Here is a 55,305-nt window from a genome sequence, read left to right as displayed (position 1 = left end):
ACTACGAGAAGCCTGTTCAGTGAACTGGGCCCATCCCCGAAGCGGACAGGCAACGCCGGCTCCGCGGGCAGTGAACAACTAGAACTACAGGACAGCACAGATATGCAGATGGAAAACTTTGCGCCGATCATGTTCGGCGGGCTGGTGCTGATCATGCTGATCGGCTTCCCGGTGGCGTTCTCGCTGGCCGCGCTGGGCATGGCGTCGGGCTTCTTCGCGATCCAGATGGGCTGGTTCCCGGCGGTGTTCATGGAGAACCTGCCGATCAACATCTTCGGCATCTTGTCGAACGACCTGCTGCTGGCGATCCCGTTCTTCACCTTCATGGGCGCCATCCTCGAGAAGTGCGGCCTGGCCGAAGACATGCTCGACTCCATGGGGCAGCTGTTCGGCACCGTCAAGGGCGGCCTGGGCTACTCCGTGATCATCGTGGGCTTCATCCTCGGCGCCATCACCGGCACGGTGGCGGGCCAGGTGATCGCCATGGCGCTCATCTCGCTGCCCGTGATGATCCGCTACGGCTACAACATGCGCTACGCGACCGGCGTGCTCGCGGCATCGGGCACCATCACGCAGCTGGTGCCGCCTTCGCTGGTGCTGATCGTCATGGCCGACCAGCTGGGCCGCTCGGTCGGCGACATGTACCGCGGCGCCTGGGGCCCGTCGATCCTGCAGGTGCTGATCTTCGCGGGCTACACCTTCATGCTCGGCGTCATCAAGCCGAACCACATTCCGGGCATTCCCAAGAGCGCCCGCACGCTGAGCGGCGCCAAGCTGTGGGCCAAGTGCCTGCGCGGCATCATTCCCTCGGCCATCCTGATCTTCGCGGTGCTGGGTTCGATGGGCGGCCTGCCGGGCATCGACACCGCCATCGCCACGCCGACGGAAGCCGGCGCCATGGGCGTGGTCGGCGCGCTGATCCTGGCGGCAATCCACAAGCGCCTGACGCTGGGGCTCATCTGGGAAGCCATGGTCGGCACCATGCGCCTCACCGCCATGGTGGTGTTCATCCTGATCGGTGCGCGCGTGTTCTCGCTGGTGTTCCAGGGCGTGGACGGCGCCAGGTGGGTCGAACACCTGCTGACGGGATTGCCGGGTGGACAGATCGGCTTCCTGATCGTGGTCAACCTGTTCATCTTCTTCCTGGCCTTCTTCCTCGACTTCTTCGAGATCGCCTTCATCATCCTGCCGATGCTGGGGCCCGTGGCCGCCAAGCTCGGGATCGACCTCGTGTGGTTCGGCGTGCTGCTGTGCGTGAACATGCAGACCAGCTTCATGCATCCGCCCTTCGGCTTTGCGCTGTTCTATCTGCGAGGGATCGCGGACACGCTGTTCAAGGAGAAACGGATTGCCAAGCCGGTGCTGTCGAACGACATCTACATGGGCGCGATTCCCTGGGTGCTGATGCAGCTGATCCTGGTCGCGATCGTGATCTTCGTGCCGCAGACGGTCACGATGTTCCTGCCCAAGGAAGAGAAGATCGACACCGACAAGGTGCAGATCGAGGTGCCGATCGACGACATGAATTCGAACTCCGGCGCAGAGAGCGGCGGTGGCGGTGAAAACCCCTTCGGCGATCCGCCCAAGGAAGAGGCCCCGGCCGGTGCGGCCACCGAACCCGAGAAGAAGTAGCCGCCTTGGGTCCCGCACCGTTTCGTTTCGAGCCCTCGGGGGGCGACGCCGTCGAGGGTCAGGCGTTTTCGCTGCCCTTCAAGCTGCTGGCCACCGTGATCGTGGGAGGCTGCGCCTTCTGGCTGGCGCAGCTCTGGTCGGCGGGCGCCCTGGGCAGCGCCCGGACCGGCGGCCTGGGCTGGTTCCTCGCCGGCATTGCGCTGATGGGCTGGACCTGGTTCCACATCATGACCAGCCGCACCCGCATCGACCGGCAAGGCTTGCACCAGCGCTGGATCTGGGACAAGCACATGGCGCTCGACGACCTCGCCTTCGGCAGGCTGATCCGCGTGCGCGGGCTCGACTGGCTGATTGCGCCGCGGATCTACGTGCGCACGCTGGTGGGCAAGTTCGCGGTGTTCTATGCGGCCACGCCGGAACTCATTGCCGAATTCGAGCGCCTCGTGGCCGAGCTCAAGCAGGCACGCAAGCTCTGACCTAGCTTGCGCCCTGCTCGCGCGACGCGCAAAGGCGCATCCGGGCGCCCATAAAAAAACCGCGCAGTGCGCGGTTTTTGTTTGCAGCCTCGAAGCTCAGAGCTTCACGGATTGCATGTAGTTGTCGAAGCGGCCTTCGGCAACACGGAACCATGCCACCTGGTCGCGCTGGAAGGCGAGGAAGTCGGTATAGATCTTCTTCCACTCCGGGCTCTTGGCGCTGTTTTCCTCGTAGACCTGCAACGAAGCCTTGTACGACGCGTCGAGGATTTCCTTGCTGAAAGGCAGCAGCTTGGTCTTGGCGCCGATCAGTTGCTTGAGCGCGGTGGGGTTGCGGGCATCGTACTTGGCCAGCATGTCCTGCGCGGCCATGGCGGAAGCTGCCGCGATGATGGCCTTGTTCTCGGGCGTCAGCGCATCGAAGGCCTTCTTGTTGATGAAGAAGTCGACCTCGGGGCCGCCTTCCCACCAGCCGGGGTAGTAGTAGTTGGGCGCGACCTTGTTGAAGCCGAGCTTCTGGTCGTCGTAAGGGCCCACCCATTCGGCGGCATCGATCGTGCCCTTTTCCAGCGCCTGGTAGATTTCACCGCCGGGGATGCTTTGCGGCACCACGCCGAGCTTGGTCATCACGTCGCCGACCAGGCCGCCGCCCAGGCGCATCTTCAGGCCCTTGAGGTCGGCCGGGGTCTTGATTTCCTTGCGGAACCAGCCGCCCATCTGGGTGCCCGTGTTGCCGCCGTTGAAGCTCAGCATGCCGTAGGTGCCGTAGAACTCGTCCATGAGCTTGCGGCCGTTGCCGTGCATCATCCACGCATTCATCTGGCGCGCGTTCATGCCGAAGGGAATGGCCGAACCGAGTGCGAAGGCCGGGTTCTTGCCATAGAAGTAGTAAGGCACCGTGTGGCAGGCTTCGACCGAACCCTGCTGCACGCCGTCCACCACGCCGAAGGCGGGCATCAGTTCGCCGGCTGCATGCACCGAGATCTCGAACTTGCCGCCCGACATGGCCTTGACTGCATTGGAGAAAACTTCAGCGCCGCCGTAGATCGTGTCTAGGGGCTTCGGAAAGCTGGAGGCCAGGCGCCAGCGCACGGCGGCTTGCGCGTGGACTGCGGGCGCAATGCCTGCTGCGAGGACGCCGGCGATGCCAGCGTTCTTGATAAGGGAACGACGATCCATTGAAATTCACTCCGAGTGCATTGGAAAAAACAACGACGCAACTCGTGGTCGCATCGCGGGGCTTTTAGGCCTGGGCGATTGTAAAAACCTGCTACATCGCACCGGGGGGGGTTTTCCCTGCGGAAAGGGCCGCGCCGAAGCGTTGCGTGACCGATTGCTCGATTCCCGCGGCATCGAGCCCGATGCTGGCCAGCAGCTTCGCGGGATCGCCGTGTTCGATGAACCGGTCGGGCAAGCCCAGCTGGAGCACCGGCTTGTGCACCTGGGCGGCCTGCAGCGCCTCGAGCACGGCGCTCCCGGCGCCGCCCATGGTGGCGCCTTCTTCGACCGTGACGATGGCATCGTGCGCGCCCGCCACCTGCAGCAGCAGCTCGACGTCGAGCGGCTTGGCCCAGCGCATGTTGACCACCGTGGCATCGAGCGATTCGGCCGCGGCCAGCGCCGGGTACAGCAAGGTGCCGAACGCGAGGATGGCGATGCGCTTGCCTTCGCGGCGCACTTCGCCCTTGCCGAAAGGCAGCGCGTCGAGCGCCAGGTGCGGCGTGACGCCGGCACCGGCGCCGCGCGGGTAGCGCACCGCCACCGGATGGTTCTGCGCATAGGCGCTGGACAGCAACTGGCGGCACTCGCGCTCGTCGGCCGGGCACGCGATGCTCATGTTGGGAATGCAGCGCAGGAACGGGATGTCGTAGGCGCCCGCGTGCGTGGCGCCGTCGGCACCGACCAGGCCTGCACGGTCCAGCGCGAACACCACCGGCAGGTTCTGGATCGCCACGTCGTGGATCAGCTGGTCATACGCGCGCTGCAGAAAGGTCGAGTAGATGGCGACCACCGGCTTCAGCCCCTCGCAAGCCAGGCCCGCCGCGAAGGTCACCGCATGCTGCTCGGCAATGCCGACGTCGTAGTAGCGGCCGGGAAAGCGCTGCTCGAACTCGACCAGGCCCGAACCTTCGCGCATGGCCGGCGTGATGCCCACCAGCCGGCCGTCATGCGCCGCCATGTCGCACAGCCACTGGCCGAAGACCTGCGTGAAGGTCTGCTTCGGCACGGCGGCGGGCTTGACGAGGCCGACCTGCGGATCGAACTTGCCGGGCCCGTGGTAGGCCACCGGGTCGGCCTCGGCCAGCTTGTAGCCCTGTCCCTTCCTGGTGACCACGTGCAGGAACTGCGGGCCGTCCAGGTGCTTGAGGTTCTCGAGCGTGGGGACCAGCGAGTCGATGTCGTGGCCGTCGATGGGCCCGACGTAGTTGAAGCCGAACTGTTCGAACAGCGTGGCCGGCACCACCATGCCCTTGGCATGCTGCTCGAAGCGCTTGGCCAGTTCGAACAGTGGCGGCGCCGCGCGCAGCACGCTCTTGCCGACGTTCTTGGCCGCGGCGTAGAAGTTGCCGCTCATCAGTTGCGCGAGATAGCGGTTGAGCGCACCGACCGGCGGGCTGATCGACATGTCGTTGTCGTTCAGGATCACCAGCAGCTTGCAGTCGCACACGCCGGCGTTGTTGAGCGCCTCGAAGGCCATGCCCGCCGTGAGCGCGCCGTCGCCGATGATGGCCACGGTGTGGCGGTCTTCGCCCTTCTGCTTGGCCGCCATGGCCATGCCGAGCGCGGCCGAGATGCTGGTCGACGAATGCGCGGTGCCGAAGGTGTCGTACTCGCTCTCGCTGCGCTGCGGAAAGCCCGAGATGCCGCCGATCTGCCGCAGCGTGGGCATGCGCTCGCGCCGGCCCGTGAGTATCTTGTGCGGGTAGGTCTGGTGGCCCACGTCCCACACCAGCCGGTCGTGCGGCGTGTTGAACACGTGATGCAGCGCGACCGTGAGTTCGACCGTGCCGAGGTTGGAGCTCAGGTGCCCTCCGGTGCGCGAGACGTTGTCGAGCACGCAGGCGCGCACTTCATCGGACAGCTGCTTGAGCTGTGCGCGGTCGTAGTGGCGGATGGGCGATGGATCGTGAAGCGTGGGGAGCAGCGCAGCCATGGGATCGTCGTGGGTCTTCTTGTCCATCAGTGAACTGTTCATCGGTCGCGGTCGACGACCATGTGGGCCAGCGCGCGCAGTGCCGCGGTATCGGCAAGGCCGCTGCGCTCCAGCGCCGCGAGCGCTTCGGCGAGCAGCTGCCGTGCCTGCGCACGCGCACCGTCCAGGCCCCAGAGCGACACGTAGGTGGGCTTGTCTGCAGCAGCGTCCTTGCCGGCCGTCTTGCCGAGCGTCTGCGAATCGGCCGTGACGTCGAGGATGTCGTCGACCACCTGGAAGGCCAGGCCGATCGCGGCGCCGTAGTCGCGCAGCGCATTCAGTGCCGCGGGCGTCACGGCCGCGGCACAGGCCGCACCCATCTCGACGCTGCCCTGCAGCAGCGCGCCGGTCTTCAGCCGGTGCATCTCGCGCAGCTGGTCTTCATCGAGCGCCATGCCCACGCTGGCGAGGTCGATGGCCTGTCCGCCCGCCATGCCCTGGCTGCCCGCGGCGCGCGCCAGCAGGCGGCACAGCAAGGCCTGGGTGGCTGCGGGAATCTCGTTGCCCTCGGGCGTCAGCAGCTCGAAGGCCAGGGCCTGCAGCGCATCGCCGGCCAGCAGCGCATCGGCCTCGCCGAACTTGACGTGCACCGTGGGCTTGCCACGCCGCAGCACGTCGTTGTCCATGCTCGGCAGATCGTCGTGCACCAGCGAATACGCATGGATGAGTTCCGTGGCGCAGGCCGCGCGCAGGGCCGCGGCTGCATTGCCGCCCACGGCTTCACTCGCGGCCAGCACCAGGAGCGGACGCAGCCGCTTGCCGCCATCGAGCACGGCGTAGCGCATGGCATCGCCGAGCAGCACCGGTGCATCGACGCCGACCCAGCGCGAAAGCGCCGCCTCGACATGCGCCAGATGCGGCTCGCTCCAGCCGGCCAGGCGTGCGGCGTCCCAATCACTCACAGCGGCGCTCATTCTGCCGTCCACGGCTTGAGACTCCCCGCATCGAGCACCTTGATCTGGTCCTCGACCGCCTGGAGCTTCTCGCGGCAGAAGGCGAGCAGTGCGGCACCGCGCTGGTAGCTGCCGAGCAACTGGTCGAGCGGCAGTTGGCCGGACTCGAGCTCTGCAACCAATTGTTCCAACTCCTGGAGCCCGGCTTCGTAGCTGGCCGGCAGCGGCCCCGTGTCGGGCGTGGCTGCCGGGCTGGACATGGCGGAAGAAGGAACCTTGGGCATGCGAGAGAACAATGTGAAATCGGGCATTTTAGGGCGGGGAACCGGATGGGCGCCCGCCTCCTCCAAGTGCGCCGTGCACGAGGGTCCGGCGATCCATGGCAAGCATGGCCGGCGCGCGGCAATGGCATATCGAAAGCACGGGCGCCGCGATGGGCCCTTGGGTACAATGGCGGCTTCCCTTGCCGGCCAACCCGGCACGACTCTCCGGGCCGTCGCCCCTTCGGACTCCAGACGGCGCGTTCCGTTTTCTCCTTTTTCTCCCTGTGGGGAGCTTGGTCAGGTCCTCATGTCTGATTTAAGTCTTCAACTGCAGCAGGCCGCGAGCCAACTTCCAGTTTCCGCGTACTTCGACGAGTCGCTCTACGCGCGCGAAATGCAGACGCTGTTCGCGCAAGGCCCGCGCTATGTGGGCCACCGCCTGGCCGTGCCCGAGATGGGCAACTACCACACGCTGCCGCAAGAGCACCAGGGCCGTGCGCTGGTGCACACGCCCAAGGGCGTCGAGCTCATTTCCAACGTGTGCCGCCACCGGCAGGCGCTCATCCTGCAAGGCCGCGGGCAGCTGGCCAACCAGACCGGCGGCAACATCGTGTGTCCGCTGCACCGCTGGACCTATGCCGCCGCCGACCCGCGCACCACGGGAACGCTCATCGGTGCGCCGCATTTCGACCAGGACCCCTGCCTGAACCTGCACAACTATCCGCTCACCGAGTGGAACGGGCTGCTGTTCGAGCGCGGCCCCAGCGGCGAGGGCCGCGATGTGGCGGCCGACATGGCCGAGCTCGGCCCGCGCGCCGACCTGGACTTCACGGGCTATGCGCTCGACCGGGTCGAGCTGCACGAGTGCAACTACAACTGGAAGACCTTCATCGAGGTCTATCTCGAGGACTACCACGTCGGCCCCTTCCATCCCGGCCTCGGCAGCTTCGTCACCTGCGACGACCTGCGCTGGGAGTTCGACCGCAACTTCTCGGTGCAGACGGTGGGCGTGGCCAACCGGCTCGGCCGCGCGGGCAGCCCCATCTACCAGAAGTGGCAGGAGCAACTGCTCAAGTACCGCGAAGGCAAGCCGCCCAAGTACGGCGCCATCTGGCTCACCTACTATCCGCACGTCATGATCGAGTGGTATCCGCACGTGCTCACGGTGTCGACGCTGCACCCGGTGAGCCCGACCCGCACCCTCAACATGGTCGAGTTCTTCTACCCCGAGGAAATCGTGGCCTTCGAGCGCGAGTTCGTCGAGGCGCAGCAGGCAGCCTACATGGAGACCTGCGTCGAAGACGACGAGATCGCCGAGCGCATGGACGCAGGCCGGCGCGCCCTCATGCTGCGCGGCGACGACGAGAGCGGCCCCTACCAGAGCCCGATGGAAGACGGCATGCAGCAGTTCCACGAGTGGTACCGCAGCGCGATGCAGAACGCCTGACCGCATAGTGCAAGCACTCTGGATGGTGCTCGGCGCCTTCTTGTTCGCCACCATGAGCGTGGTGGTCAAGGTGGCGTCGGCCTGGTTCAACAGCGGCGAAATGGTGCTCGGACGCGGCCTGATCGGCATCGTGTTCCTGTGGCTGCTGGCGCGCAACCGGCGCGTCTCGCTGGTCACCCGATATCCCGGCATGCACGCCTGGCGCAGCACCATCGGCGTGGTGTCGCTGGGCGCGTGGTTCTATGCCATCGCGCACATGCCGCTGGCCACGGCCGTCACCCTCAACTACATGAGCAGCGTCTGGATCGCGGCCTTCCTGGTCGGCGGCGCGCTGCTGGCGTGGGTGCCGGTGCCTGGCCGCGACGGCCGCGTGGAGCGTCCGCCGCTGCAGGGACCGCTGGTGCTGACGGTGCTCGCGGGCTTCGTGGGCGTGGTGCTGATGCTCAAGCCATCGGTCGACGGCCACGAAGGTTTCGCGGGCTTGCTGGGCCTGCTCTCGGGGCTCACGGCGGCGTTCGCCTACATGCAGGTGGTCGCGCTGTCGCGCATCGGCGAACCCGAGCTGCGCACCGTCTTCTACTTTGCAGTGGGCTCGGCCGTGGCCGGCGCCTTCGCCACCGCGGCCACGGGGTTTTCGGGCGGCGGCGCCTGGACCTGGCAACACGCGCTGTGGCTGCTGCCGATCGGGCTCCTGGCCGCCCTCGGCCAGCTCTGCATGACGCGCGCCTACGCCACGGCCAAGACCCAGGCGGGAACGCTGGTGGTGGCCAACCTGCAGTATTCCGGCATTGTCTTTGCGGCGTTCTACAGTGTGGTGCTGTTCGACGACCGCATCGACGCCGCCGGCTGGGCCGGCATGGCACTCATCATCGTGAGCGGCATCGCGGCCACCGTTCTGCGCCAGCGCGCGGTACCCAAGGCGCCGGCCGAGGAACACTGAACCGCATCGTATTCATCGACAACGGAGGAACCGCACCATGTACACCACCCTCGTCAGCGCCGAACAACTGCAGCAGCTGCAGGCTGCCAAATCGCGGCTCATGGTCTTCGATTGCAGCTTCGACCTCATGAAGCCTGAAGCGGGCGCACAGCAATATGCCGCCGCGCACATTCCCGGCGCGGTGTATGCCAACCTCGACACCGACCTCAGCGCGAAGCATGGCGTGCCCGGCGCACAGGGCGACGTGGTCGTCGCGCAGGAAGACGGCGTGCCGGCATCGGGCGGACGCCATCCGCTGCCGAGCCGCGAGAAGTTCGCGACCTGGTTGTCGGGCGTCGGCTTTTCCAACGACATGCAGGCCGTGGTGTACGACCGCAACGGCGCCAACTTCTGCGGCCGCCTGTGGTGGATGCTCAAGTGGATGGGCCACGACGCCGTGGCCGTGCTCGACGGCGGCCTGCAGGCATGGCAGGCCGCAGGCGGCGAAGTCACGGACCGCGAGGAGCCGGCGCATTTCCAGTCGAACTTCGTGCCGGGCGAGCCGCTGGCCAGGCTCGCCACCACCGACGCCGTGGTGCGCCGGCTCGGCCAGCCTGACCAGAACCTGATCGACGCGCGTGCTCCCGCGCGATATCGCGGAGAGGTGGAACCTCTGGACCCGATTGCGGGTCACATCCCCGGGGCTCTCAATCGGCCCTTCGCCGAGAACCTCGGCCCCGACGGCAAGTTCAAGCCGGCATCGCAATTGCGAGCCGAGTTCGAAGCGCTGCTCGCGGGACGCGATCCGGCGACGGTGGTCCACCAGTGCGGCAGTGGCGTGAGCGCCGTGCCCAACCTGCTTGCCATGCAGATCGCGGGCCTGGGGACCACCGCGCTCTATGCCGGCAGCTGGAGCGAATGGAGCAACACGCCGGGGCTGCCGACCCGGCAAGGCGCAGAACCATGACAAAGATCCGACTTCGACGGCGCATCAACGGCTTCGCATTCGCTGCAGCATTGCTGGCCGCGGCCCCCTTTCTTCCGGCCGAGGCCCAGCAGCAGCATGCGCACGTGCACGGCCAGATCAAGCTCGACGTCGCCGTCGACGGTCCCACGGTCGTGATCGACATGGCGTCGCCGCTCGACAACATCGTCGGCTTCGAGCGCGCCCCGAAGACCGATGCCGAGAAGAAGTCCGTCGAAGACGCCGTCGCCGAGCTGCGCGCGGCGGACAAGCTCTTCATCATCGACCCGGCGGCTAACTGCAAGCTCGGCCCGGTCGACCTGCGCTCCGCCGCGCTCGGGCTCGGCAAGCCCGATGCGAACGAGCCCGAAGGCCACGCCGACCTCGATGCCACCTTCTCCTTCAACTGCACCAACGCAGCGGCCGCCAGGTTCATCGACCTGAACCTTTTCTCCGTGTTCAAGGGCCTGCGCCTGGTCGATTCCCAGATCGCTTCGGCGCAAGGCCAGTTCAAGCGACAGCTCAAGCGCCCGGCCGGCGCGCAGGCCACGCAGCCGGTGCGCCTGGGCTGGGGCAAGTGACCCTGTGAGCACCGCCCCCCAGGGCGAGGCACCACCGCTGCGCGTGGTGCTCGCCGTTGAAGCGCTGCGCTTCGCATGGCCCGGCATGAAGACGCCGTGCATCGACATCGAGGCCTTCCGCATCACAGCCGGCGAATCGGTCTTCCTTCACGGCCCGAGCGGCTGCGGCAAGAGCACGCTGCTGTCGCTGCTGGCCGGCGTGCTGGTGGCCGGCGAAGGCCGGGTCACGCTGCTGGGCCATGACTGGTCGCGGCTCTCGGGCGCCGCGCGCGACCGCAGCCGCGTGGCGCACGTGGGCTACATCTTCCAGCAGTTCAACCTCCTGCCCTATCTGAGCGTGCTCGACAACGTGCTGCTGCCCTGCCGCTTTTCGCAGCGACGCGAGGCGCAGGCCGCACGCGCCGGCAGCTCGCGCGAAGAGGCCGAGCACCTGCTCGCGCAGATGGGACTCGACCGCAGCCTGTGGAAGCGCCAGGCCATGCAGTTGTCGGTCGGCCAGCAGCAGCGCGTCGCGGCGGCGCGCGCGCTCATCGGCCAGCCCGAGGTGGTGATTGCCGACGAGCCCACCTCCGCGCTCGACGAAGACAGGCGCGAAGCCTTTCTCGACGTGCTGCTGACGGCCTGCGCGGTGAACGGCAGCGCGCTCGTCTTCGTGAGCCACGACCAGCGCATCGCGCAGCGCTTTGCGCGCCATGTGCTGCTGCCCGAGATCAACCGCGCGGCGGCCCCAACCCCATGAGCGCCCTCTTCTCCATCGCATGGCGCAGCGCCTGGAACCGGCGCTTCACGCTCGCGCTCACGGTGTTCTCGATCGCGCTGTCCACATTCCTGCTGCTCGGCGTCGAACGCATCCGCACCGAATTGCGCGAGAACTTCGCATCGTCCGTCTCGGGCACCGACCTGATCGTGGGTGCGCGCACCGGCTCCACGCAACTGCTGCTGTATTCGGTCTTCCGCATTGGCGCAGCCACCAACAACATCTCGTGGAAGAGCGTGCAGGCGCTGGCCGCGCACCCCGGCGTCGACTGGGTGGTGCCGCTTTCGCTGGGCGACTCGCACCGCGGCTTCGCGGTGCTGGCCACCTCGCCCGAATACTTTTCCCGTTTTCGCTACGGGGATCGCCAGCAGCTGAAGCTGCGCGAAGGCCAGCCCTTCAGCGCGCTGTTCGATGCGGTGGTGGGCGCCGAAGTGGCCGACAAGCTCGGCTACCACGTCGGCCGCAGGATCACGCTCTCGCACGGCAGCGGCGAACTCAACACCGCCGAGCATGCCGACAAGCCCTTCACGGTGGTCGGCGTGCTCGCGCGCACCGGTACGCCGGTCGACCGCACGGTGCACATCGGGCTCGAAGCCATGGAGGCGATCCACCTCGAATGGGTGGGCGGCGCGCCGATGCCGGGCGTGAAGATCCCGGCCGAGCAGGTGCGAAAGTTCGACCTCACGCCCAAGAACGTGACGGCCGCGCTCGTGGGCCTGAAAAACCGCTCCGCCGTGTTCGGCGTGCAGCGCTGGATCTCCACCTACACCGGCGAGCCGCTGATGGCCATCCTGCCGGGCGTGGCGCTGGACGAACTCTGGAGCGTCATCGGCATCGGCGAAAACGCCTTGCTGCTGATGTCGGCGCTGGTCGCGCTGGTGAGCCTCGCGGGCCTCGTCTCGGTGGTGATGGCGGGCCTGAACGAAAGGCGGCGCGAACTGGCCGTGCTGCGCGCCGTCGGCGCGAGCCTGCGCCATGTGCTGGCGCTGCTCGCGCTCGAAGGCGCAATGGTCACCGTGCTGGGCGTGGCCTTCGGCGTGGCGATGGCCGTGCTCGGCATCGCCCTGCTCTCGCCATGGCTGCAGTCGCAGTTCGGGCTGACATTGAGCCTTTCGGAACCTACACTGAACGAATGGCTGCTGATGGGAAGCCTGCTGGCGGCGGGCTGGCTCGCAAGCCTTTTGCCCGGCATCCGCGCCTACCGGCTCTCGCTCGCCGATGGCCTCTCACCGAGGATTTGAAACCATGCGCATCGCAAAAAAGACACTCACGTTCCGGGCTTTCATGCGACTTTCGTTGCTGCTTGCCGGCGCAGGGCTTGCTGCCGCCACATGGGCCGCGGAACCCGCGCCGAAGGACACCACCGCATCGAACCCGCTCGGCGGCAAGGCTGCGCCGCCCGTGGCCGCCAAGGCCGCAGCGGGCCAGCCGCGGCAGATCACCTGGGAAGAGCTCGTGCCCAAGGACTGGGATCCGTCCAAGGAATTCAAGGGCATGGACCTGAGCGCGCTCAACGACGGCGACCCGCGCGCCAACGAGCTGCTCATGAAGATGCAGGAGGTGTCGAACAACGCGCCGACCAATCCGGCCATGAACGGGGCGGACATCAAGATTCCGGGCTTCATCGTGCCGCTCGAGGAAGCCAAGGGCGAGGTCACCGAGTTCCTTCTCGTGCCCTACTTCGGCGCCTGCATCCATACGCCGCCACCGCCGGCCAACCAGATCCTGCATGTGGTCACGTCCAAGGGCGCCAAGTTTCGCGCCATGGACACCGTGTGGGTCACGGGCAAGCTGCAGACCCTGCGCAACGATTCGATGATGGGTGTGAGCGGCTATCACGTGAACGCGACCAGCGTCACGAAGTACACGGGCGGCGCAAAGTAAGCCTGCGCGGGCCGCAGCCTCAGGCCTTGCGCGGCCGCCGCGGGGCGGGCGCCTCGCGCGCCGATTTCATGTGGCCGCTTTCCGCCGTGGTCATGCCCACGATCTTCGCAAGCTGCCGGCTCACGCTCACATAGGCGTGGCCGATGCGGCTGTCGAAGTACAGCGAGTCCCCGCGCGCGAGGCGCACGACCTTGCCGTTGTCGAAGTGCACTTCGATGGCGCCCGAAAGCACATAGGCGAACTCCTCTCCCGAATGCCGCACGTAGTCCTCGGGCCCGTTCACGCGACGCGCATGCACGATGCCGACGATCGGGCTCATCTGCTTGCCGGCGGCCGCGGTGCCGAGGAATTCGTAGGTGATCGACAAGCCGCGGTACACCACGCCCTTGCCCGCTCGGGTGACGACCGGGCCGTCGAGCTGCCCGGGCTTGGCGCCGCCACCGGCGAACATCGCGTTCATGTCCATCTCCAGCGCGCGGCCGAGCGCGGTGAAGTTCTCGTACCCCAGTGCGAGCTGCCCGCGTTCCGCGCGCGAGATGGTGGTGATCGATACGCCTGAACGCTCGGCCAGCTGGACCAGCGTCCAGCCGAAACGCTTGCGCGCCGCGCGCAGCCGGTTGCCGAACGTGGTGCGGTCCAGCATCGGCGGCTCGCCCTTCGGCCTGGTACCCGGCTTGGTGCCCGTGTGTGGATTCACGCTTGGCTCTCTTGTAGTGCACCGCGGATTCTGCCAGTGCGGGGGCCGGCGCACGGCGGGGTTGCCGCGCGCGCGGCGCCCGCGGTTTGCGGATGCGCAAATTGCGTCGACGCAAAATTCCTCCGGCCGACGCAGCAGCCGCCCTATGGTGGCAACGCCAAATTTGCGTATCCGCAAATTTTTGCCTACACTTTCACCTATGATTTCCAACACGACAGAGCCCGTCGCGGCCGACTACCTCGTCATCGGCGGCGGCATTGCCGGCGCCTCGGTGGCCTACTGGCTCGCGCCGCATGCCCGCGTGATCCTGCTTGAACGCGAGTCCCAGCCGGGTTATCACGCCACCGGCCGCTCGGCCGCCCTCTTCATGGAAAGCTACGGCACGGCGCAGGTGCGTGCCCTCACCATGGCGAGCCGTGCCTTCCTCGAGCACCCCCCCGAAGGCTTCTCGGAGCATCCGCTGCTCACGCCGCGCGGCGCGATGATGGTTGCCGACGAGGCGCACCTGCCGGAACTCGAGGCGCATTGGGAGGTGCTGCGCGCCATGGACACGGGCGCCGAGCGTCTCAGCGGCGAAGAGGCGATCAGGAGGGTGCCCGTGCTGCGGCCCGACCAGGTGGCCGGCGCCGTGTACGAGCCCGACGCCGCCGACATGGACGTGCATGCCATCCACCAAGGCTACCTGCGCGGCATGCGGCAGGCCGGCGGCAAGCTGGTGTGCGATGCCGGCGTGACGGCCATCGAACGCGTCGGCGGCCATTGGCGCGTGACCGCCGGCGGCGTGGTGTACGAAGCGGCCGTGGTGCTCGACGCCGCAGGCGCCTGGGTCGATGGCATTGCGAAGATGGCCGGGGTGGAACCCATCGGCATCGAGCCGCGGCGGCGCTCGGCCTTCATCTTCGCGCCGCCCGAAGGCAGCAGCGTTGCACATTGGCCGATGGTGTTCGGTGCCGACGAAGGCTGGTACATCAAGCCCGATGCCGGCATGCTGCTCGGCTCCCCGGCCAACGCCGATCCGGTCGAGCCGCAGGACGTGCAGCCCGAGGAGCTGGACATCGCCTTCGCGATCCATCGCATCGAGGAGGCGACCACGCTCGCCATCCGCCGTCCCACGCGCACCTGGGCGGGGCTGCGTTCCTTCGTGGCCGATGGCGACCTGGTGGGGGGCTTCGATCCCGGCGCGCCGGGCTTCTTCTGGGTCGCGGCACAGGGAGGCTACGGCATCCAGACGTCCGCCGCCATGGGCGAAGCCTGTGCCGCACTCGCGCGCGGACTGCCCCTGCCCGAACGCATTGCGGGCTTCGGGCTCACCGCAGAGATGCTCGGCCCGCAGCGTTTGCGCACAAGGGCCGGGGCTGTCGAAAGTTCAGCCAGGCAAGCGGGCTAGTCGGGCGCGTTCATCACCCGGTCGAACTCTTCGTCGGCCGGCACGTTGTCGGCGTCGAGTTCGCTGGCATCCGTCAGGTCGATGCCGGTTTCGTCCGACAGGTCGTCGGTGACCTCGGAATCCGATTCCTCGAAATCATCGACAGGCGAGTCGTCTTCCTCATCTTCTATCGATGGCGGGGCGGCACCCTTCTTGGCGTCGACGTTGTTCATGATCGGTTCCTCGGCGATGGCATGGACGAGACATTCGTCAGACCCCCGATGGTGCACCTCTTTCGGCTGCCGTGCCTCATCCGACTCAACAGTGTCGGTTTCGGAAAGTATCCGGCGGGTGCCGTTCAGTCCTTGTGCGCCCCGGCGCCTTCGCCTTCATGCGCATGGCCGTGCTCGGCATGGCCGTGTTCCGCATGGCCATGCCCGTGCTCGCCATGCGCGAGCCGGCTCACCAGCGTGACGAGCGCAATGCCGACGATCAGCCATGCGATCTGCGCAGCGGTCTGCCGCGCGGGCAGGCGCTTCTGCAACTGGGGAATCAGGTCGGCCAGTGCCACGTAGACGAAGCTGCTGGCCGCCAGCACCAGGAAGTACGGCAGGAGGCCGTGCAACTGGTCGACCAGCCACCACCCGACGATGCCGCCCAGCATGGTCATGGTGCCGGCCAGCGACACCTTGACCAGCGCCGCACGCTGGTTGGCCGAACTCTGGCGCAGCACGACCAGGTCGCCGATGTGGTGCGGAATCTCGTGCGCGAGCACCGCGACAGCCGCCACCAGCCCGAGGCGGAGGTCCGCAATGAACGCCGACGCGATCAGGATGCCGTCGCCGAAGCAGTGCACGCTGTCGCCGGTGAGCACGGCCCAGCCGCCGCCTGCGCGCGGCGCATGGTCGTGATGCGCGTGATCGTGGTGCGTGTGGCCGGCGTGGGCATGCCCATGGTCGCCCGCCGTGTGGCCGACCGGCCCCGGCACCGGGTCGCCGTGATGATGCTCGTGGCCGTGGTGCCAGAGCTCCGCCTTGTCGAGCAGGAAGAAGAACACCAGTCCGAACAGCAGCACGCCGAACAGCATCGCGGGCTCGATGCGGCTCTCGAAGGCTTCGGGCAGCAGGTGCATGAAGGCGGTGGCGAGCAGCGCCCCGGCGGCCAGGCTCAGCAGGTGCTGCGAGTTGACGCCGCCCGAACCACTGCGCACGCCCACGCGCAGGAGCAAGGCCGCGAGCCACACGCTTCCGATGCCGGCGACCAGGGTGGCCGCGATGATCACTATCAAATTCATAGCTGCAATATCGATGGGCATCGATGCCCGATACCGTTCATACAAAGAGAAAGGCCGTCACTCGGACGGCCTTCGGCGGTGGGTGGCTACTGGCTGCCGTCAGACGACGCCATTGGCTTTGAACCAGGCGGTGGCGCGTTGCCAACCGTCTTCGGCCGCGCTCTTGACATAGCTCGGGCGGTAGTCGGCATGGAACGCATGGCCTGCTTCGGGATACACGACGAAGCTCGAAGCCTTGGCAGCCGGGGTCCCATTTGCCAACGCTGCTTTCATCTTATCAACCGTGTCAAGGGGGATGCCCTGGTCCTTGCCGCCGTACAGGCCCAGCACCGGCGCCTGCAGGTTGGCCGCCACGTCGATCGGGTGCCGCGGCGTGAGTTCGCTGGGCTGGCCGACCAGCCGCCCGTACCAGGCCACTCCCGCCTTGACCTTGCCGGTGGCGGCGTAGAGCCAGACCAGACGCCCGCCCCAGCAGAAGCCGGTGATGCCTGCTTTTGCCATGTTGCCGCCATTGGCCGCTGCATACGAAAGTGCGCCATCGAGGTCGGCGAGCACCTGCGCATCGGGCACCTTGCTCACGATGTCGGCCTGCAGCTTGGGAATGTCCGTGTAGCCGCGCGGATCGCCCTGGCGCGCATAGAGCTCCGGGGCAATGGCCAGGTAGCCGAGCTGCGCGAAGCGGCGGCAGGTGTCGGCGATGTATTCATGCACGCCGAAGATTTCCTGGATCACCAGGATCACCGGCAAGCCGGTCTTGCCGGCCGGCGCGGCCGCGTAGGCAGGCACCTCGAAGCCGTTCACCGTGTACTTGATCGGCCCGGCCTTGAGGCCTTCGGCCGAGGTGCTGATCGCGGTCTGCGCCATGACCGGCACGACGGCCGCCGCGTAGCCCACGCCGATGGCGGCCTTGAGTGCGGTGCGGCGCGTGGCGCCCTGCTCTGTGCTCTCGCCGGGGCGAAGCGAATCGAAGTCGGAACGGCTGTCGTCGCGAAGGGACATGGGTGGGGCTCCAGTTGAATCGTCGAACAAAGGGGGCATGCGCAAAAACGCACGCCGCAATGTAGGCGAAATCAGCGTGGCCCGTTCGGCGCAGGGCCGATGCCCTGCCGGCCTCAACAGGCGCGGTAGGCGCGGCGCGCCAGGGCGCCGGCCAGCACCTGCGCCGGGTCGACCAGGCGCAGCCCGGCCACGGCCGCCGAGCCCTGCAGCCCGAGCGGCACCTCGGTGCAGCCCATGATGATGGCCACCGGGCCGTGGCGCTCGGCGAGCTGCAGCGCCACCTGTGAAAAACACGCTTCAGCGAGCCTCATGTTGCCGGCCTTCACGCCGTCGAAGATGCCCCGCGTGATGATGCGGCGTTCTTCCGCCAGCGGCACATGGCAGTCGAGTCCCGCCTCGGCCAGCGCCTGTTCGTAGAGGCGCACGCGGTAGGTGCCCTCGGTGGCCATGAGCGCCACGTTGCCTGCGTCCTCTGCCGCAAGATGATGCGCCACCTCGCGTGCCATGTGGAGCAGTTCGACCTGCGGGAAGCGTTCCTGCAGGCGGGCATGCCAGGCATGCGCGGTGTTGCATGCAATGGCCACGGACCGGCTGCCCAGCGCGGCAAGGCGCCCGAGCGCCTGCAGCATCGGCTCCAGCGGCTGGTGCGCGCCGTTCTCGGCCGAGCCCAGCGCATCGGTGCGGTCGGGCACCGGCACCTGCGCCAGCCAATGTTCCGGAAAAGACTGGTCCCGCACCGGCTCCCCGCGCGCGCGCATCTGATGGGCGCAGGCCTCGACGAAGAGCCGCACGAAGTCGGCCCCCGCCGCGGGGCCCATGCCTCCCAGAATGCCAACGACGTTTGTGGAAACCATTGCGTACGTCTGCGGGTCAGGTTGCAGGCTTGTCCGAGGGAGCCTTGATGTTGTCCTTGAGCTGCTGGCTCATGGGCAGGTTCAGCGGCACGTTCTTCGGCGGGATCGGCGACATGAACCACTTGGTGTAGAGCTTCTCGAACTCACCGCTCTTCATCATGGCGACAAAGGTGTCGTCCACCAGCTTCTTGAAGGCCGGGTCGTCCTTGGGCAGCATGCAGGCATAGGGCTCGACCTGCAGCGCCTCGCCCACCACCTCGTAGTCGGCCGGGTTCTTGGCGTTGGCGATCAGGCCGAACAGCAGGATGTCGTCCATGGCAAAGGCCACGGCGCGATCGCTTTCCACCAGCAGGAACGCGTCGGCGTGGTCCTTGCCGAGCACGATGTCCATGTCCAGGTTCTTCTCGGTGTTGTACTTGCGCATGACCAGCGCGTTGGTGGTGCCGGTGGTGCTGGCGACCGTCTTCTTGGCGAGGTCGGCGTAGTCCTTGATCTTCGAGGACTTCTTCACCAGGAGGCGCGTGCCCGTGTAGAAATGGTTGACCGCAAAAGCCACGTCCTTGCCGCGCGCGCTGTTGTTGGTGGTGGAGCCGCACTCCAGGTCGACGGTGCCGTTGGTGATCAGCGGGATGCGGTTCTGCGACGTGACCGGCATCAGCTGCACCTGCAGGTTGGGCTTGTTGAGCTTCTTCTTCACGGCCTCGACCACGGCGTTGGAGAGTTCGACCGAGAAGCCGATGGGCTTGTTGGGGCCGTCCAGGTAGCTGAAGGGCACCGACGACTCGCGGTAGGCGAGCGTGATCTTGCCGGACTCGGCGATCTTGGCCAGCGTGTCGGCAGCCTGGACGCCGGTGGCGGAAAGCAGCACCACGGCGGCGGCGGCCATCAAAGCGGAGAGTTTCATGCGAGCCTTCTTCAGAGGGGTTGAACAGGAAGGCCAGTGTAAGAAGGAGTGACACACGCCGACAATTCCAAATGAACCCTAGGCCATACCCAAAGGTTATGGGTTAGGACGCCCGCGGCCCGGGGCATGCGCTTTGGCTATGGGCCACGGCGGTTTTGGCATTTCCGGGCCGCGCGCCGGGCCCCTACAGTCGACGCGTCCCCTTCTCCACTTCCCGAAAGTTGCCTCCATGCATGTGTGCGTGCTCGGTGCCGGCATCGTGGGCCTGGCCACCGCCTGGCAACTCGAGCGCCAAGGCCATCAAGTCACGGTGATCGACCGCGCGGCGCCCGGTGCGGGCGCCAGCGGCGGCAACGGCGCACAGCTGAGCTACTCGTACGTGCAGCCGCTGGCCGATCCGTCGATCTGGCGCCAGCTGCCCAAGCTGCTGCTCTCGCCCTCCTCGCCGCTGAAGCTGCGGCCCCAGCTCGATCCGCTGCAGTGGCGCTGGGGGCTGGCTTTCCTCGCAGCCTGCAATGCCCGGGCCTCGCGCGACACCACCGCGCAGCTGCTCGCGCTGGCCGCCCTGAGCCGAGCCGGCTTCGAGGCGATGCGGGCCGACGTCGCGCCCGACTGCGATTTCTCGGCCACCGGCAAGCTGGTGCTCTATGCCAGCGCGGCATCGCTTGAAGGCGCCCGCGCGCAGCTGGAGCTCCAGCGCACCATGGGCAGCGAGCAGCGCATCGTGTCGCCCGACGAGTGCGTCGCCATCGAGCCTGCGCTCGCCGACTATCGCACCCAGATGGCCGGCGCGGTCTACACGCCCAGCGAATGCGCGGCCGACTGCCTCAAGGTGTGCGCCGAACTCATGCGGGTGCTCAGCGCGCGCGGCGTGCGCTTTCTGCTCGGCACCGACGTGCAAGGCTTCGCCCGCAGCGAAGGCAAGGTGGCCGCCGTGAAGACGCGCACCGGAGACATCGAGGCCGACGCCTTCGTGATGGCGCTGGGATCGGCGTCGCACAAGCTCGGACGCGCCCTGGGTGCCTACCTGCCGGTGTACCCGCTCAAGGGCTACAGCATCACGGTGGACGTCGACCCTTCTCCCGGCGCGGCCCCGCGGGTCAACGTGACCGACAGCGCGCGCAAGGTGGTGTTCGCGCGCATCGGCTCTCGGCTGCGCGTGGCGGGCATGGCCGAACTGGTGGGGCATGACGCAAGCATTCCGGCCACCCGCATCGAGACGCTGGCGGCCGCCACGCGCGCCGTCTTTCCGCATGCGAGCCGGTTCGAAGAACTGCACCCCTGGACCGGCATGCGGCCGGCCACGCCCAAGGGGCTGCCGATCATCGGACGCCTGCCGGGCGCGCCGTCGAACATGCTGTTCAACACCGGCCATGGCGCACTGGGCTTCACGCTGGCCTTCGGCTCTGCGCAGCGGATTGCCGAGTCGCTGGAACCCGCCAGCCCCTGAGCGTCAGCCCGCCTGCTCGATCGCCTCGCGCATGCAGCGCGTGATGCCACGCACCGCCACCGAATCGGGCTTGCCCGCGAACCGCAGCGCACGCACCGGCACCGGGATGTGCGGCTCCAACGCCAGCACGTCGACCTTGGCGCTGTCGGCGGAACGGGCCGTGCAGCCATCGACCAGCGCCACGCCCAGCCCATGGTGCGCCATCGACAGGGCCGCGTGATAGGTCTGCACCGTGACCACCGCCTGCTGGAAGCCCACGCCGGCCTGGCGGCAGGCCTGGCTCAGGCTGGTGCCCACCGGGTCGCGGCTGTCGAGCCCGATGACCGGCCTGTCGACCAGGTCCTGCAGCGCCACCGACCCGCTGCGCACCAGCGCGCGCGGCAGCATGCCCTTGGGCGCGATGCACACCATGCGCGTGTCGGCCAAGGTCTCCTGCGTGAGCGAGGGATGCACCGCGGGGCTGAAGACGAATCCCACGTCGGCCTCCTGCAGCAGCAGCGCCGACATGATCTGCGGCGAGTGCAGCGACTCGACGGTGATCGAATGGCCCGGATGCTTTTCGCGGAAGGCCTTGAGCGCGCGCGGCAGCACCTCGTAGCTCAGCGCCAGCACGCTCAGGATGCGCAGCTCGCCGGTGTCGCTGCCCGCGCGCAGGTTGGCGGCCAGGCGCTGCACCTCGTCGAGCTGCGCAAACAGCCGCTCGATGTGCGGATACAGCGTGAGCGCCTCGGTGGTCGGCGTGAGCCGGCCCTTGGCGCGCTGGAACAGCGGAAAGCCCAGCTGCAGTTCGGCATGCTGCAAGGTGCGGCTCACCGCGGGCTGCGTGATGTTGATGAGCCTTGCCGCCGCGCTCACGCTGCCCGTGAGCATGATCGCGTTGAAGACCTCGATGTGGCGCAGGCGCATGGCGAGTTCAGTTGCCTGCGACTTTGCTGCGCGAAAGGTCCATCACCATGCGGGTGGCCAGGTAGAGCCTCGGCTCGATGGAATCGACCAGCACGTACTCGGCATCGGCCGAATGCGCGCCGAAGCCCTGCAGGCCGAAGCGCTCGACCACCGGCGCCTTGGTCTTGAGCGCGGCAAAGGCGGCATCGGTGCCGCCGCCGGCCACCGCGTCGTCGGCACCCAGCGGCTTGCCGAGTTCGTCCTTGTAGATCTGCTGCGCATGCTTGGCGAGCGCGCGCGAGGCATCGGTGGCCTCCAGCGGCGGACGGCGGCGCTCGAACTTCATCTCGACCTTGGCCTCCGGGATCAGCTGCTTCTTCACGCGCTCCTGTACCTGCTGCTCGATGCGGTCGTAGTCGCTCACCTTGAGCACGCGCACGTCCGCGCCCGCGGAGGCGCTGGCCGGAATCACGTTGCGGTTGCTGCCCGACTTCGAAATGGTCCAGTTCATCTTGAGCCCCGTGGCCGGATCGGACAGGTCGCGCATCTGCAGGATCTGGTGCGAGAGCTCGTAGAGCGCGTTCACGCCCAGCTCCGGCGCGGAACCCGCATGCGAGGCCTTGCCGGTCACGTTCAGCGCGACCGAGGCAATGCCGGCGGTGGCAAGCGAGAGCTTGTCCTCCTTGACCGACGAACCTTCGAACGACAGCACCGCATCGTGCTCGCCGCCGAGGCGCGTGATGAGCGTGCGCGAACCGGGCGAACTGATCTCCTCGTCGCCGTTGATCAGCACCGTGAGCGTGCCGTAGTCCTTGAACTTCAGCGCCTGCAGCATCGCGACGGTGTGCGTGATGACCGCGACGCCCTGCTTGTCGTCGGCAATGCCCAGGCCGTAGGCCTTGTCGCCTTCGACGCGGAACGGCTGCTTGTTGAGCATGCCCACGGTGTAGACCGTGTCCATGTGCGCAATGAGCATGATCTTCTTCTTGCCCGTGCCCTTGAAGGTGGCGCGCACGACGCGGCCGATCTTCTCGGGCGTGTCTTCCATGCGGTACGCGTCGGCGCTCGGGTCGATGAGCTCGACCTCGCCGCCCATGGCCTTGAACTTGGCCGCAACAAGGTTGGAGATCTTCTCGAGGCCTTCGAGATCGCGGCTCCCCGATTCGATCGACACCAGCTCTTTCAGCGTCTCGAGCAGCGCGGGTTTTTCCTTGGCGGCGAGCGCGGCGATGCGCGCATCGGGTGCGGCAAAAGCGCTGCCGAGCCATGCGGCGCAGACAGCGGCGAGCAGGAACTTGCGAGGCTGGATCTTCATGGGCGTGGTTCTTCCTTCTTGGTTGAGGGGGATCAGTGCGCCTTGTCCCAGTTGGGACCGATGCCGATCTCGGCCAGGAGCGGCACCTTGAGGTCCGCCACGCTGGCCATGAGGCGCGGAATTTCGGTGCGCACCCATTCGACCTCGGCCTCGGGCACTTCGAACACCAGTTCATCGTGCACCTGCATGATCATCCTGGTGGCGCGCTGCTCGGCATCGAGCATGTCCTGCACCTTGATCATGCTGAGCTTGATCAGGTCGGCGGCCGTGCCTTGCATGGGCGCGTTGATGGCCGCGCGTTCGGCGCCGCCGCGGCGCGGGCCGTTGGGCGAGTTGATCTCGGGCAGGTAGAGGCGGCGGCCGAACACCGTCTCCACATAGCCCTTCTCCTTGGCGAGCGCCTTGGTCTCGTCCATGTACGCCTTCACGCCCGGATAGCGCGCGAAGTAGCGCTCGATGTAGGAGGCCGCGGCCTTGGTCTCGATGCCCAGGTTGCGCGCGAGCCCGAAGCTGCTCATGCCGTAGATGAGCCCGAAGTTGATCACCTTGGCGTAGCGGCGCTGCTCGCTCGACACCTGGTCGGGCGTGGAGCCGAACACCTCGGCGGCGGTGGCGCGGTGCACGTCGATGCCTTCGCGGAAAGCGCGCAGCAGCGACTCGTCGCCACTGATGTGCGCCATGATGCGCAGCTCGATCTGCGAGTAGTCGGCGCTTGCGATCACGCTGCCGGGCGGTGCAACGAAGGCTTCGCGCACGCGGCGGCCTTCGGGCGTGCGGATCGGAATGTTCTGCAGGTTGGGATCGTTGCTCGACAGCCGCCCCGTGACCGCCACCGCCTGCGCATAGTGCGTGTGGACGCGGCCGGTGCGCGGGTTGGCCAGCTGGCCGAGCTTGTCGGTGTACGTGCCCTTGAGCTTGGACAGGCCGCGGTGCTCGAGGATCTTGGCCGGCAGCGGAAAATCCTCGGCCAGCTTCTCGAGCACTTCTTCGTCCGTGCTCGGCGCGCCGCTCGGCGTCTTCTTGACCACCGGCAGGCCCAGCTTGGTGAAGAACACCTCGCCGATCTGCTTGGGCGAACCCAGGTTGAAGGGCTGGCCGGCCAGCTCATAGGCCTCCTGCTCGAGCGCCATGATGCGCGTGCCGAGCTCGTGGCTTTGCGCCGCGAGCGTGGGCGCGTCGATCATCACGCCGTTGCGCTCGACGCGGTAGAGCGCCTCGCTCGAATCCATCTCCAGCTGGTAGATGAAGCGCAGCTTCTCATCGCGCTCGATCTGCGGCCACAGTGCCAGGTGAACGTCGAGCGTCTGGTCGCTGTCCTCGCATGAATACTCGGCGGCCTTGGCGATCTCGACCTGGCTGAACGGTATCTGGTGCGCGCCCTTGCCGCAGAGGTCTTCGTAGGAGATGCCGCTGCGGCCCAGGTGTCGTTCGGCCAGGCTTGCGAGGCCGTGCGGCCGGTGCGCCTCGAGCACGTAGCTCTGCAGCATGGTGTCGTGCGCATATCCCTGCACTTCGATGCCGTGGTTGGCGAACACATGGCGGTCGTACTTGATGTGCTGGCCGAGCTTTTTCTTCTGGGGGTTTTCGAGCCAGGGCCTGAGCCGGGCGAGCACTTCGTCGATGGGCAGCTGCGCGGGCGCGTCGGGATAGTTGTGCGCGAGCGGAACGTAGGCCGCCGCGCCGGGCTCGACACTGAAGCTCAGGCCCACGATGCGCGCGACCATCTCGTCGAGCGAGGTGGTCTCGGTGTCGATGGCGGCCAGCTCGGCGGCCTCGAGCTTGGCGAGCCAGCCGTCGAACTGCTCCCAGGTCGTGAGGGTTTCGTATTCGAGGTTGCTGGCGGGGGATGCGGCTTCGATGGCGCCGAGATTGGTCGAGTCGTCGAACAGGCCCGCCTGGTCGCTGCTTGCCGCTCCGCCGCGGGCCTGCTGCTTCTTGATGTTTTCCTCGATCAGCTCGGGCGGCACTTCCATGGCCTCGAGCGACTTGACCAGGCTCTTGAAGCCGAACTTCTCGTAGAAGGGTTTGAGCTCGGCGGTGTTCGGCGCACCGACCGGCAGGCCTGCGAGGGACGGCAGGCCGGTGACGTGTCCGGCCAGATTGCAATCGGTGCGGATCGTGACGAGGTTTTTGCTCAGCGGCAGCTTGTCGAGTGCCTTGCGCAGGTTTTCGCCGGCCTGGCCTTTGACTTCGGCGGCCCGTTCGATCAGGGCGTCGAGCGAACCGTATTCGAGCAGCCATTTGGCGGCTGTCTTGGGGCCGACCTTGTCGACGCCGGGCACGTTGTCGACCGCATCGCCCACAAGCGTCTGGTAGTCGATCATCAAGTTGGGCGGCACGCCGAATTCCGCCGTCACCCCGGCCACGTCGCGCCGCTTGCCGTTCATCGTGTCGATGATCGTGATGTGCTCGTCCACCAGCTGGCTCAGGTCCTTGTCGCCGCTGGAGACGATCACCTCCACGCCTTGCTGCGCGGCCGTCCTCGCGAGCGTGCCGATCACGTCGTCGGCCTCGATGTCGGGCACGCAGAGCACCGGCCAGCCCATGAGCTTCACCACCTCGTGGATGGGTTCGATCTGGCTGCGCAGGTCGTCGGGCATGGGCGAGCGGTTGGCCTTGTATTCGGGGTACAGGTCGTCGCGAAAGGTCTTGCCGGGCGCGTCGAAGATGCAGGCCGCGTAGTCGGCGCGGACCTCGCGCCGCAGCGCCGTCATCATGTTGATCATTCCGCGGATGGCGCCGGTCGCAGGGCTCTTCGGATCGCCGGGAACGGCCCGCAGGTCGGGCATGGCATGGAAGGCGCGGTAGAGATAGCTCGAGCCATCGACGAGCAGCAGCGTTTTCTTGTCGGTCATCGGGCCATTTTGCCGTGCCCGGACCGGCCTTCCGAACCACGACGGCAAGCGCCGCCCGCCGACACGCCGCAGGCGGTGCGCAGCCTACAATCCTTTCATGCCTAGCCCCACACTCCTGGTCGCCCGCCGCATCCTGCTGGCGCTGGCCTTTGCCGCTCCCTTGGCCGCCGTGCAGGCGCAGCCCGCACCCGCAGGTGCCGCCGTGCCGCCCGCTCCGCTACAAAATGAGGAGCAGGCCGACGGCCGCCGCAACCAGAAGGTCGAGCACATCCACACGGAAGACAGCGGCGCCTCGGTCGACGAGGTGCGCTACGGCGGCCGCACGCAGAGCATCAACGTGAAGCCCAAGGCCAACGTGCCGGGCTACGAGGTGCGGCCGAACGATCCGGGCGCGCGCACGGGTTCGGGCGATGCCAACTCGAACGGCAACGGCGCCCGGGTCTGGAACGTGATGAAGTTCTGACCGTGCCGCGCCTTCAACCCGCAGCGACACGCTGAGCACCGCCATGGCAGTTTTTACCGAAGTCGATTTCGGCGAGGCCGACGCGCTCGTGCAGCGCCTGGGCCTGGGTCCCCTGCGCGAACTCCGCGGCATCGAGGGCGGCATCGAGAACACCAACTACTTCGCGACCACCGAAAGCGGCGAGTTCGTGCTGACGCTGTTCGAGCGCCTGGGCGCCGAGCAGCTTCCCTACTACCTGTGCCTCATGAAGCACCTCGCGGGCCGCGGCCTGCCGGTGCCTGAGCCGGTGGCCGATCCCGCCGTCCAGCCGCCTTCGGGCCATGCACTGACCATTGCGGCCAATGCCCCGTGCGAACTGCTGCTCAAGGTGGCGGGCAAGCCGGCGGCGCTGGTGCAGCGGCTGTCGGGGCACAGCGAACTCGCACCGGGCCCGGCCCACTGCACCGAACTGGGCGCCCTGCTCGCGCGCATGCACATCGCAGCGCGCGACTTCCCGCGCATCCAGCCCAACCTGCGTGGCCTGGCCTGGTGGAACGACACCGTGCCGGTGGTGCTGCCGTACGTGGACGCGCCGCAGGCCGGGCTGCTGCGCGCCGAACTGGCCTACCAGAACCACGTGGCCGAGTCGTCGGCCTATGCGGCGCTGCCGCGCGGGCCGGTGCATGCCGACATGTTCCGCGACAACGTGATGTTCGCCACCGGCGCGGATGCCGGCGCCGCGCCGCGGCTCACGGGCGTGTTCGACTTCTACTTTGCCGGCACCGACACCTGGCTGTTCGACCTGGCCGTGTGCCTGAACGACTGGGCCATCGACCTCGCGACCGGTGCGCACCACGCCGAACGCGCCGACGCGCTGCTGTCGGCCTACGAGACCGTGCGCCCGCTGAACGCGGCCGAGCGCGCCCTGCTGCCCGCCATGCTGCGCGCCGCGGCACTGCGCTTCTGGATTTCGCGCCTCTGGGACTTTCACCTGCCGCGCGAAGCCAGCATGCTGAAGCCGCACGACCCGGCGCACTTCGAGCGCGTGCTGCGCGAGCGCGCCGCCCATCCGCACGCCATGGCGCAGTCGCTCGAACCGCTGGCCGCCTGACTCCGAAAAAATGAAACTCCACCTCGTGCCGGCGCGAACCGGCGCCCTTTGGGTCCGCCTCGGGCTCAAGACTTTCTGGCGCCAGCCGCTCGCCTTCATCTCGCTGTTCTTCCTGCTGATGGCGCTGATCTCGACGGTGTCGCTGCTGCCGCTGCTGGGCAGCGTGCTGGCGCCGATCCTGCTGCCGTTCATGACGCTGGGCCTGATGGTGGCCACGTCGGTGGCGTACACCGACAACGCCGACGGCGTGGGCACCGACGGGCATGCGCAGCGCCCCACCGGCTCGGCGATGTTCGTTGCCGTGGCCGGCGCCATGCGGGCCGAATGGCGCTCGCTGGTCAAGCTCGGCGTGATCTCGGCCCTGTACTTCGTGGTGGCGGTGCTGCTGACCACGTTCGTCGACGGCGGCCAGCTTGCCAAGGCCTACCTGCTCGACGAGGTGGTGACGCCCGAGGTGATGGCGAGCAGCGACTTCCAGGTGGCGCGCATGCTCCTCATGTGCCTGAACCTGCCGCTCTCTCTGGCCATGTGGCATGCGCCGGCGCTGGTGCACTGGCACCGCGTGGAACCGGTGAAGAGCGTGTTCTTCAGCGTGGTCGCGCTGTTCCGCAACTTCGGCGCCTACGCGCTGTTCGGCCTGGCGTGGCTCGGCGTGTTCCTGCTCGCCGGCATCGGCATCGGCCTGGTCGCCACGGTGTTGATCGGCGTCGGTGCGGTGGGGGGCGGCGCCGCGGCCGCGGCCATCGGCAACGTGCTGATCGTCGGCATGGCGCTGGTGCTCGCGGCCATGTCGATGAGCTCGACCTGGTTCACCTTCCGCGACAGCTTCGACCCGAATTGAAGGGGCCGCGACCGACGGTCAGTCGGCCAGCGCCCGGTCATTCCGCAGGCTCGCGAAAAGCGACCATGCCATGCCGGCCAGCAACAGCAGGCCGACGCCCAGCGCACCCCACAACCACCACTTGCGGAACGGATCCGGCTGCACGGGCACCGGCAGTTGCGCGGCGGCGGCCACCACGGCTTCGACGGCGGCCACCGGGACGGGCGGCAGCGTGACGGACGCCGGGTCGGCCACCACGGGCTTGCTGGGCGAGTAGCCCGGCAGCAGCGTGGCCAGCGGCAATGCCGCGCCGGGCGAACTGCCTTGCACCACGTTCTTTTCGGGGGCCGTGTTCCAGCTGAGCGTGAACGGCGCAGCGCCCTGCGCCAGGAACACCAGCGTGCGCGGCGTAGCGCCCACCGTGATCACCGGTGGCACCGGTCCCAGCACGTTCACCGGCCCCGCCGTGCGCAGCCGCAGGTGCGAGTAGCTCCGGCCGTCGAGCGCGAGCGACGGCGAGCGCGCCTCGCCGCCGGCCTGCGCGAGGCGGTACACCACCGTGTCGAGCAGCGGCACTTCGCCCGGGCTGGCCGAGGCCGGCGCCGGCCGGCGCTGCGGGTGGCGCAATGCATAGAGCGGATTGCGCGGGACGAATGCGGGCTCGGTGGCCGATGTGGCCGGCGTGGCCGCGAGCAGGCCTGAAACACCGACCTGCGCCAGCGTGTTGACGTCGGCCAGGTCGATGCGCAGGCTCTCCACCGGCAGGCCGCGCGGCAACGCGTAGTCGCAATGGTCGGTGCCGCAGCGCTCCGGCTTCAGCGGCCCGGTCCATTGGAGCGGCGCCACCGGTTCGGTCTCCTGCAGGCTGTCGATCGCGACGCCGGTGAGCGGCGCGCCGTTCTGCGGATCGCTCCATCGCAGGCGCAGGAAGCGCGCCTGCACGCCGCCGAGATCGACGGCCAGGCGCTCGATGGTCTGGCCGCCATGCGCCAACCGAAGCAATTGCTCATCGCCGCCCACGGGCTGCCAATGCCGCAGGTCGTCGCTGGCCTCGAGCCTGAAGGCGAACAGGCCGCGCGCGTCGGGCGCCACGTCGAAACGCGCCTGCAGCAGGCTGCCCTTGAGCTGGCTCGCATCGATCAGCCACTGCGCCGCGTCGGCCGGCTTGCGCGCCGGCTTGCGTGCCACGGCCAGCGAGCCGTCGGGCCGCACCCTGAAGCCCAGCGATGCGTCCTCGGCCGGGTCGGCCGTGCCCGAAGCACCGGCGGGCAGCGCGAAGATCGGCACCTCCTTCGAGGTGACGTGTGGCGCGGCGGCCTCGCTGCGAAGCCACGCATAGGGCACGGGGTTGCCTCCGGCATTGCGCACGCGAAGGTCGCGCAGATCGCCGTAGGCGGCATGGGCATGGATGCCGAGCGGCAGCACGAGGCGGTGGTAGGGGCCGCTGCCCTGCAACGCAATGGGCGCTGCCGAAATCGCCGCCGGTTGCTGCGCAGTGGCTGCACCGAGCCATGCCGGCGCCAGAACCGCAGCGAGACCAACACGCAGCGTGTGGCGCGATGCGCCTTCACCGTGCTTCACGCAACACCTCCTTCGGGCAACACATCTTTTTCCGCTTCCTTCCGGCTGGGCGGCACCGGGGCGAAATAGCCCACCAGCAGCAGCAAGGCTCCCACCGCGATGAACGACACGATGCGGAACAACCCGCCACGGTCCGCCAGTTCGACGAAGAACAGTTTCAGCACCACAACGCCGAGCAGCGCGGCACCGCCGACCCACAGTGTGCGCACGCCGCGGGCGTGGCCCAGCACCATCGCGACCACGCCGCAGACCGCCCAGGTGATCGAGAGCGCCGCCTGCGTGAGCCACGAGGCGTAGAGCGCGTCGAAGCGCCAATCCACGCCCGCATAGTGATGGCAGCTGCGCAGCACCATGCCGGTCAGCAGCGCCAGGCCGGTGAGGCCGAGCACGCCCTTCGCGACCATGGGCTGCACGCGCGCGAACGAGGTCTCTGGCAAGGCACGCCACCAGAGCACCAGCGCGAAGAGCACCAGCCACTCCGCCAGCTCCAGCGGATTCAGCAGCGGCACGTAGGGCAGCGGCGATGCATTGCCCGGGCTCGCGGCATTGGTGATCCAGACCCAAGCGAGCAGGTAGGCGGCCACCGGCATGGCGGCGACTTCGAGGTAGGCCGTGCGGTACTCGGTCAACGGCCAACGCAGCTGCAGCGCGCGCGAACGCAGCATCCACAGCGCGAGCGCCGGCACGATGGCCCAGCCCAGCAGTTGCCAGCTCGACCATTCGGCGCCCACGCTTCCGAGCTGCCATTGGCACTCGCGCGCCGCGAGCAGCACGAAGAACCAGAACCCCGCCACGTGCAAAGGCGCCAGTGCCGATGGGGCCAGCCAGCGTTTCTGCGCGTGCAGCAGGCGCAGGTGCCAGAGCAGCGCCAAGGGCCAGGCGATCCAGCCCAGCGCACTCGACGGCACGTAGATTCCGGGCGCCGCCAGCGCAGCGCCATAGGCGGCGATCAGCACCACGCCCGGCAAGGTGGCCAGGGTGGCGCGCCCCAGCTGCGGCCAGCCGCGCCGGTGCGCGGCGACAGCGGACAGCACGGAGGTCACGAGCACGATCGCCATGGCGGCGGCCGCGCGGTGGCCGGCCAGGCCGTTTCGGCGCAGCACTTCGCTGGATTCATCCAGCCAGCCGAAGAGCCACCAGGCCAGGCCCCAGATCACGGGCAGCCACAGCACGGCCGCGTTGGCGCACCAGCCGTTGATCCAGCGCGTGCGCTTGCCGGCGGTGGTGCCTTCTGTGGCGTGCCGCCCTGCCTCGCCGCTCATCCATGCACCGGCCAGCAAGGCCGCGAGCCCGAGCACCACCGGCGTCCAGAAACCCAGGTGCGCGAAAGCCGGCGGCGGTGTATTGCCGGAATAGATCCAGACCTGGCTGAAGGCATGGAGCAGCGCCGAGATGACCTGCAGCACGCCTGCCAGCGCCGCCAGCGGTCGGTGCGCCAGGCGCAGCGCGACCCAGAGCACGACCGTGGCCGTGAGCGGCCACAGCAGCGCGGCTTGCGCCAGGCTCACCTGGAACAGCATTGCCAGGTGCAGCAGGCTCACGCCCGCGATCACCGCGACGGCATTGCCCGCCGACCACGCCGGCTGGATGCCGCGCGCCAATGCCGCGCGGTGCGCCTGCAGCATCGACCAGCCGGCGCTGCCGAGCACGCTGAGTGCGATCAGGCTCGCCGCCACGGCGCCCTGCCACCCGCTTGCGAGCACCTGCCCGCCGTCGGTGCCCTCGGCCACGCGGTGCAGCGTTGCGATGAAGCCGGCCACGGCCAATGCCTGCATGCCGTAGGTCACGAAGGCCAGCAGCCGGAGCTTGAAGCGCACCGCGAATGCGAACGTGGCCGACGCCAGCACCGCCGTTGCAGCCGCTGCCCATGGCGGCGTGAGCCACTGCCACAGCAGCAGCGTGAGCGCCCCCATGCCGAGCCACGGCAGCGCGGTGCCCACCAGCGCTTCCCAGCCGCCTTCGTCGAGCTTGGCGCGGCGGTGAATGGTCCACATCGCGAAGGCGCTGACCGTGACCAGCAGCGGACCGATCACGGAGCCCTGCAGCAGCGGATGGCCGGCGGCCGCATCGAGCTGCGTGGCTTCGAGCAGCTTCCAGACCGCGCCGGCAAACACCAGGAACGAGAAGGCCCGCGCATACACGCGAGCCTGCCGCGCGCCGAGCCAGTACATGCCGGCCGCTTCCACGGCCCAGGCCGCGCCGGTCCACCGGCCTTCCAGGCCGAGCGGAATGGCGAGCGTGCCGAAGATCACGCCGACGATCGCATAGGCCTCCGCCAGCAGTGCCAGGCCCTTCGGCTGCGTGGCGAACACCAGCCGGCCCAGCACCAGGTAGAAGGCCGCGAGCGCCATGGCCGAGAACGTTGCGCCGTATTCCCGGGGCTGCATCAGCAGCACCTGCATGCCGAAGGCGACCATGGGCGTGCCGAACACGAGCGAACTGTCGACCCGGCCCGCGCGGCGCAAGGTGTCGAGGGCGCGCGCGGCCAGCGGCTGCGCGGGCTGCACAGGCGCATCGAACAGCGTGCGGCGCGCGAACAGCAGGCCGATGGCCACGAACATCAGGAAGAACACCAGCAGGAAGGGCTGCACGATGCCGTACTGGTCATCGGTGTAGTACTTGTGCGCCCAGCCCGCGGCCAGCGTGAAGGTGCCGACGAAGCCGATCAGGTTCAGCACCCGCCACGCCTTGAACCACGCGATCAGCACGATGCCGACGTCGAGCACCAGCAGGTACGTGAAAAGCCCCACCGGCCGGTTCTGCCCGGTCGATGCGAGCACCGGTGCGGCAAAGCCTTCGAGGACCGCCACGATGGCCAGCATGGGCGCGTTCTGCAGCACCGCCAGCACCGCGCTCAGCGCGGCCACCCCGAACAGGAAGACGAAGCCCGCTGTGGGTGGCAGCAACTCGTGCACCTTCATCGCCGCCAGCGTCGTCAGGTAGAAAACGCCGATGCCGGCGCCCTGCAGGATCAACGCGTAGCCGGTGCGCTTGCGGCGCAGGAACCAGCCCAGCGCCAGCAGCCCCGCGCCGACGAGCGCCACCGCCGCGTAGCGCAGCTCGATAGGCACCGTGACGCGCTCGGCCGTGTAGCGCAGCAGGAAGGCCAGCCCGAGGAACAGGATCAGCACGCCGAGCTTCACCAGCATGTTGCCGCCGAAGATCAGGTTGGCGATGGGCGCGGGCAGCCGCTCGCGCAGGGGGACCGCGGGAGGCGGGGGCGGAGCGGGCCGCGGTGGCGGCGGCACCGGCGCAGGAGGCTTGGCGGCCACCGGTGCGGCGGGCTCGGGAACGGTCCTGGTCGCCCCGATGGCGGCGGGCACCGGCACGTGCACGGCAGCGACACCCGCAGCGGCCTGTGCCGCGGGCCGCGGGACAGGCATGGGTACGGGTACGGGGATGGGTACCGGCTGCGCGACGTGGAGATCTGCGCCGGCGGGCTCAGGCGCTCGCGAAGGCAGCGGCTCCATCGCGGGCCCGGCGGCACCCTGCCCTGTGCGCTGCTCGAGCAGTCTCACGCGCTGTTCCAGTTCGGCAACGCGATGCTGCAACGCCAGCATGCCGCCCGCGGGCGTGCCGGTGGAAGGTGGTGCCGCGCTCTCGGCCTCGGTGCGGGCGGGCCCGGCGCGGTTCTTCTTGCCGACGATCCGGGGCAACGCGAACGCGCCGACCACCGCGAGGATCAGCGCAGCCGGCAGCGACTCGGCCAGGGCCCCGATGAAGAGGCCGGCAATCATTCCAAGGAACCACATCCCTAACTCCCCTCGTTTTTCGCGAGCAGGGAGTGTAAGGCGGTTGCTTCCCCAGGAACCGGCCCGAACGCCCGTGGTTATTACGGCCTAAGCTATTTGTTTGGTAGCAAATGTCATCGCAACGTGGCAGTGCTCAGACGGGCGTGAGCTTGGCCACCGACAGCGCGAGCCACTTCACGCCGTGGCGCGAGAACTTGACCTGCGCGCGCGCATCGTCGCCCGTGCCTTCAAGCGACAGCACCGTGCCTTCGCCGAACTTGTTGTGGAACACCTGCATGCCCGAGCGCAGGCCGTGCGAGGGCGCGGTCTTCTGCGGCGGAACCGGCGGGCTGGCATAGGTGTCCTTGCTGCCGCCATAGCCGCCCGAGCCACTGCCGCCGCTGTAGCCGCCGCTCCCGCCACGCGTGCTCGCATAGCCGCCGCCATACCCGAAGGCCGACGGCGTGAAGGCCTGGTTCTTCGGCGTGAGCCACTTGAGCGCGCCTTCGGGCAGCTCTTCGAAGAAGCGGCTCTTCACGTTGTAGCGGGTCTGGCCGTGCAGCATGCGCGTTTGCGAATGGCTCAGGTACAGGCGCTTGCGCGCCCGCGTGATTGCCACGTACATCAGGCGGCGTTCTTCCTCGAGGCTTTCGAAATCGCTCATCGAGTTCTCGTGCGGGAACAGGCCCTCTTCCATGCCGGTGATGAACACGCAGTCGAACTCCAGGCCCTTGGCGGCGTGGACGGTCATGAGCTGCACCGCGTCCTGCCCGGCCTGCGCCTGGTTGTCGCCCGACTCCAGCGCGGCATGCGTGAGGAACGCGGCCAGCGGGCTCAGCGTTTCGCCCGTCTCGGCATCGGGCGCGAGCGGCTCGTCCATCAGCGGCCGGTTCGGGTCGATGCCCTGGCTCGCCAGCGACTGGCGCAGTTCGTCGATCGGCAGCGCCACCGCATCGCGGCCGAAGCCTTCCTGCGTGACGAAGCTCTCGGCCGCGTTCACCAGTTCTTCCAGGTTCTCGATCCGGTCGGCGCCTTCGCGGTCGGCCTTGTAGTGTTCGACAAGGCCGCTGTGGTCGAGCACCAGCTCGATGATCTCGCGCAGGCTCGCGCCCTGCGTTTGCTCGCGCAGCACGTCGATCTTGGCAACGAAGGCCGTGAGGTTCGATCCCGCCTTGCCGCCCACGGCATGCACCGCATCGTGCAGCGAACGGCCGGCCGTGCGCGCCGCGTCCTGCAGTTGCTCCAGCGTGCGCGCGCCGATGCCGCGCGGCGGAAAGTTGACCACGCGCAGGAAGCTGGTGTCGTCGTCCTTGTTCTCGAGCAGGCGCAGGTAGGCTAGCGCGTGCTTGATTTCGGCACGCTCGAAGAAGCGCAGGCCACCATACACGCGGTACGGCACCGAGGCGTTGAAGAGCGCCGTCTCGATCACCCGGCTCTGCGCATTGCTGCGGTAGAGCACGGCCATTTCCTTGCGGTCGAAGCCGTCGCGCACGAGCTGGCGCATTTCCTCGACCATCCATTGCGCCTCGGCCAGGTCGGTGGGCGATTCGTACACGCGCACCGGTTCGCCCGGACCCTGGTCGGTGCGCAGGTTCTTGCCGAGCCGCTTCTTGTTGTGGCTGATGAGCTCGTTGGCGGAGTCGAGGATGTTGCTGTAGCTCCGGTAGTTCTGCTCCAGCTTGATCTGGTGCTGCACGTCGAACTCGCGCACGAAGTCGGCCATGTTGCCCACGCGGGCGCCGCGAAAGGCGTAGATGCTCTGGTCGTCGTCGCCCACCGCGATCACGCTGTTCTGCCCCGGCGTGAACTGGCCGGCCGCCGTGGTGCCCGAGAGCATCTTGATCCACGCGTACTGCAGGCGGTTGGTGTCCTGGAACTCGTCGATCAGGATGTGGCGAAAGCGCCGCTGGTAGTGCTCGCGCACCGGATCGTTGTCGCGCAGCAGTTCGTAGCTGCGCAGCATGAGCTCGCCGAAATCGACCACGCCTTCGCGCTGGCACTGCTCTTCATAGAGCTGGTAGAGCTCGACCTTCTTGCGGTCGTCCTCGGTGCGGATCTCGACGTCTTTGGGGCGCAGGCCGTCTTCCTTGGCACCCGCGATGAACCACTGCGTCTGCTTGGCCGGAAAGCGCTCGTCGTCGACATTGAACTGCTTCATCAGCCGCTTGATGGCCGAGAGCTGGTCCTGCGTGTCGAGGATCTGGAAGGTGGAAGGCAGGTTGGCCAGCTTCCAGTGGGCGCGCAGGAGGCGGTTGCACAGGCCGTGGAAGGTGCCGATCCACATCCCGCGCACATTGACGGGCAGCATTGCCGTCAGCCGCGTCATCATTTCCTTGGCGGCCTTGTTGGTGAAGGTCACCGCCAGGATGCCGCCGGCGGACACCTGGCCGGTCTGCAGCAGCCAGGCGATGCGGGTGGTCAGCACCCGCGTCTTGCCCGAGCCGGCGCCGGCAAGGATGAGGGCGTTGCCCGCAGGCAGCGTGACCGCGGTGCGCTGCTCCGGATTGAGGTTGGCGAGCAGCGGCGAGTCGGCCGTTGGGGAATGGGGGGCGCCGGCTGAGGCGTCGAGCGAGCCGAAAAGAGACATCCCGGCATTGTAGGAAGCCGGCACGGCCCGACGCGGTGGCAGGGTCGCCCCGCCGCCTTATTTCGCGAGTTTCAGCGTGCCCTTCATGATCGAGGAATGGCCCGGGAACGAGCAGAAGAAGGTGTAGCTGTCGGCTGCGGCCAGCTTGGCGACCGGGAAGGTCACGCTGTCGCTTTCACCGCCCCCGATGATCTTGGTGTGCGCCAGGACGCGCGCGTCGCCCTGCTTGACGTAGTTCTGCGGCAGGCCGGCAGCAATGCCGTCGGCGGCGACCGCCTGCACATCGGCGGTCTTGGCGAGCACCCAGTTGTGGCCCATGGCCTGCTTCGGCAGCTTGCCCACGTGCTTGAGCTTGACGGTGAATTCCTTGCAGCCCTTGCCCACCTCGAGGGCGGGCTTGTTGAACTGCATGGCGTCGTTGGCCTCGATCTCGACGGAACAGTCGGCGGCAAACGCGGAGGAAGAAACAAACGCCAGGGTGGCGATGGCAGCGAGGCGGTGGCGAAGCATGGAAACGGTCTCCAAGAAAAAGGGACGCCGCACCCGGTGTGTGCGGTTGCCCCATTGTCGGACGCGCCCACCGCGCGGCACTGATCTGCATCAAAGAGCCCCCACCCGCGGTGCGCCCGCCACCAGCCCGGCCATGCCCTCCGCCGGCGGACAGACCGGCCGCCGAATAAGGTTTATACGAAAGCCCGGAAGAAGGCGATTCGGCGCATCCCTATAATCAGTTACCGGGCCCAAGATTCTTGTCGCCCGGTTTTTTTATGCCTGCATGGGCATCGATGACCGGGGCGGGACCAAGCGCCCACGCCGACGGAAATCGTTCCTCGGCGCACCTTCACAGGAGCTTGGTTTCTCATGCAGATTTTCGACTACGACAACATCCTTTTGCTGCCGCGCAAGTGCCGCGTGGAAAGCCGATCGGAATGCGACGCCAGCGTGACGCTGGGCGCGCGCAGCTTCCGGCTGCCGGTGGTGCCGGCCAACATGAAGACCGTGGTCGACGAGCCGATCTGCCTCTGGCTCGCGCAGAACGGCTACTTCTATGTGATGCACCGCTTCGACCTGGACAACGTGAAGTTCGTCAGGGAGATGCACGGCAAGGGCGTGTTCGCCTCGATCTCGCTGGGCGTCAAGAAGCCGGACTACGAGACGGTCGACCAGCTCGCGGCCGAGGGCCTCGTGCCCGAGTACATCACCATCGACATTGCGCACGGCCATGCCGACAGCGTGAAGAACATGATCGGCTACCTCAAGCAGAAGCTGCCCGCCTCGTTCGTGATTGCCGGCAACGTTGGCACGCCTGAAGCGGTGATCGACCTGGAAAACTGGGGCGCGGACGCCACCAAGGTCGGCATCGGCCCGGGCAAGGTCTGCATCACCAAGCTCAAGACCGGCTTCGGCACCGGGGGCTGGCAACTCAGCGCGCTCAAGTGGTGCGCGCGCGTGGCCACCAAGCCGATCATTGCCGACGGCGGCATCCGCGACCACGGCGACATTGCCAAGAGCGTGCGCTTCGGCGCCTCGATGGTGATGATCGGCTCGCTGTTCGCGGGCCACGAGGAGTCGCCGGGGCGCACGGTCGAAGTCGATGGTGCGCTCTTCAAGGAGTACTACGGCTCCGCCAGCGACTTCAACAAGGGCGAGTACAAGCACGTCGAAGGCAAGCGCATCCTCGAGCCGATCAAGGGCAAGCTGGCCGACACGCTGGTCGAGATGGAGCAGGACGTGCAGAGCTCCATCAGCTACGCCGGCGGCCGCACGCTGATGGACATCCGCAAGGTCAACTACGTCACGCTGGGCGGCGACAACGCGGGCGAACACCTGCTGATGTAGGCGCCCCTGCCGCAGCCGGATCAGGCTTCGAGCAACTGCACCGCCTGCCGGTGCAGCCGGTGGTCGCCGTCGGCCAGTGCATCGACGATGCTGAAGTGGTTCAGCCCGTCGAGCGCCTCGCACACCGGCACGCTGTTGCGGCCCCAGGCTTCGCGGATCGACGTGTTCTGGCGCAGGAACTCCTCGCTCTCGTCGCCTCCCACCACCGCATGCAGCTGGCCTCGCGCGGGCGCCGGCCACAGCGCCGGGCTGGCGCGCAGCGCATCCGCATCGCTGAGCTTCAGCGCGTGTTCGAGGAAGGGCGTGCGCTGCAACGGCCGAAGGTCGTAGAGGCCGGAGATCGACAGCGCGTTGCGCACCAGCTGCGCCGGCAGGTCGGGCGCGAGCGCCTTCCAGTCGCACGCGAGCAGTGCCGCCGCCATGTGGCCGCCGGCCGAGTGGCCTGCCACCGTGATGCGCGCGGGATCCGCACCAAAGCTCGCGGCATTGCGCCAGGTCCATGCCAGCGCGCGCGCCATCTGCATGACGATGTCCGGCACCGTCACCGGCCGCTCGGCCGTGCCGGGGCACAGCGCATAGTTGGGCACCACCACGCACACGCCGCGGTCGTTGAACGCGGGCGCAATGAAGGAATGATCCCGCTTGTCCATGGCGCGCCAGTAGCCGCCATGAATGAACACCAGCACCGGCGCGCCGGGCACGGGTGCGGGAAAGATGTCGAGCGTTTCATTCACGCCCTGGCCATAGGCCACGTCGATCCGGCCCGGCAGCCTCTCGCGTGCGGCTTCGGAATCCCCGGCCCAGCGGGCGAAGTAGGCGGGGTGGTCTTTCACCCTTGCAAGATTGTTGTACATGCCTTCCAGCCAGGCGGGTTCGTACGAGGCCATGCGGTTCCTGCTCCTTTTTTCCTGAGGCGCGGATCTTGGCACGGCCCCTGCGCGCGGAGACATGTTCTGGTTAAAATCCGGCCTGCGTTGGGGGGGTAGCTCAGCTGGGAGAGCGCCGCGTTCGCAATGCGGAGGTCGTGAGTTCGATCCTCATCCTCTCCACCAACCATTCGAGGGCCCGGAAGCATTCCGGGCCCTTTTTTCTGGGCCTCAACACGGCGCGGATCGCCCCTGATACATCCGCCGCCCAGAACTCGCAATCTGCATCAACTAGTAACAAAAGTACACACTCACCGGGGGTCTTAACAAAAAGTATTGCTTTCGACTACCAAAGTAGTAATGTGAAATCCTCACAATATTAACGGTGGCGCAAAAGTGAACCAAGGTGTTACGTCTCCAAGCAGCCATTCCCGGCGCAGGGGCGTTTCGGTGTGTACAGCCGGCGAGGCATGAGCCGTTCCATGCATTGCAGAACCAGCCATGCCCGCCACCGCCATCGACCCGGATTCCGGACCCGACTCCAGCCTGACCGCCGATGCACTGATGGTGGCGCGGATGCGGCTGGTGCTGTCGGTGTCGGCGCTGCTGGCGGTTGGGGTTGACACCGGCGATCCAGACCCGGAGCAGGTAGGCAGGACCATCTGGCTGGTCTTTTCGGGGTTCGTGGTCTACAGCTTCGGCGTCTACGTCTGTACGCGCTCGGGCCAGCCGTATTTCCAGGGCAAGGCCATCCACTGGATCGACATCCTGTGGTTCACGCTGATCGTCGTCGTGACCGGCGGCGGCGGCAGCCTCTACTTTCTCTTCTACTTCTTCGCCATTCTCACCTCGTCCTTCCGGTGGGGCTATGAAGAAGGTGCGCGCATGACCATGGCCTCGGTCGCGTCGTTCGCCGCATGCGGACTTGCGACGGGCACGGGGAGCGACACGCCGCAACTGCTCATGCGCACCACCTTCATGTTGGCGCTCGGGCACATGATCGGGCACTGGGGCGGCTCGAAGGTCGAACTGCGCCGGCGCCTCGCGCTCCTGAGCCAGGTCAGCCGGTTGTCGAACCCGAGATTCGGCGTCAACCGCACGATCGCCAGCACGATGGAAAAAGCGCTGGCCTTCTTCGATGCAACCCATTGCATCCTGTTGATGCGCGAGACGGAAGGCAGCTCCTGGGTGCTGCGCTCTCTCGGAAAAAGCGAACACGGCGAGCCGGTCCACGTCGAGACGATCGACCATGTCTGCGAATCCCCGTTGATGGCGCTGGAGGCCGATGAGATCGTGCTGAGCAACCGCCTGGCATGGCCATTGAATTTCCTGAGCGCCGACGGGCATGCCTTCGACGTCCGTTCGCAGCGCTGGCAGCCCCAGGACGACAAAGGCCTGCGGCGCAGCGCGGCAGTCGCCGCGATGCTGGAGGCACGCAGCTTCATGTCGGCGCCCCTGCCGATGCGCCAGGGCGAGGGACGGATCTTCCTGTCGTCCCACGAAGCACTGTTCCGCAAGTCCGATGCGATTTTCCTGGCGCACCTCGTGAACCAGGTCTTTCCGGTCATCGAGACCATCAGGGTGCTCGACGGCATGGCCTCCGAGGCCGCCTCCAAGGAGCGCATGAAGCTTTCGCTGGACCTGCACGACACCGCAATCCAGCCCTACATCGGGCTCAAGCTCGGGTTGCACGCGATTCGCAAGAAGGCGTCCACCGACAACCCGCTGGTCGGCGACCTGGACAAGCTGGCGGCCATGGCCGAGAGCGTGGTGGCGGACCTGCGCCACTTTGCGGGGACCATGAAGCAGGGCGGCGACAGCCGCTGCGAGTTCATCCTTCCGCACCTGCACCGCCAGGCGACGCGCATCAAGACGCTCTACGGCATCGACATCCAGATCGTCGTCGACGGCGACTTCCACCTGGACGACCGCATGACGGCCGAAGTGCTCCAGCTGGTGCGCGAAGGCCTCAACAACATCTGCAAGCACACCCATGCGCACCGCGGCCGCGTCCGCATCGGCTGCACGGACGGCAAGCTGCAGATCCGGATCGAGAACGAAGCCAGCGGGACGGATTTCTCCAGCTTCCGCCCGCGCTCGATCACCGAACGCGCAGCCGCCCTCGGAGGAATCGCCGAGGTGACCCAAGGCAGCGGCGGCTCGACCGCGGTACTGGTCGAAATCCCAATCTGAAGAAGACGAACAAGGGGCACACACATGCAACCCATTGCAATGACGCGTCATCCCATCGGGGTCATGCTCGTCGACGACCACCAGACGATGCTGTGGGGGTTGTCCAGGCTCATCGACGGGGAGCAGCCCCGCATGAAGGTCGTTGCGACCGCGAGCTGTTTCGAGCAGGCGCTGGAGCACACCGAGCATTGCGTGCCCGACGTCATCGTGCTGGACCTCGACCTGGCCGGCCAGTGCTCGCTCGACATCTTGCCGAAGCTGCTGTCGAACGACATTTCACGCGCGCTCGTCCTCACCGCGGAGCGCAGGCAGCAGACACTGGACCTTGCCGTGCTGCGCGGCGCGAGGGGCGTGCTGGGCAAGGACGCCTCCGCGGAGCAGGTGATCGATGCGATCGAGCGCGTCCACAAGGGCGAGCTGTGCATCGATGCGCAGGCGATGGGCCGCGTGTTTTCCGAGCTGACCTCCCCCAAGAAGCCCGCGAAGGTGAGCCCCGAAGCGGCCAAGCTCGCGAGCCTGACCCAAAAGGAGCGGCACGTGATCCGTGCCGTGGTCGAGGGAAGCGGCGCTCCGAACAAGACGCTGGCGTCACGGCTGTTCGTCACCGAACACACGTTCCGCAATCACCTCACGTCGATCTACCAGAAGCTGGGTGTGGCGAACCGGCTGGAGCTTTACATCTACGCGATCAAGCACCAGCTGGATCTCACGCCGCATTGAAGAACGGAGGCGCCGGGCTCACTGCCCGCCGCCGAGCATCGGCGCGATGACGCGGGCCATGCGGATGATGGCCGGCGTCAGGATGACCATCGAGATGCACGGAAAGATGCACAGCACCAGCGGCAACAGCATCTTGGTTGGCACCTTGGCGGCCAGCTCTTCGGCGCGAACCTGGCGCTTGTGGCGCAGGTCGTCCGAGAACACGCGCAGCGATTCGCCGATGCTGGTGCCGAACCGGTCGGCCTGGGTCAGCATGGTGGCAAAGGTTCCGATTTCTTCCACCGCGGTGCGCAGCGCGAGGTTGCGCAGAGACTTTTCGCGAGTGCCGCCGGCGCGCATCTCGAGATTGGTCCAGTGCAGTTCCTGTGCCAGTGCTTCGCTCTTGACGCGGATCTCCTCGGTGACCTTGACAAGGGCGGCATCGAGCCCGAGGCCGGCCTCGACGCACACCAGCATCAGGTCGGCCGCGTCGGGAAAGTTCTCGAAGATCTCGCGCTGGCGCCTCTTGATCATCGTGCGCAGCACGATGTTGGGCAGATAGCAGCCGAGCAGCGCAGCGATGGCGAGCCACAGCAGCGTGGTGAGCCCGTTGTCCGCCCCCGCCGCGCGCATCGCCACGAAGGCCAGGCCGGCGAAACCGAGCGGCAGCAGCGTTTTCAGGCCGAAGTAGAAGAGGCTCGCGTCCGGGTGGCGCACGCCCGCACTCAGGAATTTCAGGCGCAGCGGCGAGGTATCGCCTTCGCCGGTGGGCGAAGACAGCTGGGCGAAGGGCCCGACGATCTTGACCGCGGTTTCAGTCCAGGCCGACTTGGTCGCAGGCGCCACGGCCTGGAGGCGCTGCGCCGTGCGCGAGGGCATCATCCAGACCGCAAACCCGCCGATGGCGAGGGAAACGGCCACGAAAACGAGAACAGGGAACAGCATGGCATTTCTCCTTCAGACTCGGATCTTCACGATCTTGCGCAGGATCAGCACACCGATGACCATCAGGCCGAGCATGTACTTGACGACCGTGATGCCCATCGGGTCGGTCCACAAGGGCGACATGAACTGCGGGTTGAAGGCATTCATCAGCGCCGCCAATGCAAAGGGCATCAGGCCGAGGATCCAGGCCGACAGCCGCCCTTCCGCGGACAGCACGCGCACCCGCGCCAGCAGCTTGAGGCGGTTGCGGATGAGCCCGCTGAGGTTGCTCAGAACTTCGGTCAGGTTGCCGCCAGAGTCGCGCTGGATCAGCACGGAGACCACAAAGTAGCGCAAGTCCGTGAGCGGCACGCGCTCGCTCATGTTCGTGAGCGCCTGCTGCAGCGAAACGCCGAAGCCGACCTCGTCGGCCACCATGCGGAACTCGCCTGCAATAGGCTCGGACATTTCCTCGCCGATCATCTGCACGCTGCTCGCGAACGAATGGCCGGCCCGCAGGGCGCGCGTCACCAGGTCCAGCGCGTCCGGCAGCTGCCTTTCGAGATGCTCCAGGCGCCGGCCGCGCCGGTAGCTCAGATAGAGCATCGGCACCGCCGCACCGGCGGCGCCTGCGAGCGCCGCAATCCATGCGGGCTGGTTCGCGAGCGAAGACATGGCAAAGAAAACAAGCGTGCCGGACAGCGCGCACGCCAACAGCACATGGGACACGGTCCACTCCAGCCCGGCCTGGAGAATGAAGCGGTCCAGGCGATGGGCTCGCGGCAGTTTCAACAGAACGCGCTGCATCCATGGCGCCTCGCTGAGCACGCGGTCCTTCACGAGCCGCGCTTGCGCCATGCGGTCGGTGGCCGCCGACAGCGCCTGCAGCCGCTTGCCGATCTTCTGCACTCCGGGGCCCCTGTAGGAACGCCAGAGCATGTACAACGCCTCGATCACCATCAGCACCGTCACGAAGACCAGCACCGACAGCGTGATGAGCGTGTCTCCAACCAGGTTCTCGAACATGGAGCCTCCTATTCGTAGTGCTTGTCGGGATCGAACATGGCATCGGGCAGCACCACGCCGAAGGCGTGCAGCCGCTCGACGAATTTCGGCCGCACGCCGGTGGCACAGAAGTAGCCGCGCACCTTGCCGTCGGGCCCCATGCCGGTCTGGCGGAACGCGAAGATCTCCTGCATCGTGACCACCTCGCCTTCCATGCCGGTGATCTCCTGGATGCTGGTGACCTTGCGCCTGCCGTCGACCAGGCGCAGCACCTGGATCACGACCGTGATGGCCGATGCGATCTGCTGGCGCACCGAGTGGTGCGGCAGGTTCAGGTTGGCCATGCTGATCATGTTCTCCAGGCGCGCGAGCGCATCGCGCGGGGTGTTGGCGTGGATGGTGGTCAGCGATCCTTCGTGGCCGGTGTTCATGGCCTGCAGCATGTCGACCGCCTCGGCGCCGCGCACTTCGCCGATCACGATGCGGTCGGGCCGCATCCGCAATGCGTTGCGCACCAGCGCGCGCTGCGTGATCTCGCCCTTGCCTTCGATGTTCATTGGCCGCGTCTCCATGCGGGCGACGTGCGGCTGCTGCAGCTGGAGCTCTGCCGCGTCCTCGATGGTGATGATGCGTTCGGTGGCGGGAATGAAGCCCGAGAGAATGTTCAGCAGCGTGGTCTTGCCGGCGCCGGTGCCGCCGGAGATCAGCATGTTGATCTTCGCGCCGGCCAGCCCTTCGAGCATCAGGCCCATGTGCGGCGTGAGCGTCTTCAGGTCGTTCACGAGGTTTTCCATCTTCAGCGGGATCTTCGCGAAGCGGCGAATCGACATCATCGGTCCGTCCAGCGCCACCGGCGCAACCACCGCATTGACGCGCGATCCATCCGGCAGCCGGGCATCGACCATCGGGCTCGATTCGTCGATGCGCCGCCCCACCAGCGAGACGATCTTGTCGATGATGCGCAGCAGGTGCTTCTCGTCGGTGAAGCTCACGTCCGTCAGCTCGAGCCGGCCCCTGCGCTCCACGTAGACCTGGTCGTGCGAGTTCACCAGGATGTCCGACACCGTCGGGTCGGCCATCAGCAGCTCGATCGGCCCGAAGCCGAGCATCTCGTGCTGGATGTCGCGGATCAGCGTGCGCCGCTCGATGTCGTTCAGGGCCTCGGGTTCCTCCTGCAGCAGCCGCGTGACCATGACGGAGATTTCATGGCGCAGCACCTCGGGCTTCAGGGTTTCGAGCACTGCCAGGTCGAACCGGTCCAGCAGTTTCAGGTGCATTCGCTCCTTCAGGAGCTTGTAGGAATCCGAGGCGTAGGACAAGAGCGCTCCATCGGCCGGGGGCGATGGCGGCGCGCGTACGACCGGCGGGGCTTCGATTGCGTTGAGCTGTTCTCTGAATGACATGTGGACCTGCCTTGCTGTTGAAGGATGAAGATGCGCAGGGCGCAGTGCGGTGTCAGGCTCGGCGGAAGAGCCGGCCGATGAAGCCTGCCGCTTCCTCCTTGCGCGGGCTGAGCGTGTGGGCGATTTCCACGAGCCGCTTGCAGAGCGCGCTGCTGCGCGACATCTCGGCCAGCGGCACGCCGCGGTTGATCGACGCGTCCACGTCCTTGCCTCCGTCGGGCACGCTGACCAGCGTGGCACCGCCGAGCGAACGGCGCATGTCGGACAAGCCGATCTCGGTGCCGCCGGCGCTGCGGTTGACCAGCAGCTCGACCTTGCCGGCCGGATAGCCGAGCGACTTGAACACCTGGATCAGCCGCGTGACGTTGCGGATGTGCGGCAGGCTGGGCTGGAGCACCGGAAAGATCCGGTCCGCGCGGTCCAGCACGCGAATGGCCAGCGGATCGATGCGCAGGCCCAGGTCGAACAGCACGAAGTCGTACTGCGCCGCGGCCACCTGCAGGATGGCATCGATGTGCTCGGCCTTGACCTCCAGCGCGCGCGAGAGATCTTCGGGCGCGGCAAGAATGCTGAAGCCCGGCGCCACCTTCACCGTGCTTGCAGCCAGCAGCGAGGCATCGAGCCGGCCGATGTCGCGCGCCACGTCGGCCAGCGTGGAGGTGGGTCGCAGGTCGCTCACATAGGACAGCGCGTCGCCGAACTGCAGGTTCAGGTCGATCAGCAGCACCGAGCGGCGCATCGAAAGCTGCTGGCCGATATTGGTTGCAAGAAAGGTCGTGCCGCTGCCGCCCTTGCACGGCATGAACGCGACCACCTGGCCCGTCTCGCGCGACTGCGTGCCGGCCATCTTGAGCGCGATGCGCTCCACGGCCGCTTCCAGCGCCGCCGGCTCGGGGGGCGAAGGCAGCACCTCGCGCACGCCCGAACGCATCGCAAGAATCAGGAACTCGGGCGTCTGCATCGCGCACAGCAGCACCACCGCAATCGAGGGATTGCGCAGCGTGAGCTGCTCCACCATTGCCACCTCATGGGGATCGCAGCACATGCCGTCCACCAGCAGCAGTTCGGGCGCCGACTGCTCGACCACCCACTGCATCCGGCTCTTGCCCCCTTCGAACACCGACACCACGTGGGAACGGACCTCCAGCACCTTGCGCATGTCCTGCAGATGGGCGGGATTGGGAGAGATGATGGCGATTTTCATGATGTTTTGGCTCGGGGGTTGGATGCGGATCAGGAGCAGACAGCGGCGCTGTTCGGGTCCTGCCCCATGATTTCGCGCGGCAGGTAGGTGGAGAAACTCGGCATCGGGATCGGGGCATGCGATCCGAATCCGATCGGCGAGATCCACTGGTAGTCAAGGTCGACGATGCCGACATTCACCGCGCTGCAGTTGGCGGAGGTACAGCTTGCGCTGACGTTGCCTGCCGCGTCGTACCAGTCGATGGTCACGTTGGCTGCCGTCAACTGAGGCAGGAACTTCTGCATGTTGGAAAGCACGACGGTGGCGTTCCGGTCGCACACCACGGCGGCGCGAGCGCCCCAGCGCGTTGCTTCGGCCGCTGCGTTCCAGGTCCACAGCATGCGTGCGAAATCCATGATGCCCAGCAGGAATGTCAGGAAGATCATCAGCACCAGCGCGAATTCCACCGCCGTCGCCCCGGCCTGCCTTGTTCGATTCATGATTGGCCTCGCATCGTGGCGCTGATGTCCCCGAACGGGATGTCTCCGTTCGCATCGCCGAACGTGAGCCCGAAAAACCCCGTGAGGAGCGGGCGGAACTTGTATCCCGTGACCTTGATGGTGACGGCATTGATGGCCGGGGCGCTGCCCTTGAATTGCCAGGTCGGGGTCGGGACGTGGGATGTGCTGAGGCCCAGCACCAATGGCGTGGTACCGCCGGCCGGATTGCCATAGACCACGAGGTTCTTGGCAGCCGTGATCTTGGTGGGATCCGTGGTTGCGATCGACGGGTCCTGGGCGGAAAGATAGCGGGAGGCATCGCGCAGGGACTTCGCGATGGTGTTGTACTGATAGAGCGCTCGTCCGAACTCGGTGGTGATGAACGTCAGGATGAGCAGCAATGGAAGGACGAGGGCAAACTCGACCAGCGCCACCCCGTTCTGCTTCTTCTTCATGGCATCTCTCCTACTGCACGAGCGTAGGAACCTTGGGGCCGCTGGTGCCGCCAGCCAGCCCTGCGGTGGCGCAAGGGCTGCCGGCAGCCTCTGCACTGCCGATGAACTCGAGCCACATCTTCGACTGCTTTCCGCTCGCGTTCTTCTCCAGCGGATGCAGCATCAGCATGCAGGCAAAGCCCTTGAGCGTGATCGCCGGACAATCGACCACGGCGGTCGTGACCACGCGTCGATTGGCGCCTTTGGTGTAGTCCGTGGAACTGAAACTTCCCTGGGTCTTGAGATTCAAGGTGTCGGGATTCTTGTTGTCCCCTTCGTAGGGCGCGAATGCATTGCGCTTCGCGGCAAATCCGTTGGGACCGGGGTCGTCGTACCGACCCGGCTTTTTGACGGCGGCGCTGTCGGCATACCAGGCGTAACCGGTCTGGTCGGGAACTGCCGCCGCGGCGGTAAGGCTGCCCTGATAGATACCGAAGCGGGTATTCCAGGCGGCGACCGCGCCATTGGTCTTGCCCGCCTTGCCGACGCCTGTCGCCAGGCCGGGAAGGCCGCATTGCCCACTGCTCGTCAGCAGATCCTTGACCTCGCGCGCCCCGCCGCCGCTGCCGGTGAAGTCCACCCAGCGAAACTGGCCGGATTCCACATCGTCATTGCTGTTGGTCACGCCCTCGATCCATTCACCTCGGACGAACCCCCAGCCGGGCGCGGTCGATTTTTGGCAGACGCCAACGGGAACCAGGCAGTTGGTCTGCGACGGCGCCCTGGTGGCCACAGCGACAGCGGCCACACTCTGCGAGGCCGCGTACGTGGCGTCGCCATTGACGGCGCTCATGGCCTGGAGGATCCATGGCGCAAGGCCCGACTTGGTGTGCAGGCACTTGACGTACTTGGCATTCGCCACGGGCGTGAAAGTATGGCTGTAGGTGCCGATCAGCGAGTCGCTGAACACGACCTCGGCGGGGGCGATGCCAGTCGCTTGGCCTTGAAAATTGATCTTGTTGAGATCGGCCGCCGTCTTGCCTGCGCTTGTGGCTCGCGTCAATGCATCGCTGGCGCCGTCGAGTTCCTGCGCGGCAGACAGGGCGCAGCTGTCCAGCGCGGTCTGCAGCTCGGTTTTCACGATGAAGAGCCGGCCAAAGTCCAGCGCAATGCCCATGAATCCAAGAAGGAACAGCAGGACCAGCGCGACGGTGACGATCACCGCGCCGCTCTGGCGATGGCCCGAAGTGTGGACTTTCATGATCGGCTTCCTGTGCAGTGATTTCGGTTCGAGAAAAACCCTGCGCTTCAACCGCAGGTCACGCCGCCGAGGCAGGTGCGGACAAGATCGACAAGATCGACAAGATCGCTGATGCCGGTGTCCGATACCAATGGACGCAATGCGACGATCAGCAGGATCGAGATCACGGCGATGACAAGCGCGTACTCCACCACCCGGGTACCGCTTTCATCCCGAACGAGCAACTTGAACATGATGAGTACCTCGCTCTGTGCCCGACCTTCATGGGGACGACGGACGGCGGGCAACGGACAAGCCGGCTCCGCCACCGCCATCGTTCCAGTCAATGCGAATGCGAATACCGGGCTCAGGGATTGCAGACAGCCATGTTGCCCGAGAGGCAGGCGCCCACGCGGGTAATGAAGGTTGTGAAGTAGCCTCCGGTGGTCAGGCCCTGCAGTGCAATGACGAGCGCAATCGACACGACTGCGATGATGAGCGCGTACTCGATCACCTGCGCGCCGTCCTCTTCCTTGACGAACGAGGACATGAAGTTGCCGGCACGGACAAAAAGTTGGTTCATTTTTTTCACCTTTTAAATTGCAGTAAGAGAACAAGAAAACTAGTGTTGGGTTCTGGGTTGGTTGACTGCTTTCTTCGTGAGGCAACTCCTTTCTGTTCGAATCCAGGAATCATTCGATGGCGCCTAGTGGCCGTCACCACCGCCGCTTCCACCACCGATCCCGCCACCGATGTTGATGACGTTCACTGCCGGCGGCGGCGCCTTGTAGGACTTCTGGTACTGCACCATCGACTCGCGTGCAGCCCGTCCGTCCATGCCCACGACCGGGTCCCCGTCCTTGCCCGCATCGGGGTTGATGGTCATGTCTCTCTTGGCATCGCGCAGGGCATTGCCGAAGCGCGCGTCGTAGTTGGGCGTCACGTGGGAGCAGCCGGTGGCCACGAGCAGCGTGAGCGCAAGAATCGTCGACTTGATCATGGTGGTGCTCCTTACTGGGCGTTGCGGGCGGGTGCGGGCGGGGCCGGGGTGGCACTTTCGAGGGCTCCGTTCAGGTAGATCTCGGCGCGGCTCGGGAGCACGTGGTTGTCGTTCGGAATGCGGGGCGATTCGCCCAGCGGCTTGACCAGGCGCGGCGTGATCACGAACATCAGCTCGGTCTGGTCGTTCTGGAACTCGGTGCTGCGAAACAGCGCTCCCATGACGGGAACCTCGCCCAGACCGGGGTAACGCTTGACGGTTTCGGTGGAGTTGCTCTTGATGAGCCCTGCGATGACAAAGCTCTGCCCGTCATTGAGCTGCACGGTGGTGTCCGCGCGGCGCACCGTGAGGGAGGGCAGCACGGCGGTCACACCGCCCACGGTAGTGAAAGGTGACCCCGTCTGCGACAGGTCCGACACCTCGGACACCATCTTGAGGTTGATCCGTCCGCCGTTGAGCACCGTCGGAGTGAACTTCACGCCGATGCCGAACTCCTTTTCTTCCAGCGTGATGGTCGAGCCGGCGCGGCCGTTGGAGTTCTGCGAAACCGGGATGAATATCTTGCCGCCCGACAGGAAGCTGGCCTGCTGGCCGCTGATCGACATGATGTTGGGCTCGGCCAGGATGCGCACCAGGCCGTCGTCCTTCTGGCCGTCGATGGAGATCGAGGCACGGCCGATACGGAATGCGTCCAGAAGCCCCGCGCCGCTGCTCAGGAAGTCCGAGATCAGCGAATAGGTGTTGAGCCCGCTGCTGGCCGTGCGCTGCAGGCCGACGCGTGCGCCCAGGCGGTCGAGCAGCGTCTTGCTGACCTCGGCGATCTTGACTTCGAGCATCACCTGCTGCGGCGCCGTCACGCGCAGCAGGTTGACCACCTTCTTGCCGTCGGCGCCGTAGGCCATGGCCAGGCTCATCACATCGTCGAGCTTGAGCGCATCGCTGATCTCGCCGGTGAGCACGATCGATTTTTCGGCGCTGCGCACGCGGATGCGGTTCTCCTCCGGCATGAGCTCGGCGAGCTTGGACTGCAGTGCGCCCGGATCGATGGTGACGATCACGTCCTTGATGTAGCAGGTGCCGTCGACGCTCTGCAGCACGACGTTCATCGAGCCCGCCTGGCGGCCGCGGAAGAACAGGTCGGTGGGGCTCAGCAGCGTGACGTCGACATCGGCGACGGCGTCGCCTGCGGTCGCCGCCGTGGCGGGGGCCGTCTGCCCCGCGGCTGCCGGTGCGGCGGCCGACGCGCGGTTCGGCGGCTGCCCGCTGACCACGATGCGCGCAACGCGCGACTTCAGGGGGATGACCACCGACTTGCCGAGCACGGCGTAGGTCGGCTGGTCGTCCGGGATGATCGCGGTGCAGCGCCGGGTGGCAGGTGCGGCCGGTGCCGCCACCGCCGCCGCAGCTGGCGCGGCTGCTGCAGCCGCCGCCGGCGCCACAGCCACCACGTCCGCGGCCATCGCGGGCCCCGCCAGCGCAATGAGCGCCGCCATCAGCCAGGCGGGCGAAGAATAAGAAGAAGAGAGATGTTGCACTTGTGGTTCCTCCTGCGTTGTATTTAGAAGCAGTTGAGCGTGCGGGCTGCGTGCTGGATCACTTCCACGCACTCTGTTTGGCGCGGCGCCATCGGGCCGATACGCGGCACTCGCGCGGGAGCCGTCCGCGCCGCCACGGTGGTGGCGATCGGCAGGATCTCCTTCTCACCGAACAACTGGCCCTTGGTGATGCCGGCGGTGGCCACCGTGGTCTTGTCCATCTGGTTCCGCAGCACCAGCGAAAGGGTTCCCACGCTGCGCGCCAGGTCGAGCTTTTCGGAATCTTCGAGCGAGAGCTCCAGCGTCACGGCGCTGACCACCTTCGGCTTGGTGTCGTCGCGGTTGGCTTCTTGGGCGACTGCCAGCACCAGCACCTTCTCGAGCACGGTCTTGCTGATCTGGCGGCCTTCCTCGCCGCCGCGGTTCTTGTCCTGCTGCGCGTTGACCATCACATCGACGTAGTTGCCGGGCAATGCGAAGCCCGCGACGCCCACCACGTCGTTCACCCGCACGGTCATGGCGCGCTTGCCGCTGGCAATGACCGCAGAGAGACCGCCCTGAGTGCCCACGGGCGCGAGCTTGCCCTCCAGGATGGCTTCGCCGCGCAGCACACCGACCTTGACCACCCGGTCCTCGAGCGACTTGGCATCCTTGAACGAACCCGGCGGCAGCGAGCCGCTGGGCCAGTCGACCAGCGACAGCATCTGGGGATTGACCCGGCTGCCAAGCTCGATGTCGACTGCGGCAACCACCACCTTGTTCGAGGCGATTCCACCTTGTCGCGAGACCCATCCCGCCGCATAGACCGCGGCGGCCAGGCCAGTCAGGAGGGCCAACAGCAGCAGCCCGAGTGCCTTGATGTTTTTCATGCGAATCTCCGAGTGCGGTGGAATGAAAGAAGCGGGCTACACGTAGCCCAGTTGGTGCGCCAGGACCTCTGCGACCGTCCCTGCGCAAATGCAGATGCCGTAAGGCAGCTTTCCAATGGATTGCCGCGTATCGATGGTTCCGTTGGGCCGAAAGCCGGACATGCCGGACATCGCCATGCCGTGCACGGTGTCCTTCACGTTGGTCAGCATGTGGCCGAGGCGGCGCCGGTGCATGGCAAAGATCACGGCGGCGGCGCCGCCCGCAATGCACGTGAAGAGAATGGCCCAGAGCGTCTGGTAGGGGCCGATGAAGGCACCCACCATGGCCATCAGCTTGACGTCGCCCGCCCCCATGATCCCCAGCGCATAGAACGGCAGCAGGATCACCAGGCCCGTTGCGAGGCCTCCCAGGGCCTGCGTCAGTCCCGCCATCGGCGTGCGCGCCGCGATGGTTCCGTAGACCACCGCGAAGGCCATGCCACCGAACGTCAGCCAGTTGGGAATGCGATAGAAGCGCCAATCGCTCACCGCTGCGATCACCAGCAGGACAAGGAGGCCGCACATGCGGAGATCCGTCGCCAGCATCAACAGCAGTTCGAGAAAGGCATCGAATTCACGCATTGGGCTGCTCCGTATCGCGTTGTTGATCTGTGTGGTCAGGCACCGCGCCGCGCCGCGAGCAGCAGCAGCAGGCCCACCACCACCACGAGCGAACCGAGCAACGCGACTTCCATGAACGACATCCCCGCGTCTTCGCGCAGCAGGTTCGTGAAATTCCTAGGCAGCAAGTCGTGCGGTTCCATGGTGTCCCCAGTGATGTGGCCGACCGGCGCCGCCTGCTGCCCTCCTCGGGCTCAAATGGTTCGCCGTGGGGTCACTGTAGGAATTGGCCTGCCCGTGCACATGAGCGGTGCGCCCCTTCCGAAGCGAGACAAGCGCCCCGCCCGCCCCGGCCGCACCCATGACAAACCGCCTGCCCCGGGCCGGCCCGCCATGGCGGCCCAAAAGGGCAAAAAAAAGGCCCTGGCGTTGCGCCAGGGCCCTGCTAACCCGTTGATCGAACGGATCGCCGGATCAGGTGTCGAGCGTCAGGTGCTGGCCGTGCAGCGCGGCGGCGGCGGGGGATGCCAGAAAGGCGATGGTCTGCGCCGCGACCGCCGTCGACACCCATTCGGCCGGGTTCGCGTCAGGCATCGCCTGCCGGTTGGCCGGCGTGTCGAGCACGCTGGGCGCCACGCTGTTGACGGCCACGCCGTGCGGCGCCGCTTCGGCCGCCATGGCCTCGACCAGGCGCTGCAGCGCGCTCTTCGACGCGATATACGCCGCCATGGCCGGCAAGCCGCGCGCCGCCACCTTGGCCGTGACCGCCACGATGCGGCCGGCGCCGTGCTCGATCATCGAAGGCAGCACTGCCTGCGTGACCGCCACGAACGACCAGGCGTTGAGATTCATCATGCGGTCCCAGCTCGCACGCGTGAGTGCGTGGGTTGCCTCGCCCATTTCGAAGCCGCCGGCAATATGGACCAGCGCATCGATGCGGCCGAAAGCCTTGAGCGCCTGCCCCGCAAGATCGGACATCTCGGACGCCGAGGTCACATCGCCTGCGAGCAACAGGTGCTGCGAATTGTCCAGGCCCGGGAAGACCTCGGCCAGGTGGTCGGCGCGGTGATCGACCAGCGCAAGGCGCGCGCCCTGTGCCAGAAAATGCTGTGCCACTGCGCGCCCCAGCGCGCCGGCGGCCCCGGTGATCACAACATGGGGCATGGCGGTTATATCTGTCATGGAAGATTCTCCTGGTGGAAGCGGCCCCGGGGGCCCGTCGATGAGGGTCGATGCTAACGCCGCCGCGCACAAAACCGTTGAATCCCGGAATTTTTGGGCTATACTTGCGGTCTTGCCAAAAAACGCAAAACGTTTTGTGCAAGGGCTCTTAGCTCAGTTGGTAGAGCAGCGGACTCTTAATCCGTAGGTCGAGTGTTCGAGTCACTCAGGGCCCACCAACCAACATCGCGGAAACGCTTGAAAAGCCCGCTACCTCATCGGTAGCGGGCTTTTTTTCATTGGGCGGTTGCTGGCGTGAAGTACTGACGACGGCGCCTCTACCGGTGGTCGCCATTCACAAACTGCGCAAACTGCGCAAGCTGGGCTTCTTGGGTGCGGGCAAGACCCGCTTTCGCGGTTTGCCTAGCTCCGGGAGTTCAGGTGGCAGCGCGTCGAGTTCTTCGTCGCTGAGTTCCGGCACAGGCTCCACTTGCTCGTAGGTGGGCTGCGGCCGCGGCAGCGGCGTATGCAACAGTTCGGGCGGTCGGGCCGACACCGCGAGAACCGGGGCCGCCGAGGTGCCCGGCGGCGGCACCGTTGGATGCTGCACGGGTCCGGATGGTTCCGCCGCTACCGCTTGTTGCGCCTTGCGTGGCTGCGCGGCCAAAGCGCGAAGCAGCAGTTGCAGTTCCGCCGCGCGGCGCTCATCCTGTTCGGCCTGCCAACGCTGCCGCTCGTTTGCACGGGCTTCCTCGCGATAGGCTTGTTGCTGGGCCTGGAATTCGAGTTCGACCTGGATGGCCTGCTGCACCAGTGGCGGCACGCGCTGAAGGGTCTGCTGCAGTGCCCGATCGGCCTGTGCGTTCGCCTGCTCGATCGCCTGGCGCTGCGCCTCGAGCTCGTTGCCAATTCGCGTGTGCAGTTGCTCGACAAGCACAACAGCATCCATGCCCTGAGCCGGTAACAACGATGATGGCGGGCTTTGCGGCAGCGCTCGCACGATTATGTGCAGGGTCCCGCAAAGCTCCTGCTTCCACGCTTCCAGCACGGACAGGAGTTGCTGAGGCTGCTGCGCGTGTCGTTCGGCTAGAGCATCGAGAACGCGCAGATGCGCTTGAAGTTGCGCGTTCAGTTTCGCTTCCAATTGCCGGCGATTACTGCGCGAAAGCATCCAGGCAACCACCATCACGCCCAGCATGCCGAGCAGCAAGGAACCGAACAGTAACTCAATTGGACTTGGTGTCATCGTTCGCTCGCTCCTGCCGTCGCGGCAACCTGTTCGGACTCCCACTTTTGCAGCAGATCCAGTGGGATCGAATCGGCCACCTGGGAGAAGCGCTTGCCAACCATGCGCTCGGCCTGCTTGAGCAGCACGGCGACGGGGCTGCTTGGCTCATGGATCTCAAACCACTCGCGGGCCGCGCGAATGCCGCCCAGGACATCGTCGCGCGTGGCGACTCTTGCGACGGGTTGCAGTGGCATGCCGAGGTTTGGCGAATGCTGATGGGCCACTCCAGCCTGCGAGGCCTCATGAACCGCCGGAGCTGAGGCTTCTGCATCGTGCGGCGTCTCGGGTGCGGCGAACAGCCCCAGCAAACGATGCAAGGCCCCCAGTGAAAGAGCGGCATCGCCCAGCTGTTGTTTGCACCATGCATCGATCACCTGCACCTCTCGCGCAGCTTGCGCCAGCAGGTTGACGGGTGCCTTGGCGTCACCCGCGGCAGCGGTGCGCAGTGCAGCCAGTTGCAGGCTGACAGTTTCCGGAATCGGCGCATCGGCCGGCCGTGGCATGCCAAAGGCCCGGTCCACGTCACGAACGGTCAGCCGCATGGCGGTACTGGAGGCAACCACAATATCCCGTATGTCGCTCATCAAACCCTCGGGATCGACCAGTGCGGCGAGTGCATTGGCGCGCACGTCCGGATCAACCTGGCCCTCGACCACGAGTTGCGGA

53 protein-coding genes and 2 tRNA genes (2 of these 55 only partly in view) are annotated in these 55,305 nt (G+C 66.8%); 20 read left to right on the top strand and 35 right to left on the bottom strand.

Features of this window, described 5'->3' with window-relative positions:
* The 3 genes from ABID97_RS09300 to ABID97_RS09290 all read left to right on the top strand — a co-directional run.
* Positions 1-23: the end of a TRAP transporter small permease subunit gene (locus ABID97_RS09300; protein WP_354398226.1), read on the top strand. It extends 517 nt beyond the left edge of the window; the window shows 23 of its 540 coding nt (coding positions 518-540); its start codon lies off the left edge, out of view; its stop codon occupies positions 21-23.
* Between the two features lie 79 nt (positions 24-102).
* Entirely contained in the window at positions 103-1,632 is a 1,530-nt protein-coding gene (locus tag ABID97_RS09295) for a TRAP transporter large permease (RefSeq protein ID WP_354398225.1), read from the top strand.
* Positions 1,633-1,637: 5 nt separating this feature from the next.
* Positions 1,638-2,108, top strand: coding sequence for a hypothetical protein (locus ABID97_RS09290; RefSeq protein ID WP_354398224.1), 471 nt, complete (start codon positions 1,638-1,640; stop codon positions 2,106-2,108).
* A gap of 96 nt (positions 2,109-2,204) precedes the next feature.
* Here ABID97_RS09290 and ABID97_RS09285 read toward each other — a convergent pair whose 3' ends face one another.
* The 4 genes from ABID97_RS09285 to xseB all read right to left on the bottom strand — a co-directional run bounded on the left by ABID97_RS09285 (position 2,205) and on the right by xseB (position 6,478).
* Positions 2,205-3,287, bottom strand: a complete 1,083-nt coding sequence (locus ABID97_RS09285) for a TRAP transporter substrate-binding protein (protein ID WP_354398223.1) — start codon at positions 3,285-3,287, stop codon at positions 2,205-2,207.
* Positions 3,288-3,378: 91 nt separating this feature from the next.
* Positions 3,379-5,262, bottom strand: a complete 1,884-nt coding sequence (gene dxs, locus ABID97_RS09280; protein WP_354401712.1) for a 1-deoxy-D-xylulose-5-phosphate synthase — start codon at positions 5,260-5,262, stop codon at positions 3,379-3,381.
* A gap of 38 nt (positions 5,263-5,300) precedes the next feature.
* The gene (locus ABID97_RS09275; RefSeq protein WP_354398222.1) at positions 5,301-6,215 is read right to left on the bottom strand and encodes a polyprenyl synthetase family protein; all 915 of its coding nucleotides are present in this window, start codon (positions 6,213-6,215) and stop codon (positions 5,301-5,303) included.
* Positions 6,212-6,478, bottom strand: a complete 267-nt coding sequence (gene xseB, locus ABID97_RS09270) for an exodeoxyribonuclease VII small subunit (protein ID WP_354398221.1) — start codon at positions 6,476-6,478, stop codon at positions 6,212-6,214. The genes ABID97_RS09275 and xseB overlap by 4 nt, the downstream gene beginning before the upstream one ends.
* Before the next feature lie 286 nt (positions 6,479-6,764).
* Between xseB and ABID97_RS09265 the strand changes: the two genes are divergently transcribed.
* Genes ABID97_RS09265 through ABID97_RS09235 form a run of 7 tightly spaced genes read left to right on the top strand, consistent with a single transcriptional unit; the run spans position 6,765 to position 13,009 of the window.
* Entirely contained in the window at positions 6,765-7,904 is a 1,140-nt protein-coding gene (locus tag ABID97_RS09265; RefSeq protein WP_354398220.1) for an aromatic ring-hydroxylating oxygenase subunit alpha, read from the top strand.
* A 22-nt stretch (positions 7,905-7,926) separates the two neighbouring features.
* Entirely contained in the window at positions 7,927-8,844 is a 918-nt protein-coding gene (locus ABID97_RS09260; RefSeq protein ID WP_354401711.1) for a DMT family transporter, read from the top strand.
* A gap of 37 nt (positions 8,845-8,881) precedes the next feature.
* Complete coding sequence (locus ABID97_RS09255) at positions 8,882-9,790, top strand: sulfurtransferase (RefSeq protein ID WP_354398219.1); 909 nt, start codon at positions 8,882-8,884, stop codon at positions 9,788-9,790.
* A complete protein-coding gene (locus ABID97_RS09250; RefSeq protein WP_354398218.1) occupies positions 9,787-10,368 on the top strand; it encodes a DUF2796 domain-containing protein in 582 nt (193 codons plus the stop codon). The genes ABID97_RS09255 and ABID97_RS09250 overlap by 4 nt, the downstream gene beginning before the upstream one ends.
* 4 nt (positions 10,369-10,372) lie before the next feature.
* Entirely contained in the window at positions 10,373-11,107 is a 735-nt protein-coding gene (locus ABID97_RS09245; RefSeq protein WP_354398217.1) for an ABC transporter ATP-binding protein, read from the top strand.
* Complete coding sequence (locus tag ABID97_RS09240) at positions 11,104-12,366, top strand: ABC transporter permease (protein ID WP_354398216.1); 1,263 nt, start codon at positions 11,104-11,106, stop codon at positions 12,364-12,366. The genes ABID97_RS09245 and ABID97_RS09240 overlap by 4 nt, the downstream gene beginning before the upstream one ends.
* Positions 12,367-12,370: 4 nt before the next feature.
* Positions 12,371-13,009, top strand: a complete 639-nt coding sequence (locus tag ABID97_RS09235) for a DUF3299 domain-containing protein (protein WP_354398215.1) — start codon at positions 12,371-12,373, stop codon at positions 13,007-13,009.
* 19 nt (positions 13,010-13,028) lie between these two features.
* Here the strand turns inward: ABID97_RS09235 and ABID97_RS09230 are convergent, their stop codons facing one another.
* Positions 13,029-13,706, bottom strand: a complete 678-nt coding sequence (locus ABID97_RS09230) for a helix-turn-helix domain-containing protein (protein ID WP_354398214.1) — start codon at positions 13,704-13,706, stop codon at positions 13,029-13,031.
* A gap of 199 nt (positions 13,707-13,905) precedes the next feature.
* On the opposite strand from ABID97_RS09230, the gene ABID97_RS09225 reads away from it, so the two are divergent.
* Complete coding sequence (locus ABID97_RS09225; protein ID WP_354398213.1) at positions 13,906-15,093, top strand: NAD(P)/FAD-dependent oxidoreductase; 1,188 nt, start codon at positions 13,906-13,908, stop codon at positions 15,091-15,093.
* Here the strand turns inward: ABID97_RS09225 and ABID97_RS09220 are convergent.
* From ABID97_RS09220 to ABID97_RS09200, 5 genes are all read right to left on the bottom strand, one after another.
* A complete protein-coding gene (locus tag ABID97_RS09220; RefSeq protein ID WP_354398212.1) occupies positions 15,090-15,305 on the bottom strand; it encodes a hypothetical protein in 216 nt (71 codons plus the stop codon). The two genes, ABID97_RS09225 and ABID97_RS09220, sit on opposite strands and share 4 nt — an antisense overlap.
* A gap of 125 nt (positions 15,306-15,430) precedes the next feature.
* Positions 15,431-16,366, bottom strand: coding sequence for a ZIP family metal transporter (locus ABID97_RS09215; RefSeq protein WP_354398211.1), 936 nt, complete (start codon positions 16,364-16,366; stop codon positions 15,431-15,433).
* Between the two features lie 99 nt (positions 16,367-16,465).
* Positions 16,466-17,365, bottom strand: a complete 900-nt coding sequence (locus tag ABID97_RS09210; protein ID WP_354398210.1) for a dienelactone hydrolase family protein — start codon at positions 17,363-17,365, stop codon at positions 16,466-16,468.
* A gap of 113 nt (positions 17,366-17,478) precedes the next feature.
* Positions 17,479-18,219, bottom strand: a complete 741-nt coding sequence (locus ABID97_RS09205) for an aspartate/glutamate racemase family protein (protein ID WP_354398209.1) — start codon at positions 18,217-18,219, stop codon at positions 17,479-17,481.
* A 16-nt stretch (positions 18,220-18,235) separates the two neighbouring features.
* A complete protein-coding gene (locus ABID97_RS09200; protein ID WP_354398208.1) occupies positions 18,236-19,123 on the bottom strand; it encodes a transporter substrate-binding domain-containing protein in 888 nt (295 codons plus the stop codon).
* Positions 19,124-19,352: 229 nt separating this feature from the next.
* Between ABID97_RS09200 and ABID97_RS09195 the strand changes: the two genes are divergently transcribed.
* Positions 19,353-20,573 (top strand): D-amino acid dehydrogenase, encoded by a 1,221-nt coding sequence (locus tag ABID97_RS09195; protein WP_354398207.1) that lies wholly within the window; start codon positions 19,353-19,355, stop codon positions 20,571-20,573.
* A gap of 3 nt (positions 20,574-20,576) precedes the next feature.
* Here ABID97_RS09195 and ABID97_RS09190 read toward each other — a convergent pair whose 3' ends face one another.
* Genes ABID97_RS09190 through polA form a run of 3 tightly spaced genes read right to left on the bottom strand, consistent with a single transcriptional unit; the run spans position 20,577 to position 25,628 of the window.
* The gene (locus ABID97_RS09190; protein ID WP_354398206.1) at positions 20,577-21,479 is read right to left on the bottom strand and encodes a LysR family transcriptional regulator; all 903 of its coding nucleotides are present in this window, start codon (positions 21,477-21,479) and stop codon (positions 20,577-20,579) included.
* 7 nt (positions 21,480-21,486) lie between these two features.
* Positions 21,487-22,773 carry a M20/M25/M40 family metallo-hydrolase gene (locus tag ABID97_RS09185; RefSeq protein WP_354398205.1) on the bottom strand — a complete coding sequence of 429 codons (1,287 nt, stop codon included), beginning with the start codon at positions 22,771-22,773 and terminating at the stop codon, positions 21,487-21,489.
* A gap of 32 nt (positions 22,774-22,805) precedes the next feature.
* The gene (gene polA / locus ABID97_RS09180; protein WP_354398204.1) at positions 22,806-25,628 is read right to left on the bottom strand and encodes a DNA polymerase I; all 2,823 of its coding nucleotides are present in this window, start codon (positions 25,626-25,628) and stop codon (positions 22,806-22,808) included.
* A gap of 97 nt (positions 25,629-25,725) precedes the next feature.
* Here polA and ABID97_RS09175 point away from each other — a divergent pair, with 97 nt between their 5' ends.
* Genes ABID97_RS09175 through ABID97_RS09165 form a run of 3 tightly spaced genes read left to right on the top strand, consistent with a single transcriptional unit; the run spans position 25,726 to position 28,022 of the window.
* Complete coding sequence (locus tag ABID97_RS09175; RefSeq protein WP_354398203.1) at positions 25,726-26,091, top strand: hypothetical protein; 366 nt, start codon at positions 25,726-25,728, stop codon at positions 26,089-26,091.
* Positions 26,092-26,134: 43 nt separating this feature from the next.
* Positions 26,135-27,181: a homoserine kinase gene (locus ABID97_RS09170; RefSeq protein WP_354398202.1), complete on the top strand. Its 1,047-nt coding sequence runs from the start codon at positions 26,135-26,137 to the stop codon at positions 27,179-27,181.
* A 10-nt stretch (positions 27,182-27,191) separates the two neighbouring features.
* A complete protein-coding gene (locus ABID97_RS09165; RefSeq protein ID WP_354398201.1) occupies positions 27,192-28,022 on the top strand; it encodes a BPSS1780 family membrane protein in 831 nt (276 codons plus the stop codon).
* 18 nt (positions 28,023-28,040) lie between these two features.
* On the opposite strand, the gene ABID97_RS09160 is transcribed toward ABID97_RS09165, so the two are convergent.
* The 4 genes from ABID97_RS09160 to azu form a co-directional block, all read right to left on the bottom strand.
* The gene (locus ABID97_RS09160; RefSeq protein WP_354398200.1) at positions 28,041-29,582 is read right to left on the bottom strand and encodes a DUF3999 domain-containing protein; all 1,542 of its coding nucleotides are present in this window, start codon (positions 29,580-29,582) and stop codon (positions 28,041-28,043) included.
* Positions 29,579-33,334: a DUF2339 domain-containing protein gene (locus ABID97_RS09155; RefSeq protein ID WP_354398199.1), complete on the bottom strand. Its 3,756-nt coding sequence runs from the start codon at positions 33,332-33,334 to the stop codon at positions 29,579-29,581. The genes ABID97_RS09160 and ABID97_RS09155 overlap by 4 nt, the downstream gene beginning before the upstream one ends.
* A gap of 133 nt (positions 33,335-33,467) precedes the next feature.
* The gene (locus tag ABID97_RS09150) at positions 33,468-35,900 is read right to left on the bottom strand and encodes a UvrD-helicase domain-containing protein (protein ID WP_354398198.1); all 2,433 of its coding nucleotides are present in this window, start codon (positions 35,898-35,900) and stop codon (positions 33,468-33,470) included.
* 57 nt (positions 35,901-35,957) lie between these two features.
* Positions 35,958-36,410 carry an azurin gene (azu, locus tag ABID97_RS09145; RefSeq protein ID WP_354398197.1) on the bottom strand — a complete coding sequence of 151 codons (453 nt, stop codon included), beginning with the start codon at positions 36,408-36,410 and terminating at the stop codon, positions 35,958-35,960.
* A gap of 351 nt (positions 36,411-36,761) precedes the next feature.
* On the opposite strand from azu, the gene ABID97_RS09140 reads away from it, so the two are divergent.
* On the top strand, positions 36,762-37,739 hold the full coding sequence (locus ABID97_RS09140) for a GMP reductase (RefSeq protein WP_354398196.1): 978 nt from the start codon (positions 36,762-36,764) through the stop codon (positions 37,737-37,739).
* 20 nt (positions 37,740-37,759) lie between these two features.
* On the opposite strand, the gene ABID97_RS09135 is transcribed toward ABID97_RS09140, so the two are convergent.
* The gene (locus ABID97_RS09135; protein ID WP_354398195.1) at positions 37,760-38,626 is read right to left on the bottom strand and encodes an alpha/beta hydrolase; all 867 of its coding nucleotides are present in this window, start codon (positions 38,624-38,626) and stop codon (positions 37,760-37,762) included.
* Positions 38,627-38,715: 89 nt separating this feature from the next.
* Here ABID97_RS09135 and ABID97_RS09130 point away from each other — a divergent pair.
* The 3 genes from ABID97_RS09130 to ABID97_RS09120 all read left to right on the top strand — a co-directional run bounded on the left by ABID97_RS09130 (position 38,716) and on the right by ABID97_RS09120 (position 41,518).
* Positions 38,716-38,791: transfer RNA gene (locus ABID97_RS09130), tRNA-Ala, on the top strand.
* 315 nt (positions 38,792-39,106) lie between these two features.
* Positions 39,107-40,798, top strand: a complete 1,692-nt coding sequence (locus tag ABID97_RS09125; RefSeq protein WP_354398194.1) for a sensor histidine kinase — start codon at positions 39,107-39,109, stop codon at positions 40,796-40,798.
* Between the two features lie 24 nt (positions 40,799-40,822).
* The gene (locus tag ABID97_RS09120) at positions 40,823-41,518 is read left to right on the top strand and encodes a response regulator (protein ID WP_354398193.1); all 696 of its coding nucleotides are present in this window, start codon (positions 40,823-40,825) and stop codon (positions 41,516-41,518) included.
* Positions 41,519-41,536: 18 nt separating this feature from the next.
* On the opposite strand, the gene ABID97_RS09115 is transcribed toward ABID97_RS09120, so the two are convergent.
* The 15 genes from ABID97_RS09115 to ABID97_RS09045 form a co-directional block, all read right to left on the bottom strand.
* A complete protein-coding gene (locus tag ABID97_RS09115) occupies positions 41,537-42,442 on the bottom strand; it encodes a type II secretion system F family protein (protein WP_354398192.1) in 906 nt (301 codons plus the stop codon).
* 12 nt (positions 42,443-42,454) lie between these two features.
* Positions 42,455-43,447 carry a type II secretion system F family protein gene (locus tag ABID97_RS09110; protein WP_354398191.1) on the bottom strand — a complete coding sequence of 331 codons (993 nt, stop codon included), beginning with the start codon at positions 43,445-43,447 and terminating at the stop codon, positions 42,455-42,457.
* Between the two features lie 8 nt (positions 43,448-43,455).
* On the bottom strand, positions 43,456-44,829 hold the full coding sequence (locus ABID97_RS09105) for a TadA family conjugal transfer-associated ATPase (protein WP_354398190.1): 1,374 nt from the start codon (positions 44,827-44,829) through the stop codon (positions 43,456-43,458).
* Between the two features lie 52 nt (positions 44,830-44,881).
* Positions 44,882-46,033: a CpaE/TadZ family protein gene (locus ABID97_RS09100; protein ID WP_354398189.1), complete on the bottom strand. Its 1,152-nt coding sequence runs from the start codon at positions 46,031-46,033 to the stop codon at positions 44,882-44,884.
* Positions 46,034-46,062: 29 nt separating this feature from the next.
* Positions 46,063-46,512, bottom strand: a complete 450-nt coding sequence (locus ABID97_RS09095; RefSeq protein ID WP_354398188.1) for a TadE/TadG family type IV pilus assembly protein — start codon at positions 46,510-46,512, stop codon at positions 46,063-46,065.
* On the bottom strand, positions 46,509-46,967 hold the full coding sequence (locus ABID97_RS09090; RefSeq protein ID WP_354398187.1) for a TadE/TadG family type IV pilus assembly protein: 459 nt from the start codon (positions 46,965-46,967) through the stop codon (positions 46,509-46,511). The genes ABID97_RS09095 and ABID97_RS09090 overlap by 4 nt, the downstream gene beginning before the upstream one ends.
* 10 nt (positions 46,968-46,977) lie before the next feature.
* Complete coding sequence (locus tag ABID97_RS09085) at positions 46,978-48,207, bottom strand: pilus assembly protein TadG-related protein (RefSeq protein WP_354398186.1); 1,230 nt, start codon at positions 48,205-48,207, stop codon at positions 46,978-46,980.
* 47 nt (positions 48,208-48,254) lie between these two features.
* Complete coding sequence (locus ABID97_RS09080) at positions 48,255-48,440, bottom strand: Flp family type IVb pilin (protein ID WP_354398185.1); 186 nt, start codon at positions 48,438-48,440, stop codon at positions 48,255-48,257.
* Between the two features lie 113 nt (positions 48,441-48,553).
* Positions 48,554-48,769, bottom strand: a complete 216-nt coding sequence (locus ABID97_RS09075; protein ID WP_354398184.1) for a Flp family type IVb pilin — start codon at positions 48,767-48,769, stop codon at positions 48,554-48,556.
* Positions 48,770-48,892: 123 nt separating this feature from the next.
* Positions 48,893-49,186: a hypothetical protein gene (locus tag ABID97_RS09070; RefSeq protein WP_354398183.1), complete on the bottom strand. Its 294-nt coding sequence runs from the start codon at positions 49,184-49,186 to the stop codon at positions 48,893-48,895.
* A gap of 11 nt (positions 49,187-49,197) precedes the next feature.
* Positions 49,198-50,679, bottom strand: coding sequence for a type II and III secretion system protein family protein (locus ABID97_RS09065; protein ID WP_503012809.1), 1,482 nt, complete (start codon positions 50,677-50,679; stop codon positions 49,198-49,200).
* A gap of 65 nt (positions 50,680-50,744) precedes the next feature.
* Complete coding sequence (gene cpaB / locus ABID97_RS09060) at positions 50,745-51,590, bottom strand: Flp pilus assembly protein CpaB (protein ID WP_354398181.1); 846 nt, start codon at positions 51,588-51,590, stop codon at positions 50,745-50,747.
* Between the two features lie 36 nt (positions 51,591-51,626).
* Entirely contained in the window at positions 51,627-52,211 is a 585-nt protein-coding gene (locus ABID97_RS09055; RefSeq protein ID WP_354398180.1) for an A24 family peptidase, read from the bottom strand.
* Between the two features lie 35 nt (positions 52,212-52,246).
* Positions 52,247-52,393, bottom strand: a complete 147-nt coding sequence (locus ABID97_RS09050; RefSeq protein ID WP_354398179.1) for a hypothetical protein — start codon at positions 52,391-52,393, stop codon at positions 52,247-52,249.
* Positions 52,394-52,664: 271 nt separating this feature from the next.
* Entirely contained in the window at positions 52,665-53,372 is a 708-nt protein-coding gene (locus ABID97_RS09045) for an SDR family NAD(P)-dependent oxidoreductase (RefSeq protein WP_354398178.1), read from the bottom strand.
* A gap of 142 nt (positions 53,373-53,514) precedes the next feature.
* Here ABID97_RS09045 and ABID97_RS09040 point away from each other — a divergent pair.
* Positions 53,515-53,590: transfer RNA gene (locus tag ABID97_RS09040), tRNA-Lys, on the top strand.
* A gap of 116 nt (positions 53,591-53,706) precedes the next feature.
* Here ABID97_RS09040 and ABID97_RS09035 read toward each other — a convergent pair.
* Together ABID97_RS09035 and ABID97_RS09030 are read right to left on the bottom strand one after the other, a co-directional pair.
* Complete coding sequence (locus ABID97_RS09035) at positions 53,707-54,597, bottom strand: hypothetical protein (RefSeq protein ID WP_354398177.1); 891 nt, start codon at positions 54,595-54,597, stop codon at positions 53,707-53,709.
* A protein-coding gene (locus tag ABID97_RS09030; protein ID WP_354398176.1) for a type VI secretion system protein TssA crosses the window boundary here: on the bottom strand, positions 54,594-55,305 show its 3' portion. The gene runs 374 nt beyond the window's last position; only the last 712 of its 1,086 coding nucleotides appear in the window; its start codon lies off the right edge, out of view; its stop codon occupies positions 54,594-54,596. Before ABID97_RS09030 ends, ABID97_RS09035 begins: the two co-directional genes overlap by 4 nt.

It is taken from the genome of Variovorax sp. OAS795 (assembly GCF_040546685.1).
Classification (GTDB): Bacteria; Pseudomonadota; Gammaproteobacteria; order Burkholderiales; family Burkholderiaceae_C; genus Variovorax.
This window is presented reverse-complemented; position numbering and strand designations above follow the sequence as displayed.

Excerpts from the sequence above, each read along its gene's own strand:
- ABID97_RS09285 (WP_354398223.1), bottom strand. The coding sequence starts at position 3,287 with ATGGATCGTCGTTCCCTTATCAAGAACGCTGGCATCGCCGGCGTCCTC.
- ABID97_RS09105 (WP_354398190.1), bottom strand. The coding sequence starts at position 44,829 with ATGTCATTCAGAGAACAGCTCAACGCAATCGAAGCCCCGCCGGTCGTA.
- ABID97_RS09090 (WP_354398187.1), bottom strand. The coding sequence starts at position 46,967 with ATGAAGAAGAAGCAGAACGGGGTGGCGCTGGTCGAGTTTGCCCTCGTC.
- ABID97_RS09200 (WP_354398208.1), bottom strand. The coding sequence starts at position 19,123 with ATGAAACTCTCCGCTTTGATGGCCGCCGCCGCCGTGGTGCTGCTTTCC.
- ABID97_RS09165 (WP_354398201.1), top strand. The coding sequence starts at position 27,192 with ATGAAACTCCACCTCGTGCCGGCGCGAACCGGCGCCCTTTGGGTCCGC.
- ABID97_RS09175 (WP_354398203.1), top strand. The coding sequence starts at position 25,726 with ATGCCTAGCCCCACACTCCTGGTCGCCCGCCGCATCCTGCTGGCGCTG.
- ABID97_RS09075 (WP_354398184.1), bottom strand. The coding sequence starts at position 48,769 with ATGAACCAACTTTTTGTCCGTGCCGGCAACTTCATGTCCTCGTTCGTC.
- ABID97_RS09095 (WP_354398188.1), bottom strand. The coding sequence starts at position 46,512 with ATGAATCGAACAAGGCAGGCCGGGGCGACGGCGGTGGAATTCGCGCTG.
- ABID97_RS09185 (WP_354398205.1), bottom strand. The coding sequence starts at position 22,773 with ATGAAGATCCAGCCTCGCAAGTTCCTGCTCGCCGCTGTCTGCGCCGCA.
- ABID97_RS09045 (WP_354398178.1), bottom strand. The coding sequence starts at position 53,372 with ATGACAGATATAACCGCCATGCCCCATGTTGTGATCACCGGGGCCGCC.
- ABID97_RS09050 (WP_354398179.1), bottom strand. The coding sequence starts at position 52,393 with ATGGAACCGCACGACTTGCTGCCTAGGAATTTCACGAACCTGCTGCGC.
- xseB (WP_354398221.1), bottom strand. The coding sequence starts at position 6,478 with ATGCCCAAGGTTCCTTCTTCCGCCATGTCCAGCCCGGCAGCCACGCCC.
- ABID97_RS09225 (WP_354398213.1), top strand. The coding sequence starts at position 13,906 with ATGATTTCCAACACGACAGAGCCCGTCGCGGCCGACTACCTCGTCATC.
- ABID97_RS09260 (WP_354401711.1), top strand. The coding sequence starts at position 7,927 with ATGGTGCTCGGCGCCTTCTTGTTCGCCACCATGAGCGTGGTGGTCAAG.
- ABID97_RS09265 (WP_354398220.1), top strand. The coding sequence starts at position 6,765 with ATGTCTGATTTAAGTCTTCAACTGCAGCAGGCCGCGAGCCAACTTCCA.
- ABID97_RS09080 (WP_354398185.1), bottom strand. The coding sequence starts at position 48,440 with ATGTTCAAGTTGCTCGTTCGGGATGAAAGCGGTACCCGGGTGGTGGAG.
- ABID97_RS09125 (WP_354398194.1), top strand. The coding sequence starts at position 39,107 with ATGCCCGCCACCGCCATCGACCCGGATTCCGGACCCGACTCCAGCCTG.
- ABID97_RS09065 (WP_503012809.1), bottom strand. The coding sequence starts at position 50,679 with ATGGCGGCGCTCATTGCGCTGGCGGGGCCCGCGATGGCCGCGGACGTG.
- dxs (WP_354401712.1), bottom strand. The coding sequence starts at position 5,262 with ATGGCTGCGCTGCTCCCCACGCTTCACGATCCATCGCCCATCCGCCAC.
- ABID97_RS09235 (WP_354398215.1), top strand. The coding sequence starts at position 12,371 with ATGCGCATCGCAAAAAAGACACTCACGTTCCGGGCTTTCATGCGACTT.
- ABID97_RS09120 (WP_354398193.1), top strand. The coding sequence starts at position 40,823 with ATGCAACCCATTGCAATGACGCGTCATCCCATCGGGGTCATGCTCGTC.
- ABID97_RS09055 (WP_354398180.1), bottom strand. The coding sequence starts at position 52,211 with ATGCGTGAATTCGATGCCTTTCTCGAACTGCTGTTGATGCTGGCGACG.
- ABID97_RS09115 (WP_354398192.1), bottom strand. The coding sequence starts at position 42,442 with ATGCTGTTCCCTGTTCTCGTTTTCGTGGCCGTTTCCCTCGCCATCGGC.
- azu (WP_354398197.1), bottom strand. The coding sequence starts at position 36,410 with ATGCTTCGCCACCGCCTCGCTGCCATCGCCACCCTGGCGTTTGTTTCT.
- ABID97_RS09070 (WP_354398183.1), bottom strand. The coding sequence starts at position 49,186 with ATGATCAAGTCGACGATTCTTGCGCTCACGCTGCTCGTGGCCACCGGC.
- ABID97_RS09210 (WP_354398210.1), bottom strand. The coding sequence starts at position 17,365 with ATGTCCCTTCGCGACGACAGCCGTTCCGACTTCGATTCGCTTCGCCCC.
- ABID97_RS09150 (WP_354398198.1), bottom strand. The coding sequence starts at position 35,900 with ATGTCTCTTTTCGGCTCGCTCGACGCCTCAGCCGGCGCCCCCCATTCC.
- ABID97_RS09255 (WP_354398219.1), top strand. The coding sequence starts at position 8,882 with ATGTACACCACCCTCGTCAGCGCCGAACAACTGCAGCAGCTGCAGGCT.
- ABID97_RS09110 (WP_354398191.1), bottom strand. The coding sequence starts at position 43,447 with ATGTTCGAGAACCTGGTTGGAGACACGCTCATCACGCTGTCGGTGCTG.
- ABID97_RS09250 (WP_354398218.1), top strand. The coding sequence starts at position 9,787 with ATGACAAAGATCCGACTTCGACGGCGCATCAACGGCTTCGCATTCGCT.
- cpaB (WP_354398181.1), bottom strand. The coding sequence starts at position 51,590 with ATGAAAAACATCAAGGCACTCGGGCTGCTGCTGTTGGCCCTCCTGACT.
- ABID97_RS09295 (WP_354398225.1), top strand. The coding sequence starts at position 103 with ATGCAGATGGAAAACTTTGCGCCGATCATGTTCGGCGGGCTGGTGCTG.
- ABID97_RS09215 (WP_354398211.1), bottom strand. The coding sequence starts at position 16,366 with ATGAATTTGATAGTGATCATCGCGGCCACCCTGGTCGCCGGCATCGGA.
- ABID97_RS09220 (WP_354398212.1), bottom strand. The coding sequence starts at position 15,305 with ATGAACAACGTCGACGCCAAGAAGGGTGCCGCCCCGCCATCGATAGAA.
- ABID97_RS09275 (WP_354398222.1), bottom strand. The coding sequence starts at position 6,215 with ATGAGCGCCGCTGTGAGTGATTGGGACGCCGCACGCCTGGCCGGCTGG.
- ABID97_RS09240 (WP_354398216.1), top strand. The coding sequence starts at position 11,104 with ATGAGCGCCCTCTTCTCCATCGCATGGCGCAGCGCCTGGAACCGGCGC.
- ABID97_RS09205 (WP_354398209.1), bottom strand. The coding sequence starts at position 18,219 with ATGGTTTCCACAAACGTCGTTGGCATTCTGGGAGGCATGGGCCCCGCG.
- ABID97_RS09085 (WP_354398186.1), bottom strand. The coding sequence starts at position 48,207 with ATGAAAGTCCACACTTCGGGCCATCGCCAGAGCGGCGCGGTGATCGTC.
- ABID97_RS09100 (WP_354398189.1), bottom strand. The coding sequence starts at position 46,033 with ATGAAAATCGCCATCATCTCTCCCAATCCCGCCCATCTGCAGGACATG.
- polA (WP_354398204.1), bottom strand. The coding sequence starts at position 25,628 with ATGACCGACAAGAAAACGCTGCTGCTCGTCGATGGCTCGAGCTATCTC.
- ABID97_RS09195 (WP_354398207.1), top strand. The coding sequence starts at position 19,353 with ATGCATGTGTGCGTGCTCGGTGCCGGCATCGTGGGCCTGGCCACCGCC.
- ABID97_RS09135 (WP_354398195.1), bottom strand. The coding sequence starts at position 38,626 with ATGGCCTCGTACGAACCCGCCTGGCTGGAAGGCATGTACAACAATCTT.
- ABID97_RS09190 (WP_354398206.1), bottom strand. The coding sequence starts at position 21,479 with ATGCGCCTGCGCCACATCGAGGTCTTCAACGCGATCATGCTCACGGGC.
- ABID97_RS09140 (WP_354398196.1), top strand. The coding sequence starts at position 36,762 with ATGCAGATTTTCGACTACGACAACATCCTTTTGCTGCCGCGCAAGTGC.
- ABID97_RS09035 (WP_354398177.1), bottom strand. The coding sequence starts at position 54,597 with ATGACACCAAGTCCAATTGAGTTACTGTTCGGTTCCTTGCTGCTCGGC.
- ABID97_RS09170 (WP_354398202.1), top strand. The coding sequence starts at position 26,135 with ATGGCAGTTTTTACCGAAGTCGATTTCGGCGAGGCCGACGCGCTCGTG.
- ABID97_RS09155 (WP_354398199.1), bottom strand. The coding sequence starts at position 33,334 with ATGTGGTTCCTTGGAATGATTGCCGGCCTCTTCATCGGGGCCCTGGCC.